The organism is Cupriavidus sp. NPDC089707, from assembly GCF_044748965.1.
In the GTDB taxonomy this organism is placed as follows: domain Bacteria; phylum Pseudomonadota; class Gammaproteobacteria; order Burkholderiales; family Burkholderiaceae; genus Cupriavidus.
The window spans coordinates 337,593-393,462 of sequence record NZ_JBIVHB010000002.1 but is presented as its reverse complement, the minus strand read 5'-3'; the positions used below and the strand labels follow the sequence as shown (position 1 = coordinate 393,462).

The 55,870-nt window shown below is 67.8% G+C and carries 51 protein-coding genes, 1 other RNA gene and 1 riboswitch (1 of these 53 running past the window's edge); of the genes, 29 read left to right on the top strand and 23 right to left on the bottom strand.

Annotated features, from left to right (window positions below; all coding sequences use genetic code 11):
• Positions 1–51: 51 nt before the first annotated feature.
• Positions 52–993, bottom strand: a complete 942-nt coding sequence (locus tag ACIP1U_RS05125) for a CysB family HTH-type transcriptional regulator (RefSeq protein ID WP_400312447.1) — start codon at positions 991–993, stop codon at positions 52–54.
• Positions 994–1,158: 165 nt separating this feature from the next.
• Between ACIP1U_RS05125 and ACIP1U_RS05120 the strand changes: the two genes are divergently transcribed.
• The 7 genes from ACIP1U_RS05120 (at position 1,159) to cobA (ending at position 8,318) form a co-directional block, all read left to right on the top strand.
• Positions 1,159–1,932 (top strand): sulfite exporter TauE/SafE family protein, encoded by a 774-nt coding sequence (locus ACIP1U_RS05120; protein ID WP_400312446.1) that lies wholly within the window; start codon positions 1,159–1,161, stop codon positions 1,930–1,932.
• A gap of 28 nt (positions 1,933–1,960) precedes the next feature.
• Positions 1,961–3,643 carry a nitrite/sulfite reductase gene (locus ACIP1U_RS05115; protein WP_400312444.1) on the top strand — a complete coding sequence of 561 codons (1,683 nt, stop codon included), beginning with the start codon at positions 1,961–1,963 and terminating at the stop codon, positions 3,641–3,643.
• A gap of 18 nt (positions 3,644–3,661) precedes the next feature.
• Complete coding sequence (locus ACIP1U_RS05110; protein ID WP_400312442.1) at positions 3,662–4,246, top strand: DUF934 domain-containing protein; 585 nt, start codon at positions 3,662–3,664, stop codon at positions 4,244–4,246.
• Complete coding sequence (locus tag ACIP1U_RS05105) at positions 4,243–5,085, top strand: phosphoadenylyl-sulfate reductase (RefSeq protein ID WP_400312440.1); 843 nt, start codon at positions 4,243–4,245, stop codon at positions 5,083–5,085. Before ACIP1U_RS05110 ends, ACIP1U_RS05105 begins: the two co-directional genes overlap by 4 nt.
• An 87-nt stretch (positions 5,086–5,172) precedes the next feature.
• On the top strand, positions 5,173–6,150 hold the full coding sequence (gene cysD, locus ACIP1U_RS05100; protein WP_400312438.1) for a sulfate adenylyltransferase subunit CysD: 978 nt from the start codon (positions 5,173–5,175) through the stop codon (positions 6,148–6,150).
• 24 nt (positions 6,151–6,174) lie between these two features.
• Positions 6,175–7,479 carry a sulfate adenylyltransferase subunit 1 gene (locus ACIP1U_RS05095; protein WP_400312437.1) on the top strand — a complete coding sequence of 435 codons (1,305 nt, stop codon included), beginning with the start codon at positions 6,175–6,177 and terminating at the stop codon, positions 7,477–7,479.
• A gap of 38 nt (positions 7,480–7,517) precedes the next feature.
• Entirely contained in the window at positions 7,518–8,318 is an 801-nt protein-coding gene (cobA, locus tag ACIP1U_RS05090) for a uroporphyrinogen-III C-methyltransferase (protein ID WP_400312435.1), read from the top strand.
• Positions 8,319–8,565: 247 nt separating this feature from the next.
• Here cobA and ACIP1U_RS05085 read toward each other — a convergent pair whose 3' ends face one another.
• Genes ACIP1U_RS05085 through lptF form a run of 3 tightly spaced genes read right to left on the bottom strand, consistent with a single transcriptional unit; the run spans position 8,566 to position 11,263 of the window.
• Complete coding sequence (locus tag ACIP1U_RS05085; RefSeq protein ID WP_400312433.1) at positions 8,566–8,961, bottom strand: sirohydrochlorin chelatase; 396 nt, start codon at positions 8,959–8,961, stop codon at positions 8,566–8,568.
• Positions 8,962–8,969: 8 nt separating this feature from the next.
• Entirely contained in the window at positions 8,970–10,139 is a 1,170-nt protein-coding gene (gene lptG, locus ACIP1U_RS05080; protein ID WP_400312431.1) for an LPS export ABC transporter permease LptG, read from the bottom strand.
• A complete protein-coding gene (gene lptF, locus ACIP1U_RS05075; RefSeq protein ID WP_400312429.1) occupies positions 10,136–11,263 on the bottom strand; it encodes an LPS export ABC transporter permease LptF in 1,128 nt (375 codons plus the stop codon). The genes lptG and lptF overlap by 4 nt, the downstream gene beginning before the upstream one ends.
• Before the next feature lie 187 nt (positions 11,264–11,450).
• Between lptF and ACIP1U_RS05070 the strand changes: the two genes are divergently transcribed.
• From ACIP1U_RS05070 to ACIP1U_RS05060, 3 genes are read left to right on the top strand one after another with little or no spacing between them, the layout of a single operon-like run.
• Positions 11,451–12,989 carry a leucyl aminopeptidase gene (locus tag ACIP1U_RS05070; protein WP_400312427.1) on the top strand — a complete coding sequence of 513 codons (1,539 nt, stop codon included), beginning with the start codon at positions 11,451–11,453 and terminating at the stop codon, positions 12,987–12,989.
• 43 nt (positions 12,990–13,032) lie between these two features.
• Positions 13,033–13,467 carry a DNA polymerase III subunit chi gene (locus ACIP1U_RS05065; RefSeq protein WP_400312425.1) on the top strand — a complete coding sequence of 145 codons (435 nt, stop codon included), beginning with the start codon at positions 13,033–13,035 and terminating at the stop codon, positions 13,465–13,467.
• A complete protein-coding gene (locus ACIP1U_RS05060) occupies positions 13,464–13,943 on the top strand; it encodes a hypothetical protein (RefSeq protein WP_400312423.1) in 480 nt (159 codons plus the stop codon). Before ACIP1U_RS05065 ends, ACIP1U_RS05060 begins: the two co-directional genes overlap by 4 nt.
• Before the next feature lie 240 nt (positions 13,944–14,183).
• Here the strand turns inward: ACIP1U_RS05060 and ilvD are convergent, their stop codons facing one another.
• Entirely contained in the window at positions 14,184–15,857 is a 1,674-nt protein-coding gene (gene ilvD, locus ACIP1U_RS05055) for a dihydroxy-acid dehydratase (protein WP_400312421.1), read from the bottom strand.
• Positions 15,858–16,007: 150 nt separating this feature from the next.
• On the opposite strand from ilvD, the gene ACIP1U_RS05050 reads away from it, so the two are divergent.
• Together ACIP1U_RS05050 and lgt are read left to right on the top strand one after the other, a co-directional pair.
• A complete protein-coding gene (locus ACIP1U_RS05050; protein ID WP_400312419.1) occupies positions 16,008–16,940 on the top strand; it encodes a LysR family transcriptional regulator in 933 nt (310 codons plus the stop codon).
• Between the two features lie 41 nt (positions 16,941–16,981).
• Positions 16,982–17,800 (top strand): prolipoprotein diacylglyceryl transferase, encoded by an 819-nt coding sequence (gene lgt / locus ACIP1U_RS05045; protein ID WP_400312418.1) that lies wholly within the window; start codon positions 16,982–16,984, stop codon positions 17,798–17,800.
• Between the two features lie 19 nt (positions 17,801–17,819).
• On the opposite strand, the gene ACIP1U_RS05040 is transcribed toward lgt, so the two are convergent.
• Both ACIP1U_RS05040 and ACIP1U_RS05035 read right to left on the bottom strand, forming a co-directional pair.
• A complete protein-coding gene (locus ACIP1U_RS05040; protein WP_400312416.1) occupies positions 17,820–18,854 on the bottom strand; it encodes a M48 family metallopeptidase in 1,035 nt (344 codons plus the stop codon).
• A 26-nt stretch (positions 18,855–18,880) separates the two neighbouring features.
• Positions 18,881–19,969, bottom strand: a complete 1,089-nt coding sequence (locus ACIP1U_RS05035) for a YjgN family protein (protein ID WP_400312414.1) — start codon at positions 19,967–19,969, stop codon at positions 18,881–18,883.
• Between the two features lie 800 nt (positions 19,970–20,769).
• Here ACIP1U_RS05035 and ACIP1U_RS05030 point away from each other — a divergent pair.
• The 5 genes from ACIP1U_RS05030 to ACIP1U_RS05010 all read left to right on the top strand — a co-directional run bounded on the left by ACIP1U_RS05030 (position 20,770) and on the right by ACIP1U_RS05010 (position 26,671).
• A complete protein-coding gene (locus ACIP1U_RS05030; RefSeq protein ID WP_400312412.1) occupies positions 20,770–21,477 on the top strand; it encodes a GntR family transcriptional regulator in 708 nt (235 codons plus the stop codon).
• An 85-nt stretch (positions 21,478–21,562) separates the two neighbouring features.
• On the top strand, positions 21,563–23,050 hold the full coding sequence (locus ACIP1U_RS05025; RefSeq protein ID WP_400312411.1) for a malonyl-CoA decarboxylase domain-containing protein: 1,488 nt from the start codon (positions 21,563–21,565) through the stop codon (positions 23,048–23,050).
• Between the two features lie 116 nt (positions 23,051–23,166).
• A complete protein-coding gene (locus tag ACIP1U_RS05020) occupies positions 23,167–24,180 on the top strand; it encodes a Bug family tripartite tricarboxylate transporter substrate binding protein (RefSeq protein ID WP_400312409.1) in 1,014 nt (337 codons plus the stop codon).
• A 44-nt stretch (positions 24,181–24,224) separates the two neighbouring features.
• Positions 24,225–25,007 (top strand): enoyl-CoA hydratase/isomerase family protein, encoded by a 783-nt coding sequence (locus ACIP1U_RS05015; RefSeq protein WP_400312407.1) that lies wholly within the window; start codon positions 24,225–24,227, stop codon positions 25,005–25,007.
• A gap of 110 nt (positions 25,008–25,117) precedes the next feature.
• Entirely contained in the window at positions 25,118–26,671 is a 1,554-nt protein-coding gene (locus tag ACIP1U_RS05010; RefSeq protein WP_400312405.1) for a malonyl-CoA synthase, read from the top strand.
• A gap of 241 nt (positions 26,672–26,912) precedes the next feature.
• Here ACIP1U_RS05010 and ACIP1U_RS05005 read toward each other — a convergent pair whose 3' ends face one another.
• The 6 genes from ACIP1U_RS05005 to ACIP1U_RS04980 all read right to left on the bottom strand — a co-directional run bounded on the left by ACIP1U_RS05005 (position 26,913) and on the right by ACIP1U_RS04980 (position 30,297).
• Positions 26,913–27,611 (bottom strand): SIMPL domain-containing protein, encoded by a 699-nt coding sequence (locus tag ACIP1U_RS05005; RefSeq protein WP_400312403.1) that lies wholly within the window; start codon positions 27,609–27,611, stop codon positions 26,913–26,915.
• 94 nt (positions 27,612–27,705) lie between these two features.
• A complete protein-coding gene (locus ACIP1U_RS05000; protein ID WP_400312402.1) occupies positions 27,706–28,530 on the bottom strand; it encodes a sulfite exporter TauE/SafE family protein in 825 nt (274 codons plus the stop codon).
• Positions 28,531–28,547: 17 nt separating this feature from the next.
• Complete coding sequence (locus ACIP1U_RS04995) at positions 28,548–29,030, bottom strand: EVE domain-containing protein (protein ID WP_400312401.1); 483 nt, start codon at positions 29,028–29,030, stop codon at positions 28,548–28,550.
• 98 nt (positions 29,031–29,128) lie between these two features.
• Positions 29,129–29,346, bottom strand: a non-coding RNA gene (ssrS, locus tag ACIP1U_RS04990) — 6S RNA.
• Between the two features lie 304 nt (positions 29,347–29,650).
• Complete coding sequence (locus tag ACIP1U_RS04985) at positions 29,651–29,983, bottom strand: cell division protein ZapA (RefSeq protein WP_029046048.1); 333 nt, start codon at positions 29,981–29,983, stop codon at positions 29,651–29,653.
• On the bottom strand, positions 29,980–30,297 hold the full coding sequence (locus tag ACIP1U_RS04980) for a hypothetical protein (RefSeq protein WP_400312399.1): 318 nt from the start codon (positions 30,295–30,297) through the stop codon (positions 29,980–29,982). Before ACIP1U_RS04980 ends, ACIP1U_RS04985 begins: the two co-directional genes overlap by 4 nt.
• 189 nt (positions 30,298–30,486) lie before the next feature.
• Positions 30,487–30,805, top strand: a riboswitch (cobalamin riboswitch).
• A gap of 73 nt (positions 30,806–30,878) precedes the next feature.
• Between ACIP1U_RS04980 and ACIP1U_RS04975 the strand changes: the two genes are divergently transcribed.
• Genes ACIP1U_RS04975 through ACIP1U_RS04945 form a run of 7 tightly spaced genes read left to right on the top strand, consistent with a single transcriptional unit; the run spans position 30,879 to position 37,776 of the window.
• The gene (locus tag ACIP1U_RS04975; RefSeq protein WP_400312398.1) at positions 30,879–32,786 is read left to right on the top strand and encodes a TonB-dependent receptor domain-containing protein; all 1,908 of its coding nucleotides are present in this window, start codon (positions 30,879–30,881) and stop codon (positions 32,784–32,786) included.
• A 15-nt stretch (positions 32,787–32,801) separates the two neighbouring features.
• The gene (locus ACIP1U_RS04970) at positions 32,802–33,809 is read left to right on the top strand and encodes a FecCD family ABC transporter permease (protein ID WP_400312397.1); all 1,008 of its coding nucleotides are present in this window, start codon (positions 32,802–32,804) and stop codon (positions 33,807–33,809) included.
• Entirely contained in the window at positions 33,806–34,654 is an 849-nt protein-coding gene (locus ACIP1U_RS04965) for an ABC transporter ATP-binding protein (protein WP_400312395.1), read from the top strand. The genes ACIP1U_RS04970 and ACIP1U_RS04965 overlap by 4 nt, the downstream gene beginning before the upstream one ends.
• Positions 34,651–35,283 (top strand): cob(I)yrinic acid a,c-diamide adenosyltransferase, encoded by a 633-nt coding sequence (cobO, locus tag ACIP1U_RS04960; protein ID WP_400312393.1) that lies wholly within the window; start codon positions 34,651–34,653, stop codon positions 35,281–35,283. The genes ACIP1U_RS04965 and cobO overlap by 4 nt, the downstream gene beginning before the upstream one ends.
• Positions 35,284–35,342: 59 nt before the next feature.
• Positions 35,343–36,383, top strand: coding sequence for a nicotinate-nucleotide--dimethylbenzimidazole phosphoribosyltransferase (gene cobT / locus ACIP1U_RS04955; protein WP_400312392.1), 1,041 nt, complete (start codon positions 35,343–35,345; stop codon positions 36,381–36,383).
• Positions 36,380–37,213, top strand: coding sequence for an adenosylcobinamide-GDP ribazoletransferase (locus tag ACIP1U_RS04950; RefSeq protein ID WP_400312391.1), 834 nt, complete (start codon positions 36,380–36,382; stop codon positions 37,211–37,213). Before cobT ends, ACIP1U_RS04950 begins: the two co-directional genes overlap by 4 nt.
• On the top strand, positions 37,198–37,776 hold the full coding sequence (locus ACIP1U_RS04945) for a histidine phosphatase family protein (protein WP_400312389.1): 579 nt from the start codon (positions 37,198–37,200) through the stop codon (positions 37,774–37,776). Before ACIP1U_RS04950 ends, ACIP1U_RS04945 begins: the two co-directional genes overlap by 16 nt.
• A 27-nt stretch (positions 37,777–37,803) precedes the next feature.
• On the opposite strand, the gene ACIP1U_RS04940 is transcribed toward ACIP1U_RS04945, so the two are convergent.
• From ACIP1U_RS04940 to cobU, 4 genes are read right to left on the bottom strand one after another with little or no spacing between them, the layout of a single operon-like run.
• Positions 37,804–38,718, bottom strand: a complete 915-nt coding sequence (locus ACIP1U_RS04940) for a cobalamin-binding protein (RefSeq protein WP_400312387.1) — start codon at positions 38,716–38,718, stop codon at positions 37,804–37,806.
• Positions 38,719–38,724: 6 nt separating this feature from the next.
• Positions 38,725–39,789, bottom strand: coding sequence for a threonine-phosphate decarboxylase CobD (gene cobD / locus ACIP1U_RS04935; RefSeq protein ID WP_400312385.1), 1,065 nt, complete (start codon positions 39,787–39,789; stop codon positions 38,725–38,727).
• Entirely contained in the window at positions 39,786–40,760 is a 975-nt protein-coding gene (cbiB, locus tag ACIP1U_RS04930) for an adenosylcobinamide-phosphate synthase CbiB (protein ID WP_400312383.1), read from the bottom strand. Before cbiB ends, cobD begins: the two co-directional genes overlap by 4 nt.
• Positions 40,754–41,419 (bottom strand): bifunctional adenosylcobinamide kinase/adenosylcobinamide-phosphate guanylyltransferase, encoded by a 666-nt coding sequence (gene cobU, locus ACIP1U_RS04925; protein ID WP_400312381.1) that lies wholly within the window; start codon positions 41,417–41,419, stop codon positions 40,754–40,756. The genes cbiB and cobU overlap by 7 nt, the downstream gene beginning before the upstream one ends.
• Positions 41,420–41,479: 60 nt before the next feature.
• Here cobU and ACIP1U_RS04920 point away from each other — a divergent pair, with 60 nt between their 5' ends.
• Both ACIP1U_RS04920 and ACIP1U_RS04915 read left to right on the top strand, forming a co-directional pair.
• Positions 41,480–42,988 carry a cobyric acid synthase gene (locus ACIP1U_RS04920; RefSeq protein ID WP_400312380.1) on the top strand — a complete coding sequence of 503 codons (1,509 nt, stop codon included), beginning with the start codon at positions 41,480–41,482 and terminating at the stop codon, positions 42,986–42,988.
• 167 nt (positions 42,989–43,155) lie between these two features.
• Positions 43,156–44,349 carry a PepSY-associated TM helix domain-containing protein gene (locus ACIP1U_RS04915; RefSeq protein WP_400312379.1) on the top strand — a complete coding sequence of 398 codons (1,194 nt, stop codon included), beginning with the start codon at positions 43,156–43,158 and terminating at the stop codon, positions 44,347–44,349.
• A gap of 276 nt (positions 44,350–44,625) precedes the next feature.
• Here ACIP1U_RS04915 and panC read toward each other — a convergent pair whose 3' ends face one another.
• The 3 genes from panC to ACIP1U_RS04900 form a co-directional block, all read right to left on the bottom strand.
• On the bottom strand, positions 44,626–45,474 hold the full coding sequence (gene panC / locus ACIP1U_RS04910) for a pantoate--beta-alanine ligase (protein ID WP_400312378.1): 849 nt from the start codon (positions 45,472–45,474) through the stop codon (positions 44,626–44,628).
• Between the two features lie 193 nt (positions 45,475–45,667).
• Positions 45,668–46,558 (bottom strand): segregation and condensation protein A, encoded by an 891-nt coding sequence (locus tag ACIP1U_RS04905; RefSeq protein ID WP_400312377.1) that lies wholly within the window; start codon positions 46,556–46,558, stop codon positions 45,668–45,670.
• Between the two features lie 28 nt (positions 46,559–46,586).
• Positions 46,587–46,778 carry a DUF3460 family protein gene (locus tag ACIP1U_RS04900; RefSeq protein ID WP_029046065.1) on the bottom strand — a complete coding sequence of 64 codons (192 nt, stop codon included), beginning with the start codon at positions 46,776–46,778 and terminating at the stop codon, positions 46,587–46,589.
• A gap of 234 nt (positions 46,779–47,012) precedes the next feature.
• On the opposite strand from ACIP1U_RS04900, the gene ACIP1U_RS04895 reads away from it, so the two are divergent.
• From ACIP1U_RS04895 to bamE, 3 genes are read left to right on the top strand one after another with little or no spacing between them, the layout of a single operon-like run.
• Positions 47,013–48,857: an autotransporter assembly complex family protein gene (locus tag ACIP1U_RS04895; RefSeq protein WP_400312375.1), complete on the top strand. Its 1,845-nt coding sequence runs from the start codon at positions 47,013–47,015 to the stop codon at positions 48,855–48,857.
• 28 nt (positions 48,858–48,885) lie between these two features.
• Positions 48,886–53,013 (top strand): translocation/assembly module TamB domain-containing protein, encoded by a 4,128-nt coding sequence (locus tag ACIP1U_RS04890; RefSeq protein ID WP_400312374.1) that lies wholly within the window; start codon positions 48,886–48,888, stop codon positions 53,011–53,013.
• A 43-nt stretch (positions 53,014–53,056) separates the two neighbouring features.
• Entirely contained in the window at positions 53,057–53,605 is a 549-nt protein-coding gene (bamE, locus tag ACIP1U_RS04885) for an outer membrane protein assembly factor BamE (RefSeq protein ID WP_400312373.1), read from the top strand.
• A gap of 60 nt (positions 53,606–53,665) precedes the next feature.
• On the opposite strand, the gene ACIP1U_RS04880 is transcribed toward bamE, so the two are convergent.
• The 3 genes in view from ACIP1U_RS04880 to ACIP1U_RS04870 are tightly spaced (at most 24 nt apart) and all read right to left on the bottom strand, a layout consistent with a single transcriptional unit that may run on beyond the window.
• On the bottom strand, positions 53,666–54,628 hold the full coding sequence (locus ACIP1U_RS04880) for an ABC transporter ATP-binding protein (RefSeq protein WP_400312372.1): 963 nt from the start codon (positions 54,626–54,628) through the stop codon (positions 53,666–53,668).
• 24 nt (positions 54,629–54,652) lie between these two features.
• A complete protein-coding gene (locus tag ACIP1U_RS04875; RefSeq protein WP_400312827.1) occupies positions 54,653–55,672 on the bottom strand; it encodes an ABC transporter ATP-binding protein in 1,020 nt (339 codons plus the stop codon).
• Positions 55,673–55,689: 17 nt separating this feature from the next.
• Positions 55,690–55,870 carry the 3' portion of an ABC transporter permease gene (locus ACIP1U_RS04870; RefSeq protein ID WP_400312370.1) on the bottom strand. Its footprint extends 713 nt past the window's final position, so 181 of the gene's 894 nt are visible here — the last part of the coding sequence; its start codon lies beyond the right edge, outside the window; the stop codon is at positions 55,690–55,692.

Sequence of the window (55,870 nt, the reverse complement as noted above, 5' to 3'; positions counted from 1 at the left end):
CATGTTGGGTTTTGCTTCTTATATAGATAGAGAGGCGGCGGGCTGCCGCGCTCAGAGTTCGTAGGCTTCGTGTTCGCCCGACATGGCCTGTTCGACCAGCTTGCGGTTCAGCGTCGGCGAGAACAGCTCAATGAAGGTGTAGACAAAGCTGCGCAGGTAGGCGCCCTGCTTGACCGCCAGGTGCGTCACGTTGCTGCCGAAGAGGTGCCCGGCCGGGATGCCGCGCAGGTTGCGGTCGCGCTCGGCATCATAGGCCACGCCGGCGACGATGCCCACGCCCAGGCCGATCTCCACGTAGGTCTTGATCACGTCGGCGTCAATCGCCTCGAGCACGATGTCCGGCTTCAGGTGGCGCAGCTCGAAGGCCTTGTCGATCTTGGGCCGGCCGGCAAAGTTGGGGTCGTAGGTGATCAGCGGATAGGCCATCAGGTCTTCCAGCGCCAGATGCTTCTTGTCCAGCAGCGGATGGTCGGGTGGCGTAATCACCATATGCGTCCACTGGTAACCCGGCAACGACACCAGGTTCTTGTCGTCGGTGATGCCTTCCGTGGCGATCCCGATATCGGCCTGGTCATGCAGCAGCATGTCGGCGATCTGCGACGGGTTGCCTTGCTGGATCGACAGCCGCACCTTGGGGTAACGCTTGGTGAACTCGCCGATCACCCGCGGCAAGGCATAGCGCGCCTGGGTATGGGTGGTGGCGATGGTGAAGTTGCCCTGGTCTTGTGCAGCATAGTCCATGCCGACCCGCTTCAGGCTCTCGACTTCCTGCAGGATTTTCTCAACAGAGGTGAGAATGCGCCGCCCCGGCTCGGTCAGGCTGCGGATGCGCTTGCCGTGGCGCGTGAAGATATCGACACCCAGCTCTTCCTCCAGCTCGATGATGGCCTTGGACACGCCTGGTTGTGACGTGTAGAGCGCTTTTGCAGCTTCGGTCAGGTTGTAGTTCTGCCGGACGGCCTCGCGCACGAAACGAAACTGGTGGAGGTTCATATAACTCGGGTCGTATAAACAAACAACTTCTTATTAGTTTGAGGTATGAGGCCAGTTTATTACGATTCTCGAACTTTGTTAATGAACGTCCTGCCCTCAGTGCGTCCGCTCACAGCCCCGGGATTGTGATGCGCGCCTCACGGGCCAGGGCCCACCGAGTCCCCCATGTCTGTTGCCTATACCGTGTCCGGTCTGTTTGTAGGCGTCCTCGTCGGTCTGACCGGCGTGGGAGGGGGCTCGCTGATGACGCCGCTGCTGACGCTGCTGTTCGGCTTCTCGCCGGCCACCGCGGTCGGCACCGACCTGGCGTTCGCGGCCATCACCAAGGGCTTTGGCACCATCGCGCACCGCGCCCACGGCCATGTGCAGTGGCAGGTGGTGCGGCGCCTGTGCATCGGCAGCCTGCCGACGGCGGTCGTGGCCATCCTGGTGCTCAAGAGCGCCGGCGAGCTCAACGCCCAGTGGCTGCATGCGATCCGCGTGACCATCGGCGTGTCTGTTCTGCTGACCGTATTGTCGCTGCTGTTCCGCAAGCAGATGCTGGCCTGGCTCGAGCGTAACCCGCGCTTCCAGTTGCATGGCCGCGCGCAGGTCATCGCCACCATCGCGGTCGGCGCCGTGATCGGCGTGCTGGTGACGGTGTCGTCGATCGGTGCCGGCGCGGTTGGCGCCACGCTGATCCTGCTGCTGTATCCCCATATGAAGCCGGCCGAAGTGGCCGGCACCGACATTGCCTACGCCGTCCCGCTGACGGCGATTGCCGGGCTGGGCCATGTGTGGCTCGGCACGGTCGACTGGAATTTGCTGCTGGCGCTGCTGGTGGGTTCGATCCCCGGCATCTGGCTGGGCGCGCAACTGTCGCGGGCGCTGCCCGAGCGGCTGGTGCGCGCTGCACTGGCGACCACGCTGACGCTGGTCGCCATCAAGCTCGTCTCCTGAATTCAACGAATACTGAACGGACCCCGCCATGTATCAGTACGACCAATATGACCAGCGCATCGTCGCCGAGCGCGTCGCCCAGTTCCGTGACCAGGTGCGCCGCCGCCAGTCCGGCGAGCTGACCGAGGAAGAATTCCTGCCGCTGCGCCTGCAGAACGGCCTGTATATGCAGCGCCATGCCTACATGCTGCGCGTGGCGATCCCGTACGGCCTGCTGTCCTCCAAGCAGATGCGCAAGCTGGGCCATATCGCGCGCGAGTATGACCGCGGCTATGGCCACTTCTCGACCCGCCAGAACATCCAGTACAACTGGATGGACCTCGAGCGCGTGCCCGACGTGCTGGCCGAGCTGGCCAGCGTCGAGATGCACGCCATCCAGACCTCGGGCAACTGCGTGCGCAACATCACCACCGACCACTTCGCCGGCGTCGCGCCGGACGAGTCGGTGGACCCGCGCGTGCTGGCCGAGCTGCTGCGCCAGTGGAGCACGTTCCAGCCGGAATTCGCCTTCCTGCCGCGCAAGTTCAAGATCGCCATCTCGGCCTCGGCCGACGACCGCGCCGTGGTGCAGATGCACGACATCGGCATCTACGCCTACAAGAGCGCGGAAGGCGAAACGCGCCTGCGCATCCTGGCCGGCGGCGGCCTGGGCCGCACGCCGATCCTGGGCACGATCATCAAGGACGACCTGCCGTGGCAGCACATGCTGTCCTACGTCGAGTCGGCCATCCGCGTGTACAACCGCTATGGCCGCCGCGACAACAAGTACAAGGCGCGCATCAAGATCCTGGTGAAGGCCATCGGCGCGGAGAAGTTCGCGCAGGAAGTCGAGGAAGAATGGCAGCACAGCAAGGACGGCCCGGCCACGCTGACGCAGGCCGAGTTCGACCGCGTGGCGCAGTACTTCACGCCGCCCGCCTATGAAAAGCTGGCCGACACCGACGCCTCGTACGAGAACCACCTGCTGGAAGACAAGGCCTTTGCGCGCTGGGTCAGCCGCAACGTCCACGGCCACAAGGTGCCGGGCTACGCCGCGGTGACGCTGTCGACCAAGCCGGGCCTGGTGTCGCCCCCGGGGGACGCCACCGACGCGCAGATCGAAGCCGTGGCCGACCTGGCCGACCAGTTCGGCTTCGGCGAGCTGCGCGTGGCGCACGAGCAGAACCTGATCCTGCCGGACGTGAAGAAGCAGGATCTGTTCAAGCTGTGGGGCCTGGCCAAGAAGGCCGGCCTGGCCACGCCCAACATCGGCCTGCTGACCGACATCATCGCTTGCCCGGGCGGCGACTTCTGCTCGCTGGCCAATGCCAAGTCGATCCCCATCGCGCAGGCGATCCAGGAGCGCTTCGACGACCTCGACTATGTCCATGACCTGGGCGAGATCTCGCTGAACATCTCGGGCTGCATCAACGCCTGCGGCCACCACCACGTCGGCAACATCGGCGTGCTGGGCGTCGACAAGGACGGTTCGGAGTGGTACCAGGTCACGCTGGGCGGCGCGCAGGGCAACCAGACCGCGCTGGGCAAGGTGATCGGCCCGTCGTTCAGCGCCGAGGAAATGCCCGAGGTGGTGACCCGCATCATCGACACCTTCGTGGCCAACCGCATCGAAGACGAACGCTTTATCGAAACCCTGTCCCGCATCGGCATCGCCCCGTTCAAGGAGCGCGTCTATGCCGACAAACAGCCGCGCGAGCGCGCCGAAGCCTGAGGACCGGAGAGACTGAACATGGCAAAGATCATTCAACTGCAACGCGACGGTGCCAACGTCAACCCGGCGATCGTCGAAGACAACTGGACTGTGCTGCGCGCCACGGAAGCGCAACCGCTGAGCGAAGAGCGTATCGCCGCCGCCGTGCAAGGCCAGGACGCCGTGCTGTTCCCGCTGTCGGTGTGGAAGGCCAATGAAGCGCTGCTGGCCGGCCGCGATGCCGCCCGCACCGGCGTGTGGCTGGCGCCGGAAGACGAGCCGGGCGATGCCGTCGCGTACTTCGACCGCGTGTCGCTGGTGGCGGTGGACTTCCCGGTGTTCCGCGACGGCCGCGGCTTCTCCACGGCCTACCTGCTGCGCACCCGCTACAAGTGGGAAGGCCAGCTGCGCGCCATCGGCGACGTGCTGCGCGACCAGCTCAACTTCATGAAGCGCTGCGGCTTCGATGCCTTCGCGGTGCGCGCCGACAAGAACATCGAGGACGCCATCAAGGGCTTCACGGAGTTCACCGTGACCTACCAGGCCTCGGTCGACGAACCGCTGCCGCTGTTCCGCCGTGCCCGCACCGAAGGCGGCGCCGTGCAACCGAAGGCCACGGCATGAGCACGGTGCTGAGCGATATCCCCGTGGTGGATGCCGGCGCGGTATCGGCGCTGCGTCCGCCCGCGCTGTGGGTCGCGCCCGAGTACACCGGCAGCATCGAAGCGCTGGAGCAGAAGGAGCGCGAGCTGGGCGAGCGCCTGGCCGGCATCGCCGCGCGTTTCTTCCGCGCGCGCTTTGCCTCCAGCCTGGCGGCCGAAGACATGGTGCTGACCGATGCCATCCTGCGGGGCACCCCCGCCGTGCGCGCCGGCATCCGTGTCTTCACGCTGCAGACCGGGCGCCTCCACGCCGAGACGCTGGCGGTGCTCGACAAGGTGCAGTCGCACTACGGCTACAGCATCGAGCAATACACGCCGGACGCCGAGGCAGTCGAGAACTACCTGAAGAAGCACGGCCTGAACGGCTTCTACGACAGCATCGACCTGCGCAAGGAATGCTGCGGCATCCGCAAGGTCGAGCCGCTCAACCGCGCGCTGTCGCACGCCGACGCCTGGCTGACCGGCCAGCGCCGCGAGCAGGCCGTGACGCGCGCCGAGCTGCCGTTCGAGGAAATTGACGAAGCCCGCGGCATCCCCAAGTTCAACCCGCTGGCGGACTGGTCCGAGCCGGAGGTGTGGGCCTACCTGAAGCGCCACAACGTGCCGGTCAACGACCTGCACGCCAAGGGCTATCCCAGCATCGGCTGCGAGCCGTGTACGCGTGCGGTGCGCGCGGGCGAGGACGTGCGCGCGGGACGCTGGTGGTGGGAAAGCCGGGACACAAAGGAATGCGGATTGCACGAAGGCAATCTGCGTTCCGTCCCGGCTTCGGCGGAAGCTAACTTTGCGAAGCAAAGTTAAGGGCGTAGCCCGGCTGTAGCCACAGCATGGACTCGAAAGAGTGCGGGCTCCGCGAACAGAACATCAAGCATTGAGGCCGGTAAAAAAATGGGCATCATGAACGACATCGCAGAAGCAGGGTTGACGCAAACGAGCAGCGTGGCGCACCTGTTGCAGGTACAGAACGACCATCTTGACCGCCTGGAAGCGGAATCGATCTACATCATCCGCGAGGTGGTGGCCGAGTGCCGCAACCCGGCGCTGCTGTTCTCCGGCGGCAAGGACTCGATCGTGATGCTGCACCTGGCGCTGAAGGCCTTCCGCCTGGGCGACCGCAAGATCGAGCTGCCGTTCCCGCTGGTGCATATCGACACCGGCCACAACTACCCGGAAGTGATCGCCTTCCGCGACCAGCGCGTGGCGGAACTGGGCGCGCGCCTGGTGGTGGGTCACGTCGAGGATTCGATCAAGCGCGGCACCGTGCGCCTGCGCAAGGAAACCGATTCGCGCAACGCCGCGCAGGCCGTGACGCTGCTGGAAACCATCGAGGCGCACAAGTTCGACGCGCTGATGGGCGGCGCCCGCCGCGACGAAGAGAAGGCCCGCGCCAAGGAACGCATCTTCTCGTTCCGCGACGAATTCGGCCAGTGGGACCCCAAGGCCCAGCGCCCCGAGCTGTGGAGCCTGTATAACGCCCGCATGGCGCAAGGCGAGCAGATGCGCGTGTTCCCGATCTCGAACTGGACCGAGCTGGACGTGTGGCAGTACATCGCCCGCGAAAACCTGGCCCTGCCGCCGATCTACTACGCGCACCAGCGCGAAGTGGTGCGCAAGAACGGCCTGCTGGTCCCGGTCACGCCGATTACGCCCATGCAGGACGGCGACGTCAGCGAAGTGCTGTCGGTCCGTTTCCGCACCGTTGGCGACATCAGCTGCACCTGCCCGGTGGCCAGTGTTGCCGATTCGCCGGAAGCGATCATTGCCGAGACCGCGGTGACCGAGATTACCGAGCGCGGCGCCACCCGCATGGACGACCAGACGAGCGAAGCCTCGATGGAGCGCCGCAAGAAGGAAGGCTATTTCTAAGCCGACGCAGCAAAGGACTCAGACATGACTCACCAAGCAACTCATCAAGGCCTGCTGCGCTTCATCACCGCCGGCTCCGTCGACGACGGCAAGAGCACGCTGATCGGCCGCCTGCTGTACGACAGCAAGGCTGTGCTGTCCGACCAGCTGACCGCGCTGGCCAACGCCAAGAACAAGCGCACCGCCGGCGAGCAGATCGACTTCTCGCTGCTGACCGATGGCCTCGAAGCCGAGCGCGAGCAGGGCATCACCATCGACGTGGCCTACCGCTACTTCTCGACCGCACGCCGCAAGTTCATCATCGCGGATACGCCGGGCCACGAGCAGTACACCCGCAACATGGTCACCGGCGCGTCGACCGCGCACGCGGCCATCGTGCTGGTCGATGCCACCCGGGTGACTGTCAAGGACGGCCGCGCCGAACTGCTGGCGCAGACCAAGCGCCACTCGGCGATCCTGAAGCTGCTGGAAATCCAGCATGTGATCGTGGCGGTCAACAAGATGGACCTGGTCGAATTCAGCGAGCAGACCTTCAACGAGATCCGCACTGCCTACGCCGAACTGGCCGAGCAGCTGGGCCTCAAGGACGTGCGCTACGTGCCGGTGTCCGCGCTGCGCGGCGACAACATCGTGCACGAGAGCGACGCCACGCCGTGGTACCAGGGCGAGCCGCTGCTGCCGCTGCTGGAAGAACTGCCGGTGGAAGAAGCCGCGCCCGAGGACGACGCCGCGCTGCGCTTCCCGGTGCAGCTGGTGATCCGCCAGGACGGCTCGCAGTCGGACGATTTCCGCGGCTATGCCGGTCGCGTGGAAGCCGGCACCGTGCGCGTTGGCCAGAAGCTGCGCGTGCTGCCCGCCAACCGCGAAGCGGTGGTTGCCGAAGTGCTGACCCCGAACGGCGCCGCTGAATCTGCCAACGTCGGCGACACGGTCACCGTGCGCCTGGCCGAGGATGTCGATGTATCACGCGGTGACATGTTCGTTGCCGCCGACGCGACCGCGGCCTCCGCCAAGAAGCTGCAGGCCGACCTGTGCTGGTTCGACGACGAGTCGCTGAACCCGTCGCGCAAGTACGTGCTCAAGCACACCACGGCCAGCGTGTTCGCGCGCGTGTCGGCAGTGGACCGCGTGCTGGACGTGCATACGCTGTCGCATGAGACCGGCCGTCACGACATCCGCCTGAACGATATCGGTTCGGTGCAGATCTCGCTGCAAAAGCCGATCGTGTGCGATGCCTATGGCGACAACCCGGCGACCGGCGCCTTCGTGCTGATCGACGAAGCGACCAACCACACGGTGGCGGCAGGCATGATCCGTGCGTTCTCCTGATCGGTAACGAACAGGAACGAGCGGACAAGGGGCAACAGATGGACAAGCAGGCACGCAAGACTTACGGCAAGGTGTTCCTCATCGGGGCAGGCCCCGGTGCGGCAGACCTCATTACGGTGCGTGGTGCACGGCTTTTGGGCGAAGCCCAGGTGGTGCTGCACGATGCACTGGTGTCGCCGGAGATGCTGGCCTGGTGTCCCCAGGCGGAGCTGGTCGAAGTCGGCAAGCGCTGCGGCCAGCGTTCTACCGCACAGCTGTTCATCAACCGCCAGATCGTCGACCTCGCCAGCAAGTACGAACGCGTGGTGCGCCTGAAGGGCGGCGACCCGATGCTGTTCGGCCGCGCCGACGAGGAACTGCAGGCGCTGGAAGCGGCCGGCATCGAGTATGAGGTGGTGCCCGGCATTACCGCCGCGCTGGCGGCCGCGTCGGCCATCGGCAAGCCGCTGACCAAGCGCGGCGTGTCGCGCAGCGTGGCGTTTGCCACGCAGGCGAAGGCGGCGGACGGAGAGGGCTCGCCCGATATCGAAGCCGCGGTCAAGGCCGACACGCTGGTCTATTACATGGGCCGCGACCAGGCCGCTTCGATTGCCGCGCAACTGATCGCGCACGGCAAGCCCGCGTCGACGCCGGCATGGGTGGTGGAAGCCGCCACCACGCCGCGCCAGCGCAGCCGCGAGTTCACGCTCGGCCAGATGGCGTCGGGCGAGGCCGCGGCCTGGATCGACCCGGTGCAGCCCTCGCTGTTGATGATCGGCGCGGCGCTGGCTGCGCGTGCTACCGAAGCGCCGCGGGAGAATGCGAGCGTGACTGAAGTGCGTGCGCAGCACGCTGCCTGATTTTTCAGGGGCGCCGCGCTGGAAATGCGAGTGTTTTCTCCCCTCTCCCATTTATGGGAGAGGGGCGGGGGAGAGGGCGGGAGTCTCCACGGAGTGAGTGCCGTCGTTCTTGCCACGCGCCCGCCCTCTCCCCCTGCCCCTCTCCCGCAAGCGGGAGAGGGGAGGAAACCGATGCATCGACGCGTCAAAGAAAATACCCCGTGCGGAAATTCGGCACGGGGTATTTTTCATTGAGGTCGTCAGGACTTCAGGATGCGGGCGGAGCCCCAGGCAGCGACGCCATGCAGTAAGCCGCGATCGCATCCAGCACCGCATCGGACTCGCCGACCGCGGCCACGCAATGGATGCGCAGGCCGGGATAAGCCTGCCGGCACTGGTCGAGCAGGGCAGGCAGGTCGCGCCGGATGTGGCCGCCCTGGCCAAAGAACACCGGCACCACCGTGACCTCGCGCACGCCGCCCGCGGCAAGTTCCGCCAGCGTATCCGGCAGCAGTGGCGACATCAGTTCCAGGAACGCCAGCCGCACCTCGCAGCCGGGCAGGGCGGCAACCAGCTTTTGCTGCAGCCGCTCGAACGGCTCGCGCCAGCGCGCATCGCGCGCGCCGTGCGCGAACAGGACCAGGGCGCGATCGGAGGCTGCCATGGCCGTGCTCAGTGCCGGTCGACCCAGCGCAGCGCCAGTAGCGCCACCATCAGGTAGAGCGTGCCTGGCACCAGCGCGGAGACGATGGGTGGCCAGGTGTGCAGCAGGCCGACGTGCGAGAAGAGCGTATTCGACAGGTGGAACGACAGCCCCAGCATGATGCCGCCGAACACCTTCACGCCGACGGCCCCGGCACGGGCGTGCAGGTAGGCGAAGGGCAGGGCCAGCGCCACCATCACGAACAGCGTCAGCGGGTAGATCACCTTCTTCCAGAACGCGATCTCATAGCGCTGCGTGTCCTGCTTGTTGTCGCGCAGGTGGCGGATATAGCGGAACAGGTCCAGCGTCGACATCCGCTCCGGCGTCACCAGCAGCACCGACAGGATCTGCGGCGTCAGCTCCGAGTGCATCGCCACGCGAGGGAAATTCAACTGCTCGGCGCGGAAATCCGGTGCCAGGGCATCACGCGGCGCCGGGCTCTTGGCCGCATCGGCCTGCGGCATCAGCTCGGTAAAGCGCGTCTCGCTGACCCCTTGCAGTTCCCACGCCTGGCCGCCCTGGTAGCGGCCTTCCTTGGCCACGCGGATCACGCGCAGCCGGTATTGCGGGTCAAACTCGTAGATCGTGACGCCAGTGATGGTCTGGTCCGGCCGCAGCCCCGCCACGTTGACGAAGCGGGTGATCTCGCCACCGCCGGCCGGGTCCTGGTCGCGGTCCTTGACCCAGACGCCGGAACGGAAGCCCGCGGACACCGTCGCGCCGATCGCCTCGAGCTTGATCTTCTGCGCGTACTGCTCCGCGCGCGGGCCGATGAACTCGCCGAAGAGGAAGGTCACGAGCGCCAGCGGCACCGCCAGCTTGAACAGCGAGAAGAGCGCCTGCCGCGTATTCAGGCCGGCGACACGGAAGATGGTGAACTCAGACTGGCTGGCCAGCTGCGAAAACACGTAGATCGCACTGATCAGCACCGCGATCGGCAGCACCTCGTAGACCCGGGTAGGGGCCTGCAGCAGCACGTGGAACAGCGCCACCAGCGAGGTGTACTGGGCGTTGACGTTCTCCAGCTCATTGAGCATGTCAAAGAACACGAACAGCGACAGCACCGCGAACAGGATGAAGGCGAACACGCCATAGACCAGCCGCCCGAAGTAGCGTTCATAGACGCGCAGGATCCTCATGCCTGGCTCCCGCTGGTGGCGGCATTGCGCCGTTTCAGGCCGAACACGGCGCGCCAGCCGCCCAGGCTGCGGTTCTGCCGGTAGCGGAACAGCACCAGCGCCCCGAGGAACACCGTCAGATGGATCGGCCACCAGGCGAGCCAGAACGGCACCGAGCCATTGCGCACCCAGGACTGCGTCAGGTTGACGAGGTTGCTGTACGTCAGGTAGATCAGCACCGCGAACACCAACGGTGTATAGCGGCCCAGGCGCGGGTTCACATAGGCCAGCGGGATCGCGATCATCACGAAGTTAAAGGCCAGGATCGGCAGCGAGATGCGCCAGATCAGCTCGCCCAGGTTCTCGCGCGTGGGGTTGCGGATCAGCTCGATGGTGTCGCGGCTCTTGGGCGGCAGCTTGGCTTCGGACTCGGGCGGCTTGCTGTCCACCTTGACCGCGTAGCGTTCGAACTCGACGATGCGGTAGTCAATCTGGCCGGGCGTGCCGGAATAGCGGCGGCCGTTCTCCATCACCACCATGCGGTCGCCATTGGGCATGGTCTCGAACTTGCCCTGGTGCGCCAGCGCCACGCCGATCTTGTCGGCTTCGGCATTGGCGACGAAGACATTGCGCGCATGCTTCATGTCGGGGTCCATGCCCTCGATGAACAGCACGTAGTTGGCCTTGGCGGGCTCGATGAAGCGGCCGGCGGCGATCATCGACATCACCCCGCGCTGCTCGAAGCGGTCGCGGAACAGCGCGCTCTGCTGGTTGGCCCACGGCCACGCAAACATGCCCAGCAGCAGCGCCAGCAGGATGAACGGCGCGGCGAACTGCAGCACCGGCTTGACCAGGTCGCGCAGCGAAATGCCGGCCGAGAACCACACCACCATCTCCGAATCCTTGTACCAGCGCGTGAGCACGATCAGGGTGGAGATAAACAGCGTGGCCGACAGCAGGATGGACAGATAGCCGATGGTGGCCAGGCCAATCAGCATCAGCACGTCGTTGGGACTGGCCTTGCCGCTGGCGGCCATGCCCAGGATGCGGATCACGAGCGACGTGAGCATGAAGGTCAGCATCACCAGGAACACCGCCCCGGCGGTGTAGGCGAGCTCGCGTCGCAGGGCTTGTTGAAGGATCATGCAGGTTCGGTTCCGGGCTGCCGGCCGGAGCGGGCGATGTGCCGTGCGAGGTGCCTGGCAGAACAGCGGGCTGGCAGCACAACTGGCTGTCAGCGTGACCGGGGCGTATCAGCGGCGGCAGGTCGCGGGGTAAAAATCGCGGATAATGGAGGCTTTCGTGTCTAACGAGCCCCTGGAAGGAAGCGCGATGGAATTTAGCACAAAAGCCCTGGATTTGAGCAAAGCCGGCCAAAATGGTTTCCTGGCGACCAAGACTGACTGCCTCGTGGTCGGCCTGTTCGAAGGCCAGAACCTTGCCGGCGTGGCCAAGGCGCTGGACACGGCCACCAAGGGCTTGGTGGCGCGGCTGGTCAAGCAGGGCGATTTCGAAGGCAAGCGTGGCACCCACCTGATGCTGCACGAAGTGGCCGGCGTCGGCGCCGCGCGCGTGCTGCTGGTGGGCCTGGGCAAGGAAGCCGAATTCTCGGACAAGGCCTTTGCCGACGCCGTGCGCACCGCGGTGCGTGCCTTGTCGTCCACGCGCGCCACCACCGCGCTGTGGTGCCTGGCGCAGCAGGCGCCGCAGCAGCGCGACGTTTCGTGGGCCGTCATCAGCACCATCACGCTGGTGCGCGACGCTGGCTACCGGCTGCTGGAGCGCCACCCTGGCCTGAAGCGTGCCAATGCCAACGGCAAGGCCAACGGCGCGGACAAGTCGTCGCTGCGCAAGGTCGTGATCGCGGTGGACAGCAGCGACGCCCGCGCGGCCACCCAGGCCGCGGTGCGTGGCACCGCCATCGCCAACGGCATGGAAGTGACGCGTGACCTGGGCAACCTGCCTTCCAATATCTGCACCCCGACCTACCTGGCCAATGCGGCGCGCAGCATCGCCAAGCGCCACAAGCTCAAGGCCGAAGTGCTGGGCCGCAAGCAGATCGAGGCGCTCAACATGGGCGCCTTCCTCGCCGTGACCAAGGGCAGCGAGGAGCCGCCGCAGTTTATCGTGCTGCGCTACGACGGCGCCGGTGCCAAGCAGGCGCCGGTGGTGCTGGTCGGCAAGGGCATCACCTTCGATACCGGCGGCATCTCGCTCAAGCCGGGCGAGGGCATGGATGAGATGAAGTACGACATGTGCGGCGCCGCCTCGGTGCTGGGCACCATCCAGGCCGTAGCCGAGATGGGCCTGAAGCTCAATGTCGTGGCCGTGGTGCCGACCTGCGAGAACATGCCCAGCGGCATCGCCACCAAGCCGGGCGATGTCGTCACCAGCATGTCGGGCCAGACCATCGAGATCCTGAACACGGACGCCGAGGGCCGCCTGATCCTGTGCGACGCGCTGACCTATGTCGAGCGCTTCAAGCCGGCCGCGGTGATCGACGTGGCCACGCTGACGGGCGCCTGCATCATCGCGCTGGGCCACCAGAACAGTGGCCTGTACTCGCGCTCCGACATGCTCGCCGACCAGCTGCTGCAGGCCGGCCGCCACGCCATGGACACCGCCTGGCGCATGCCGCTCGATGACGAATACCAGGACCAGCTCAAGTCCAACTTCGCCGACATGGCCAATATCGGCGGGCGCCCGGCGGGCAGCGTGACCGCGGCTTGTTTCCTGTCGCGCTTCACCGAGAAATACGACTGGGCTCACCTGGACATCGCCGGCACGGCCTGGAAGAGCGGCGCGGCCAAGGGCGCCACCGGTCGCCCGGTGCCCCTGCTGACGCAGTTCCTGATGGACCGCGCGGCCTGACGGCCGCAGTCAGCCACCCCGGCAACGCAAGTAGCAAACGTCCATGACGCGCATCGATTTTCACAGCAACGTGCCGGACCTGCTCGGCTATGTCTGCCGGCTGGTCCGCAAGGCCTACGGCGCCGGCCAGAAGGTCGTGATCCACGGCGCGCCGGCGCAGCTGGCGGACCTGGATGCGCGCCTGTGGACCTTCTCGGCGCTGGATTTCCTGCCGCATTGCGGGCTTGAACACCCCAATGCGGCGGTCACGCCGATCCTGCTGGCGGCCACTACTGAAGGCGTGCCGCACCACCAGCTGCTGATCAACCTGTCCGACCAGCCGCCGGCGCAATTCGCCAGTTTCGAACGCCTGATCGAGGTGGTGGGATCCAGCGACGCCGCCCGCGAAGCCGGCCGCGAGCGTTACCGCTTCTACCGCGAACGCGGCTATCCGCTGACGCATCACGATATCGGCCAGCCCAAGGGAGACCCAGCATGAGCGAACGCACCACATCGCGGGTGATCCCGCGGCCCGGGCCCAACGACAGCATTCCGCTGCTGACGGAGGTGGTCGAACTGCCGGATACGGAATTGGTGGCGCAGCCGCGGGCCGCCGCGCAGGAAGGCGTCATCGACACGTTTGGCATGGCCGGTTCCGGCATGGTCATGCATGTGGGCGATACCGGGGAGCCACAGGCCGAAGCACTGCCGCCACAAGCCCCGGCAGCGGCGACCGATCCTGGCGAGGACGACCTCCGCGCCATGCGCAGCGAGCTGCTGTCGCGCGTGATGCTGCGCTTCCGCACCGAATGGCCGCAGGTGGTGGAGGCCCATACCGAAGCCACGCTGCAGGCGCGGCTGGCGCCGCTGACGGCGCAGCTGGCCAGCGAGCTGACACAGTCGCTGGAGGCCAGGCTGGTGGAGTGGCTGGATGCGACGCTGGAGGAGATCGAGCGGACGCCGGGCGGGGATTGAGGCGAGCCATCGTCCCCCTGGCGCGGCGAAGGTTTTCTCCCCTCTCCCTTTGGGAGAGGGGCGGGGGAGAGGGCAGGAGTGTCCACGGAGTTGTGCGTCTCGGTACTGCCGGCGCCTGCCCTCTCCCCCGGCCCCTCTCCCACAAGCGGGAGAGGGGAGCAACCCGCCGGGATGCAAGACGCCTCGGCCAACAAAAAAGCCCGCGATCTTGCGGGCTTTTTTACATACGGCAAAGGCGCCTCAGTCCGTCACCGCGCCCTTGCTGGCCGTCGACGCCAACCGCGCAAATTTCGCCAGCACCCCACGCGTGTAGCGCGGCGCCGGCGCCTTCCAGCTGGCACGCCGTTTCGCCAGCTCGTCTTCCGCGACATTCAGCTGCAGCAGCAGCTTGTGCGCGTCGATGGTGATCGAGTCCCCTTCCTGCACCAGGGCGATCGTACCGCCCACTGCCGCCTCAGGAGCGACGTGGCCGACCACCATGCCCCAGGTACCGCCCGAAAAGCGTCCATCGGTAATGAATCCGACCGACTCGCCCAGCCCCTTGCCGATGATGGCCGAGGTCGGCGCCAGCATTTCCGGCATGCCCGGGCCGCCCTTGGGGCCGAGGTAGCGCAGCACCAGCACGTCGCCCGCGTTGATCTTGTCGGCCAGGATGGCTTCCATCGCGCTCTGCTCGTCCTCGAACACGCGCGCGGGGCCGGTGATGACCGGGTGCTTCAGCCCGGTGATCTTGGCGACCGCGCCTTCCTCGGCGAGGTTTCCCTTCAGGATGGCGAGGTGGCCTTCCTTGTAGAGCGCCTTTTCGATTGGCAGGATCACATCCTGGTCGGCACGCGGGGTGTCCGGCACGTGTTCGAGTTCCTCGGCCAGCGTGCGGCCAGTAATTGTCAGGCAGTCGCCATGCAGCAGGCCGGCCTTGAGCAGGATCTTCATGACCTGCGGGATGCCGCCCGCCTTGTGCAGGTCAGTGGCCACGTACTGCCCGGAAGGCTTCAGGTTGCAGATCACCGGCACCTTGCGGCGGATGCGCTCAAAGTCCTCGATGGTCCATTCGACTTCCGCCGAGTGCGCGATGGCGAGGTAGTGCAGCACGGCGTTGGTCGAGCCGCCGGTGGCCATGATCAGCGCCACGGCGTTCTCGATCGACTTGCGCGTGATGATGTCGCGCGGCTTGATGTCCTGCTTGATCGCCTCGACCAGCACGCGCGCCGATTCGGCCGCGCTGTCGACCTTCTCCTGGTCCGGGTTGGCCATGGTCGACGAGTACAGCAGCGACATGCCCAGCGCCTCGAACGACGAGCTCATGGTGTTGGCGGTGTACATGCCGCCGCACGATCCGGTCGACGGGCAGGCGTTCCTTTCCACGCCCTCGAAGTCTTCCTGGCTCATGCGCCCGGCGGTGAATTCGCCCACGGCCTCGAAGGACGACACGATGGTCAGGTCCTTGCCCTTCCAGTTGCCCGGCTTGATGGTGCCGCCATAGACATAGATGCCCGGCACGTTGGTGCGCGCCAGCGCGATCATGCCGCCGGGCATGTTCTTGTCGCAGCCGCCGATCACGACCACACCGTCCATCCACTGGCCCTGCGCCGCGGTCTCGATGCAGTCGGCGATGACCTCGCGCGAGATCAGCGAGTACTTCATGCCCTCGGTGCCCATCGACATGCCGTCCGAGATAGTCGGCGTGCCGAACACCTGCGGGTTGGCGTCCGATGCCTTGATCGCGCCGATCGCCGCGTCGGCCAGCCGCTGCAGGCCGGCATTGCAGGGGGTGATGGTGGAGTGACCGTTGGCGATGCCCACCATCGGCTTGTCGAAGTCTTCCTTCTTGTAGCCGAGGGCGTAGTACATCGAACGGTTGGGGGAACGCGCCACGCCTTGCGTGATGTTCTGCGAGCGTTTGTTGAATGCCATGGTGGGTCTCCGGGGGAATGTCCGGCGCCGCGGAGTTCGCGCGCTGTCACGCGGGGCCGATGTTGTGCCGGAAAGCATGCCCCTTGCATTTTGGAGTGTCAAATATATTATTTGCCATCTATTGAGTCGAAAAACATATCAGGAGCCGGCTTGGACCTGCGTCAGCTGCGTTACTTCGTCACCGTGGCGGAAGAGTTGCATTTCGGCCGCGCCGCGCAACGGCTGTCGATGACGCAGCCGCCGCTGTCACAGCAGATCCAGGCGCTGGAAGAGGAGATCGGGGTGCCGCTGTTCGTGCGCACGCGGCGCTCCGTGGCGCTGACGCCGGCCGGCGCGCAGTGGCTGCCCGAAGTGCGCCGGGTGCTGGCCGATGCCGCGGCACTGCCCGGGCTGGCGCAGCGGCTGGCGCGGGGCGAGCTGGGTTCGCTGTCGCTGGCCTTCGTCAGCACGGCCGACTACGGCATTCTGCCCGACCTGCTGCGGCGGTTCCGGACGCGTCATCCGGAGGTGCAGCTGCAACTGCGCGAGGCCACCAGCGACGTCCAGCTCGAAGCACTGCTGGAAGGCGCGATCGACGCGGGCCTGGTGATCCGGCCCCAGCTGCCGGCGATGCCGCACGGACTGGCCTACCTGCCGCTGGTGAGCGAACCGCTGGTGCTGGCCGTTCCCGACGGCTGGCGGCCGGCGGGTGGACTCGCGCAGGACGGCAAGGTATCGCTACGCGAGGCAGCATCCGAGCCGCTGATCATCTTCCCGCGCCGAAGCGCGCCGGCGTTTTATGACATCATTACGGGCTACTATGCGCGCGAGGGCCTGGTGCCCGCGATCGCGCAGGAAGCCATCCAGATGCAGACCATCGTCAGCCTGGTGTCGGCCGGCATGGGCGTGGCGCTGGTGCCGGCATCGCTGTGCAACCTCCGGCGCACCGGCGTGTCGTACCTGGCGCTGCGCGAGTCTGGCCCGCAGATCGAAACCGGGCTGGTCTGGCGCGACGGCGGCAGCGCCGGCGTCGCGCCGGTGCTGCGGTCGTTCATCGAGATTGCCGGCGCACTGGCCAACGAGGCCGCCGCGGCGCCGCGCTGAGCGCGCGCCCGGCCCATACAGATAACTTCATTCACGCCAACATGCTGATCCATCCCCAGTTCGACCCGGTTGCCATCCACCTGGGCCCGCTTGCCATCCGCTGGTATGGGCTGATGTACCTGGCCGGGTTCATCATGTTCCTGTGGTTCGGGCGCCTGCGCATCCGCCAGCCGCATATGGCGGCCAAAGGCTGGACCCCGCGCGATCTCGACGACATGCTGTTCTTCGGCGTGCTGGGCGTGATCCTGGGCGGGCGGCTGGGCTACGTGCTGTTCTACAAGCCGACGTACTACCTGGCGCACCCGATGGAGATCTTCAAGGTGTGGGAGGGCGGCATGGCCTTCCACGGCGGCTTTCTCGGCGTGATCGTGGCGATGTGGCTGTTCGGCAAGCTGCGCCGCCGCCACTGGATGGAAGTGACCGACTTCATCGCGCCGATGATTCCGTGCGGCCTCGCCGCGGGCCGCATCGGCAACTTCATCAACGGCGAGCTGTGGGGCCGCGCGACCGACCTGCCGTGGGGCATGATCTTCCCGCAGGCGGGCGACAACATTCCGCGCCATCCGTCGCAGCTGTACCAGTTTGCCGGCGAAGGCGTGGCGCTGTTCATCATCCTGTGGCTGTTTGCGCGCAAGCCGCGGCCGATGGGCGCGGTCTCGGGCGTGTTCCTGATCGGTTATGGCGCATTACGCTTTGCCGCCGAATTCGCGCGCGAGCCGGACAGCTTCCTCGGCCTGCTGGCGCTGAAGATGTCGATGGGGCAGTGGCTGAGCGTGCCGATGATCCTGGCCGGCATCGCCATGGTGATCTGGGCCTACCGGCGCCATCCGGGCGCGGGCGCGCCGCAGCCGGCGGCCTGAGCGCAGGCGCCGCGGCGGACTACCTGCCGGCGCGGCGCAGCGCGTCGATGCGCGCCTGCGTATGGGGGTGCGTCGACAGGAAATCCTGGCCGCGATCCGGTATGGCCTCCGATGCTGACGAGGCCGCGCCGGCGCCCGCACGCTGTTCCAGCTTGACCAGCACATCGGCCAGGGCCGCGGGCGGCAGGCCATTGCGCTGCATGACTTCGATGGCGAAATCGTCGGCCTCGCGCTCGTGGTCGCGTGAGTAGCGCAGCGTCAGCATGGCGGCCGGCACGCCGGCCAGCACCGTCGAGATGTCGCCGAACAGGTAGGCCGACAGCGCGCCCAGCGCCGAGGCCTGGATCACCTGCTGCAGGCCATGGCGCCGCGCCACGTGGCCGGCTTCGTGCGCCAGCACCCCCATCATGCCCGCGCCGGTGCCTGCCAGGCTGACCAGCTCGTCGGTGACCACGATGGTGCCGCCGGGCAGCGCCAGGGCATTGGCGCCGATTTCACCGCCGTGGCGGAACAGGATCTGGTAGTCGTGTCCCGCGTCGGGCGGCCGCTTGAGCGTGGCAAAGCCCTGGCGGATGCGTTCCTGCTCGGCCTGCGGCAGCTGCGTCGGCTTGACCACGCCGTTGTCCAGGCTCGCCAGCGTCAGCTTGCCCAGATGGGCTTCCACTTCCGCCGGCACCGTGCGCGCCATCACGCCCGCGCCCCACGGCAACAGCACGTAGTAGCCCAGCACCAGCACCGCCACCAGCGCCGCCACCGCCATCCCCGCCAGGCGCCAGCTGTTCTGCGCGCGCGACACCAGCCCTTCGCGGTGGCCGGTGGCGGCCAGCATGTGGTCGAAGGCGGCGTGGTCGTTGATTTCGCAGAAGGCGCCGTCAGCGAACGTGACCAGCCGCGGCGCGCGCCGCACGCGTTCGGATACGCGCACATCGGACAGCGCGGCGCGGCGCAGTTCGGCGCCGCTGTGGTCGCGCAGCACCGCCTGCTGCGCTTCCACGGCCAGGGTCGCGGCATGCGCGCGCGAGGTGCGGCCATCGAAGTAGGTGACTGGGATCATGGTGCCAAGGCTGCCGGGCGCGGCAATCACAGCGCGATGTCGATGTCGTACCAGTCTACTGCGGCATCGCCCAGCGCACCGACCTGCTGTATCTCGCCGGCGACAAAGTTGTCGAGCGGGCTGGCGGCCAGCAGGGTCACGCTTTCGACCCGGTAACGCGTGGCGCGCACCCGGGCGAACGGCAGGTACAGGCCCAGCGTGAGCGCGATGGCGATCAGGTTGGTGACAAAGATAAAGATCATGCGGCCCGTGCCGACCTGGCTGCGGAACGCGTGCGGGGCGAGCGTGGTGTGGTTCCACACGACGTTCTGCAGGCGCGCCATCAGGTAGGGGCTGACCGCCAGTAAGCCCAGGTAGAAGCCGGCAATCGCGAAGCCGAGCAGCACCGCAGCGGCGAGACCGTTGGCGCCCGGTGCCACCACCGCGCCCAGGACAAAGCTGAGCACGATGCCGGCGACGGCCGTGGCCAGCACCACGCCGAACGCCCGCAGGTAGAGACCGTAGAACTCGCTGGCGCCGGCGGCGAAGCCGAATGGCGCCGTGCCGAAGCGCATGTTGTTGTGCTGGTACTGCTTGAAACGCTGGTGCGCCAGCGGCCCGAGCAGCCCCAACGTGAACACCGCCGCCAGCGGCCACAGCACGAATACCTTGTAGGCCTCGGCATCGCCGCCGGTGAAGGCAAAGCGCAGGCCGCGGTAGCTGGAATTGGCCATGCGGAAGCGCAGCGAGCGCACCAGCAGCAGCGGGAACACCGCCAGCAGCGCTACCAGCATTGCCAGCGCGAGGAAGGGCGATACATTCGAGGCCAGCTGGAACGCAAGGGCGAGGCCGAACACGATGGCGCGGCCTTTCAGGATCGCGGAGGGCTTGCCGTGGTAATCGAAGCTGGCCCCATCGAGCCGGGTATTGCGATAGAAATACTGCAGCGTGCGCACCTTGGCCCACGCGGAATAGATGCCGAAGGTGACGATGGTCAGCAGTACGTTAACAATCCAGATACGGAAATATTCCGACCCGGAACCGGTGAAGGACAGGCGCAAAGGTTCTGGCGACGCCGGTGCCGTGTCAAAGGCCGCGGACGAAGAGAACGTGAAATCGCTGCTGCCGGCGTGCATGGCGGAAGCCCCCGGGGAAAATGGAAATGCGGTTTGGCGAACGGGACGCGGCAAATAACCCTGCGTGGTCGTATCAGAAATGCAACCAATTGAAATCAGGCCATTGCGGTGCGCGCCTCACATTCTCGCATCGATAAATTAAGATCGCGGCACATTTTGCATATGCAATTGCCGACAAGTTGGGTTTGTCTCGATGGCGCCATGGGAAAACCCTCGTAACAATCGAGAAACATCCTGTTACACTGATCGCAATCTGTAACAAGTTTCGGATGCGTGTCATCAATAAATTCAAGGACTTAGAGCCACTGGCACGGTAATCGCTAACGATACTGTTACAAGATGAGCGGCAAGCCACAGCCGCCACGGAAGCATTCAGGGAGGGTCCGACAGGATCACCGGGGTCAGATGCTTCACGCCACAGAACAGGGCAACGGGAAAATCCGCGCGCAAGCGCGTTTCAAGGGGGGCGCCGGGCCAGCGCCAGGTTTCCATGATGACCCACGCGGTGGATGCGAACGTATCCGCAGGCGATGTAAGCAGTTCAGCAGTCCTTTCAGGCGCGGGCGTTTCTTTGCAGGGAGGCATGGAAACGCCCGCCGCACCTCCTCCGCGCCATCCTGGCATCTTTGTCTTTCACCGGCGTTCTCGCGCGCTTTTCTCTTGCGCCTATGCCGTTTTGATCTGTGTTTCGCAGTGCAGCATCGAAATTCCTTGTATCGTCTCCGTCCTAATCCATAATTATGAATTATGGCGGCCGGGACACATGGTTCCAGCCACGGATTCGTCAACCGGGGGTGGCAATGCGCATTGTCCAGCAGGCCCTGTACCTCGAAGTCGCAGACCGGCTGCGCGCAATGATCGATGCCCATACGTTGATGCCCGGCGCCTGGATCGACGAAAGCGCGATGGCCGAGTCGCTCGGCATCTCGCGCACGCCGCTGCGCGAGGCGCTAAAGGTGTTGGCTGCCGAAGGGCTGGTCCGACTCGAGCCGCGCCGCGGCTGCTTTGTCAACAAACTGTCCGAGCAGGACCTGGACGAGATCTTCCCGCTGATGGCGCTGCTCGAGGGCCGCTGCGCCTACGAGGCCGCGCGCAATGCCACGCGTGCCGAACTGGACGCCCTGGAAGGCCTGCACGCCGACCTGGCCCGCTATGCGCAGGCCGGCGATATTGACGCCTATTACGAGACCAACGCGCAGATCCATGAGGCGATCCAGCGCCTGGCCGGCAACCGCTGGCTGTCGGGGCTGATCAGCGATCTGCGCAAGGTGCTGCGGTTGTCGCGCCACAAAAGCCTTAAGCTGCCAGGCCGCATCCACGAGTCCTGCGCCGAGCACCTGTCGGTGTTCGCCGCGCTCAAGGCGCGCGACCCTGAAGGTGCCGAGGCGATGATGAGGACCCATCTGCTGCGCCAGCGCGCGGCACTGCAGGCGCTCGACAACGCCGCCGGCGCGGCGCAGCCGACCCGGGCGCTGCCGGCGCTGCGCGTGGCTAGCGGCGACGACTAGAGCTGCCCACGCCCCAAGCTTCACGCTTCACGCCGCAGCACGGCAAGTCCTCTACGTTTCGATCGATGCATAAGGCAGGTACCGCATGAACTCCTTCGACACGGGTGACCGGAAAATCAGCGCGCCACTGGGCGAGAGCGAGCCGACCGGCAGTAATTTCCTGTCGCGGCTGGGCCGCTGGTGGGGCCGCAAAGGCGAGGCCGAGGCCGCGACCAAGGCAGCCAACGGCGTGGCGCACGCCGACGGCGAGGTGCCGCTGGCAACGCGCGTGGCGCGGCGCCAGCGCGAGCAGTTGCGGCTGTGCTTCGATGCCCGCCTGACCGACGGTGCCGCCAATGCCGCTGCGCAGGCATGGCAGGCCGAGTACGAGGCCGCGGGCGAGGCCACCCGGCGTGCCATGCTGGAGTTGCTGGCGGAGGTCGCCAGCAGCAGCGGCGAAAAGGCCGCCGACGCCAAAGGCGACACAAAGGGTGAAGCCAAGGGTGACGCGAAGCCCGACGGCAAGGGCGGCCATTCCGGGTTGACCCACGCCCTGTCCAGCGCCCGCATCCGCTTCTTCAAGCGTTTGGCCGCGCTCCACGGCCAGCGCGGCAGCAGCGCCTGCGGGCTGCACTTCCTGATCCAGCTGCGCGCCGACATGCTGCGTTGGCAGCGCCGGGTGCCGGGGCTGCGCGTGCTCGACGACGACCTCGAGGCGCTGTTCTCCAACTGGTTCGACGTGGGCCTGCTGGAACTGCAGCCGATCACCTGGGACTCGCCCGCCTCGCTGCTGGAAAAACTGATCCGCTACGAGGCCGTGCACGAGATCGCCTCGTGGACCGACCTGCGCAACCGGCTCGATTCCGACCGCCGCTGCTACGCCTTCGTCCATCCGCGCATCCCGCGCGAACCGCTGATCTTCGTCGAGGTTGCGTTCGTTCCCGAGATGGCCGCCAATGTCCAGGCATTGCTCGACGAGGCCGCGCCGCTGGAAGACCTGCGCCGCGTGAAGTGGGCCATCTTCTATTCGATCAGCAACACGCAGGCCGGCCTGCGCGGCGTCAGCTTCGGCAATTTCCTGCTCAAGCGCGTGATCGAAGAACTGCAGCGCGAATTCCCCAAGGTCAAGCAGTTCGCCACACTGTCGCCGATTCCCGGGTTTGCCGACTGGCTGCGCAAGCAGGATGCCGATGCGGTGTCGCGCGCGCTCGGCGACAAGCGCCTGGCGCGCTGGCGCGAGCGCCACGGGGAGGCGCCGGTAGACGGGGCGGGGTGGCTGGCAGCGTTGTCGCCTGAAGCGCCCGCCGATGCGGACCCGCTGACACGCGATACGGCGATGGCCCTGGCTGCGCATTACCTCGTGCGCGAGCGCCACCAGGCGCTGCCGGCGGACCCGGTGGCACGCTTCCACTTAGGCAACGGCGCTTGTGTCGAGCGGCTCAACTGGGCCGCCGACCTGTCGCGAAAAGGCCGCAGCCAGAGCTGCGGCATGATGGTGAATTACCTTTACGTGCCCGAGGCGCTGGATGACAATCTGGCTCGCCTGGGTGCAGGCAACCCGCGCATCGGCCGTAGCGTCGGGAAGCTGCTGTGACCCTGGTCCGGTCACGGGGTTACTTATCGGGACTTTGCAGTAGACCCACGCCACAGCGCTTGCTCGTGGCAGTTTCGATCGACTTTCCGAAGAAAAGAGAGAGAGGAGACAGCAAGATGAATCGTCGTCAGTTCAGCCTGGCCGCCAGCGCGCGCGCAGCGGGCATGGCACTGGGCGTGGCCGGCATCGGCGCCGCCACGCTGTTCGCGGCGCCCGCCGCCCATGCCGATGCCTGGCCGTCCAAGCCCGTCACCGTGATCGTGCCGTTCCCGGCCGGCGGCGGCACCGATGCCTTCGCGCGCCCGCTGACCGCGCAGCTGTCCAAGCAGTTGGGCAAGCAGTTCGTGATCGACAACCGCGGCGGCGCCGGCGGCACCGTTGGCGCCAGCCTGGCGTCCAAGGCCGTGCCGGACGGCTACACCGTGTTTATCGGCGGCGCGCACCATGCCATCGCCCCGTCGTTCTACAAGAAGCTCGACTACGATATTGAAAAGGATTTTATCCCGGTCACGGTGATCGCCCAGCCGCCGCAGGTGATTGTGGTCAATCCAAACCGCGTCAAGGCCAATACGCTGCAGGAGCTGATCGCCTACGCCAAGGCCAATCCCGGCAAGCTCAATTACGGCTCGGCCGGCAATGGCTCGGCCCACCACCTGGCGGGCGAGCTGTTCAAGATCCAGACCAAGACCTTCATCACCCACATCCCGTACAAGGGCGCCGGCCCCGCGCTGTCCGACCTGATCGCGGGGCAGGTTGACCTGATGTTCGACGGCCTGGGCTCGTCGGCGCAGCATATCCGTGCCGGCCGCATCAAGGCGCTGGCGGTGGCATCGAGCAAGCGCTCGGCAGCCTTCCCCAATGTGCCGACCGCGGCCGAGGCTGGGGTGCCGAACTACGAAGTCTCGACCTGGTATGCGATGTGGATGCCCAAGGGTACGCCCAAGGAGATCGTCGACCGCCTGTACGCCGAGACCGAGAAGGCGCTGAATACCCCGGAATTGAAACAAGTCTGGCTCAACAACGGCTCCGAGACGCCGGCCTTCACGCAGGAGCAGTTCGCGCAGTTCCAGCGTGCGGAGATCCGCCGCTGGGCGCAGGTCGTGCAGCAGTCCGGCGCCAAGATGGACTGACGGAGCGACCAGGCCATGCTGATCCGATGCACCGGGGCGCCGCGATGAGCGGCACCGTCATCTTTGCCACGCAGGGAACCACGGCGACCGTGACGCTGTCGCACGCCGGCAAGCTCAATGCCATTTCCGCGCAGATGTGGCGTGAACTGGCTGCGGGTTTCACCCGGCTGGCGGCCGATCCCGTGCTGCGCTGCGTGGTGGTGCGCGGCGCCGGCGGCAACTTTGCCGCCGGCGCCGACATTGCCGAGTTTCCCGCCGAACGCGGCGACGAAGCTGCGGTGCGGCACTACCACATGGCCACCATCGCGCCGGCGCTGGCCGCGGTGGCGCAATGCCCACACCCGACCGTAGCGATGATCGAGGGCGTATGCGTAGGCGGCGGCCTGGAGATCGCGTGCCATTGCGACCTGCGCATCGCCGCCTCGGACAGCCGCTTCGGGGTGCCGATCAACCGGCTCGGCTTCCCGATGGCGCCGGGCGAGCTGCAGGGCCTGCTGGAGCTCGCCGGCCGCGCGGTCACGCTCGAGATCCTGCTGGAAGGCCGCGTCTTCGACGCTGCCGAGGCGCGTGCCAAGGGGCTGCTGACTCGCGTGGTGGAGCCAGGCGCGCTGGCCGCCGAAGTCGATGCCACGGTGCGCCGCATTACCGCCGGCGCACCCGCCGCGGCGCGCATCAACAAGGCCACCATCCGACGGTTGGCGCCGATACCGGCTCCGCTGTCAGCGGCCGAGCTCGACGCGCACTTCGCCTATGCGGAGGGCGCCGACCATACCGAGGGCGTGGCCGCTTTCCTGGCGCGCCGGCCGCCGCAATTCCGGGGAGATTAGTCCGGCAAATCTGCCAGAATGCGGGATTGCCATGCCCGCACCGATCTGGCATCGGGGGCCTTGCCCCTGCGTGTCCCATACCGTTCCAAGCCTTTCGTTCGATCCACACCATGAACGCCAACCTGTTCGCCCTGTTCGAATCCCGCTTTCCCGCCGACCGCACCGCCTGCTGCATCGAGACCCACGACGGCCTGTACTACAGCTGGGACGACCTCGACCGCGCCACCGCCAAGCTGGCCAACCTGCTGGCCTCGCTGAAGCTGCCCGAAGGCGCGCGCGTGGCCGTGCAGGTAGAGAAGTCGCCCGAGGCGTTGTTCCTGTACCTGGCCACGCTGCGCGCGGGCTATGTCTACCTGCCGCTGAATACCGCCTACCAGGAGGCGGAGATCGACTATTTCGTCGGCAACGCCGAGCCGTCGGTGGTGGTGTGCAGCAGCAAGAATTTCGGCTGGGTCTCCAAGGTGGCGTTCCGTCACGGCGTCAACCACGTCTTTACGCTGGACGACGACCGCAGCGGCTCGCTGCTGGCGCGCGCCGCCAGCAAGGACGACACATTTGCCACCGTCGCGCGCGAGGACGATGATCTCGCCGCCATCCTTTACACCTCCGGCACCACCGGCCGCAGCAAGGGCGCGATGCTGACGCACCGCAACCTTGCGTCCAATGCGCAGACGCTGCACGAATACTGGGGCTGGCGCAGCGACGACGTGCTGCTGCACATGCTGCCGATCTTCCACGTGCACGGCCTGTTCGTGGCCTCTCACGGCGCGCTGCTGGCCGGCGCCAAGATGATCTGGGCGCCCAGGCTCGACATGGCGCAGGTGCTGAAATTCCTGCCGCGCTCGACCGTGATGATGGGCGTGCCGACCTACTACGTGCGCATGCTGCAGGAGCCGCGCTTCGACGACGACACCTGCCGCCGCATGCGGCTGTTCGTGTCGGGCTCGGCGCCGCTGCTGCTGGAAACCTTCGACGCCTTCCGCGAGCGCACCGGCTACACGATCCTGGAGCGCTACGGCATGAGCGAGACGGTGATGCTGGTGTCCAACCCATATGACGCCGCGCTGGGCGAGCGCATTGGCGGCACCGTCGGCATGCCGCTGCCGGGCGTGTCGGTGCGCGTGGTCGATGGCGAGGGCAAGTCCTGCGTGCCGGGCGAGATCGGCAATGTCGAAGTCAAGGGCCCGAACGTGTTCCATGGCTACTGGCGCATGCCGGAGAAGACCAGGGAAGAGTTCACCGAGGACGGCTGGTTCAAGACCGGCGACGTCGGCCGCTTTGGCGGTGCCATCGTCAGCCAGGCGGGCGAGCGCCAGGTGCCGGACAGCTACCTGACCATCGTCGGCCGCAGCAAGGACCTGATCATCTCGGGCGGCTACAACGTCTACCCGAAGGAAATCGAGAGCTTTATCGATGAGATGCCGGGCGTGGCGGAGAGCGCGGTGATCGGCGTGCCGCACGAGGACTTCGGTGAGGCAGTGGTGGCGGTGGTGGTGAAGAAGCCGGGCGCGGAGATCGATGAGTCGGAGATGATCGGTACGCTCAAGGCGCGCATCGCCAACTTCAAGGTGCCCAAGCGCGTGCACGTGGTTGACGAGCTGCCGCGCAATACGATGGGGAAGGTACAGAAGAACGTGTTGCGGCAGCAGTTTGCGACGCTGTGACACGCTTGTGTTGCTGAAGGTGTGCTCCCCTCTCCCGCTTGCGGGAGAGGGGCTGGGGGAGAGGGCAGGAGGGTCAAAGGCTGACGCCGGTGGGCTAAAACCGTTGGTCTCGCTTGATGTGGTACCTGGCTAGACCACCCCTCTCCCCAACCCTCTCCCGCTGAGGGGAGAGGGAGAACACCTTGCTTAGGCAAGTTCGAGCGGCTTTGGAGCACCCACACCGCCAGCCTCTCAACGACACTCACTTCAGCATCTGCACCGACCCGTTCACCGATACCGTTACCTGCGTCTTGCCGCCTTCCACCGGCACCGGCACCGCGGCATCGGCCATCATCGCCTTGGCTGCGCCATACATGCGCGGCATCGGCGGCACCACGCCGCTTTCGCTCACGTTGACTTCCCGGACGGTGTAGCTGTTGTAGCCAAACAGCTTGGTGGTCGACTGTGCCTTGTTGCGGAACGACGCCACCGCCTGTTCGGCCAGCTTGGCCTCGGCCGCCTCGCGCGCTTCACGCGACAGCGAGAAGGCGATGTTCTGCACCTGCATCTGGCTGGCCAGCTCGCCCGCCAGCTTCGACACCGCCGAGAAATCGCGCGACTTCAGGATGACCTCGGAACGCCCGCGCCACGTGCTGATGCGGCCGTTGCGGTCGGTGCTAGGGTGGATGGTGAAGCCGCCCGATTCCGCGGTCACGCCCTGCGTGCGCTTGGCCTGTGCCAGCACGGCCTGGGTGCGCGTGGACAGCGCCGTCGAGATCGCCGCGGGCTCTGCGCCTTCCTGTTCGGCGGCGAGCGTCAGGTGCACGATGTCGGTCGGCACTTCGCTTACGGCCTGTGCCGACAACGACAGCACGCCGGACGGCGTTTCGGTCGGCCCGCCATGCGCCGAAGCGACGATGGCGGTGGTGCCCAGCAGGGTGGCGGCAAGCCATTGTTTCATCTTGTTCTCCCGAAAAAACGTAGTGGCTGTCAGACGGACCTGGCGCATGAAACGTTCCGCGAGATTGCAAACGAATGTTGCAGACCCCGTGCCGTCAGAACGCCTGCCAGGCCTTCCACAGCATGTAGGACGCCAGGCTTAGCAGCAGCACTGCAAAGGCCTTGCGCAGCTGCCCGACATCCATCCGGTGCGCGGTGCGCGCCCCCAGCGGCGCGGTCAGCATGCTGGCCGCGACAATGACGAGCAACGCCGGCAGGTAGATGTAGCCGATCGATCCCGACGGCAGTCCCGGCATCTGCCAGCCGCTCCAGACATAGCCCGCCACGCTGGCGGCGGCGATCGGGAAGCCCAGTGCCGCCGACGTCGCCACCGCGTGGTGGATCGGCACGTTGCACCAGGTCATGAACGGTACCGAGACAAAGGCGCCGCCCGCGCCGACCAGGCTCGAGAGGAACCCGATCACGCCGCCTGTGCCCAGCATGCCCGCCGCGCCCGGCAGTTGCCGGCTCGGGGCGGGGCGGCGGCTGCGCAGCATCTGCAGCGCGGAAAACCCGACAAACACGGCAAAGGCAAGCGACAGCCAGCTGGTCTTGAGCGCGGCAAAGACCTTGCCGCCGCCGATGATGCCGCCGAGCACGATGCCCGGCGCCAGCGCCAGCACCACCGGCCAGCGCACCGCGCCGCGTTTGTTGTGCGCGCGCACCGACGACAGCGACGTGAACAGGATGGTGCCCATCGACGTGGCGATCGCCATATGGACGATGGCTTCCGTGGGAAAGCCCAGCGCGGTGAACAGCAGCGTCAGGAACGGCACCATCATCATGCCGCCGCCGACACCGAGCAGCCCGGCGCAGAAACCGGTAAAGGCGCCGAGGGCCAGCAGCGCGGGGATCAGCACCGGCAGGGTAGCAAGCTGCATAGGTCAGCGCCCCGGTCTTAGCGCATCAGCTTGCCGGTAATGAAGCGCCATTCCGCCGGCGTGACCGGCGTGATCGAGAGCCGGTTGCCACGACGCAGCACCACCATGTCGGCCAGCTCCTCATGCTCGCGCAGCGCCGCCAGCGGAATCAGCGTGCTCTTGCGTTCGTAGCGCACGTCGACCAGCAGCCAGCGCGGCGCATCGGGTTTCGACGCGGCGTCGTAGTACGGGCTCTTGGCATCGAACTGGGTCGGGTCGGGGTAGGGCGTGGAGCAGACCTCGGCCAGGCCGGCAATGCCGGGCTCGGGGCACGACGAGTGGTAGAACAGCACGCCGTCGCCGACCTGCATGGCGTCGCGCATGAAATTGCGCGCCTGGTAGTTGCGCACGCCGGTCCACGGCAGCGTCCCCTCGCGGGCGAGGTCGTCGATGCTGGCCTCGTCCGGTTCCGATTTCATCAGCCAGTACTGGCGGGCGCGTTTGTTCTGGTTCGGGCTCACGGCGCGGTTCGTGGATGAAGGGGTCGGGGTGCGCGGGTATGGCCACGCGCGTGCGCAAAGAAAAAAGGCGATGGTTCAGAAAACCACCGCCTTTTTAGGGGGTCCCCGCCTCGGCCGCTGGGTCGGCATCCTGAACCCAAGTGAGGTTCAGAGTGGCTGCGGAAGTCGCATTTCGGGTACATCATCCACTCAGGGAGTCCAAGCCAGGCCCGGACTATGAATGCGACGACACGCTCGCCCACGCGACATGATCCCGCACCATGCAATGCATATCGGTTCAAGGAGTTTATGACCCTCACGAACCAGGCAGGGAAACTGTCAAACGTCTGACTCTACAACCGCTTCGACCGGTCGGGTAGGTGACCTGCCTGCGGGATGTCAGACGTTTGCCGTTTCTAACTAGGATGGGATGAAAACGGCGGCCGGGCGCGATAACCTGGCCAGTTAGCTGCACTTCTGTGGTGCCTCGTGCAGTCTGGCTACACTATACACCGCGTCGCAGGCCTTACCAAGTCCACACGCGCGTATCGTTACATTTTGCGCGACAGCGCGGCATCCGCTGCACATCCCTCCATTTTCACGGTATCTGGGGCTGCCCGGGCGGGTTTCAAGCGACCCGTTCAGCCCCGCGTGCCGGTACCCACGTGCGCGTATTGCCGCAACGCTTCGTCGGCGCGTTCGTTCAGTTCGCGGATGCGCGCGTGGATGGCCTCGACCGGGATCGTGCCCTCGGCCTGCTGCTTGCGCTGCAGGGCAAGAAGATCGGACGCGATCGAAATGGCGGCCATCACCGCCACGCGCTCGACGCCCTTGGCGGCGATGCCGTTGCGCAGCTTGTTCATCTGCGTGTCGACCAGTGCCACGGCCTCGAGCAGCGCGGCCTCGTTCTCGGGGGCGATGGCAAAGCGGTACGGCTGGCCGGCGATGTTGACTTCGACTTGCTTGTTGCTCATGCGTGTTCTCCGGAGGCCTTGTGCGGCTCTGCGCTTGCCGCGGCGCCCTCGCCCAGCAGGTCGAGCTGGCGCGTGTCGCTGGCCGTCGGCAGCTTGTCAAGGATGGACTGGATGCGCAGCTGCGCTTCCTCGATCTTGATGTTGAGCAACTCGCGGTCGGCTGCCATGGCCTCGCGCTCGCTGCGCAACTGCGCGGCTTCACCCTCCAGCCGGGCGATCTCGTCGCGCAGCCGCTGGTTCTCCGCCGCCAGGGTGTCCGCATGATGCAGCACGCGCCCGATCTTCGCGGCCAGTTGTTCGAGTTCGTTGAGCATAGGGCCTGTCATGATGGGATAAAGGTCAGGTAACGCGATTCTAGCCGATGCGCCGCCGCGCACAATGCGAAGGGAAGCGTTTCTGACCAGGCACCTGCATGGAAGTTGCAGCCTTCTGCACCCAAAACCCCGGCAGAGTTGTGACAAGACACTACGGGCGCCGCGTTGACGCGGGTTGCGAAACTCCCTACACTCGCGCACGTTCCAGGTGCTCGCCCTTTTCGTCCCTGGCGAAAGGGCAGTTCAACGGGAAACAGGGAGCCTTGCCGGCCGCGCGCCGGACGGGCCAACCTGTGCTGCCCCCGCAACGGTAAGCGACCGCGTGCGCATCCGCCAGCGCCAGCCACTTCCGCAGCCAGCCTGCCGGAAGGGCCGCCGGCAATGACCGGGATCCGATCCCGGCCACATGTCCACGCAGGACCGGCCACATGCCACTGAGCCTCAGGTTCGGGAAGGCGCCGGTTCCGAGTCGCCAGCCCGGATACCGGCCTGAACGCGGGCTGCCGCCCGTGCGCGGCACGCCTCATCGCCATATGGTCCGCGGGGGAACGGGCCCGGCCGTTCCTACCTAGTCCTGCATCATGCGTTCATCGCTCCACAGGTCGACCCGCCCGGCAGCCCCGGCGGTGCGTCCGCTCGTGCCCGCAACCTCGTCTGCGATTGCGGCAGCCATTGCCTCGTTCACCCTGGTCCCGGCCACCTCGTTCGCGCAAGCCGCCGATAGCGGCCCTGCCCAACAGCTGGCTCCGGTGGTGGTGACTTCCACCCGCACCGCGCAACCCATTACCGAGGCGCTGCCGCACACGACGGTGGTGACGCAGGAAGATATCGTCAATTCGCAGGCGCCAGACCTGCGCACGCTGCTGCGCAACCAGGCCGGCGTGGAGTTCTCCGCCAACGGCGGCATGGGCAGCAACACCACGCTGTTCATGCGCGGCGCCAATTCCAACCAGACGCTGATCCTGATCGATGGCGTGCGCGTGTCGTCGGCCAGCAGCGGCACCGCGCAGCTGGCCAATATCCTGCCCGACCAGATCGACCGGATCGAAGTGGTGCGCGGCAACGTGTCGGCGCTGTATGGCTCGGACGCGATTGGCGGCGTGGTGCAGATCTTCACCAAGAGCGGCGCGGGCCAGGCCCCGTCGGCCAATGCGTCGGTGGAGTACGGCAGCAACAACACGCGCCAGGGCACGGTCGGCTACGGCGGGCAGGTGGGCGATACCTCGTTCAACCTGACCGGCTCGGCGTTCAAGACCGATGGCTTCTCGTCGATCAATACAAGGCAGGCGCCGCGCGCCAACCCCAACGACAATCCGTACGAGAACCAGAGCCTGTCGGGCCAGGTGAAGCACCGCTTCACGCCCAACTGGGATGCCGGCTTCAGCGGCTACTACTCGAAGAGCAAGCTGTCGTTCGACAGCGCCTTCGGCCGCCCGACCGACGACAACCGCACCAACAGCGAGTTGTACGCCCTGTCGGCCTTCGTCAACGGCAAGGTCGGCGCCGACTGGACCACGCACTTCAAGCTGTCGCAGAGCGCGGACAACAGCGATACCTTCCTCAACGGGCGCCCCAACGGCACCTTCAATACCCGCAACCGCCAGTTCAACTGGCAGAACGAGTATGCGGTCGCCGCCAACCACACGCTGCTGTTCGGCACCGACTACCTGCAGCAGGAGCTGGTTTCGAGCGCCTACGGCGCGCCCACGCGCAACGTGTTCTCCGTGTTCGGTGGCTACGATGGGCGCATCGGCAAGCACCAGCTGCAGCTCAACGCGCGCAACGACCACTATTCCGACTTCGGCAATCAGGGCAGCTTCTTCGCCGGCTACGGCTATAACGTGACCGATGCGTTCAAGCTGATCGCCAACGTCAGCAACGCCTTCCGCGCGCCGACCTTCAACGAGCTGTACTTCCCCAATTTCGGCCAGCCCAACCTGCAGCCCGAGCGCGCCAAGTCGGTCGAGGCGGGCGTGCAGTACACCACCGCCACGGCGGGGCTGCTGCGCGTGACCGCGTTCGAGACCCGCTACGACGACCTGATCGTGTCGGCGCTGCAGCCCAACGGCATGTTCCTGGCCGAGAACGTCAACAAGGCCAAGGTGCAGGGCATCGAGGCGTCGTGGCGCGCCACCGTGTACGGCACCGACCTCGGCGCCAGCGTGACTTTCCAGAATCCGGTCAACGAGCAGAACAACACCCAGCTGCTGCGCCGCGCGCGCCGCCACGCCGCGCTGGACGTGGGCCGCAACTTCGGCAACTGGCGCTTCGGCGGCGAATGGCTGGTATCGTCGTCGCGCATGGATGCCGGCTCGCGCCGCCTGGGCGGATACGGTATCGTCAACCTCAACGCCCGCTACAACATCGACAAGCAATGGTTCGTTGCCGCCCGCGTCGAAAACCTGTTCGACAAGGACTACCAGCTCGCCTACCCCTACAACACGCAGGGGCGCGCGGGCTTCATCACGCTGGGCTGGCGCCAGCGATGAGCGCACGGGCGCGCCATGTCTGAGTTCCGGCGCGCCCTGGCGTTGTGGCTGGCGCTCGCCCTGGCGTCGGTCGTAGTCTTCGCGGCCTCGCTCGCGCTGGGCAGTGTCTCGCTCGACGCGCGCGAGCTGTGGCAGGCGCTCAGCGGAGCCGACACGGGCACCGCCGGCGCCATCGTGCGCGAGCTGCGCCTGCCGCGTGCGGCCGCGGCCTTTGCCTGCGGCGGGCTGCTGGCGCTGTCCGGCGCGCTGATGCAGGTGCTGCTGCGCAACCCGCTGGCCGAGCCTTACGTGCTGGGCGTCTCCGGCGGCGCGTCGGTCGGCGCCTTGCTGGCGATGCTGGTGCTCGCGCCGTGGTGGGGCGTGCAGACGGCCGCCGCCGTGGGCGCACTGTGCTCGATGCTGCTGGTGGCAACGCTGGCGCGGCGCGACCTGCTGCACCCGCAGGTGCAGGGCGGCCACCGCGAGGCCGGCGCACGCCTGCTGCTGACTGGCGTGATCCTCGCCGCCGGCTGGGGCGCGGTGATCACGCTGATCCTTGCCGTGGCGCCGGAATCGCGGCTGCGCGGCATGCTGTTCTGGCTGACCGGCGACCTGGGCGGCACCGCCACCTACGGCGGCGCGCTCGCCACGATGGTCGTCGCACTGCTGCTGGCCATGCCGATGGCGCGCGCGCTCAACGTGATGCTGCTGGGCGAGACCGTGGCGCAGTCGCTGGGCGTGCGCGTGGGCCGGGTGCGGCTGCTGACCTTCCTGCTGGCCTCGGCCTGCATCGCCGTGGCCATCACTACCGCCGGTTCGATCGGCTTTGTCGGCCTGGTCGTGCCGCATCTGGTGCGGCTGGCGTGGGGCAACGACCAGCGCCTGCTGCTGCCGGCCGCGGTGCTGCTGGGCGGTGCGCTGCTGATGGCGGCCGACCTGATCGCGCGCACCGTGATCGCCCCGGCGCAGCTGCCGGTGGGCGTGATCACCGCACTGCTGGGCGTGCCGACCTTCCTGTATCTGCTGCTGCGGAGGCCGCGATGAACGCGCCCGCGGACTGGTCGCAGCCGCTCGCGGCCTGCCCCGTGCTGGCGCTGCGCGATGTGCGGCTGCGCACCGGCCAGCGCGTGCTGGTCGATGACCTGACGCTGGACATCGGCCCCGGCCAGCTGTGGTGCATCGCCGGGCCCAACGGCGCCGGCAAGTCCACGCTGATGACCGCGCTGGCGGGCCTGCGCCACGTCGACGGCGGCAGCGTCGTGATCGACGGCAAGCCGGTGGGGCAGGTAGCGCCGGCGGCGCTGGCGCGCCAGCGTGCCTACCTGCCGCAGGCGGTGCACGATACGTTCTCCATGTCCGTCCTCGATGCGGTGCGCATAGGCCGCCACCCGCACCTGTCTGGCTGGGGCTGGACCGGGCGCGAGGATGACCGCATGGTGCGCGACGTGATCCGCGCCATGGATATCGACGCACTGGCGGCCCGCGACGTGCTGACGCTGTCCGGAGGCGAGCGGCAGCGCGCTTCGCTGGCCGCCGCGCTGGCACAGCAGGCGCCGCTGCTGCTGCTCGACGAGCCGGTCTCGCACCTCGACCTGCGCCACCAGATCCTGGTGCTGGAGCAGCTTGCCGCGCTCGCCCGCGCCGGCCGCCATGCCATCGTGGTGATCCTGCACGACCTGACGCTGGCGCTGCGCTATGCCACCCATGCCTTGCTGATGGCCGAAGACGGCACCGCGCTGCATGGTCAGGCGGCACAGGTACTGACTCCCGAACATTGCTCCCGCGCGCTTGGCACCCGCATCGTCAGCGTCAGCGACGGCGTGCATACCGCACTGATTCCCGATGGCGCCACGGCGCCGCGACTCTTTACGCAAGGCCCGACTCCATGACTGATTCCCACAACCCCGCCACCGATGACACCGAGCGCGACGCGCGCCACAAGGCGCGCATGGTGCGCAAGAAGGAAGTGATCGATGCCAAGATTGCCGCGGCGCAGGACGAGCGCGGCGTGATTGTCATCACCACCGGCAACGGCAAGGGCAAGTCCAGTTCCGGCTTCGGCATGGTGGTGCGCGCGCTCGGCCACGGCATGCGTGCCGGCGTGGTCCAGTTCATCAAGGGGGCGCAGCCGACCGGCGAAGAAATGTTCCTGCGCCGCTTCCCCGGGGAATGTGCTTTCCACGTGATGGGCGAGGGCTACACCTGGGACACCCAGGACCGCGCGCGCGACGTGGCCAAGGCCGAGGCCGCATGGGAAGTGGCCCGCGGCATGCTGCGCGACCCGGCCATCGGGCTGGTGCTGCTCGACGAACTCAACATTGCGCTCAAGCTGCACTATCTTGATGTGGATCAGGTTGTCGCCGACCTGCGCGCGCGCCCGCCGATGCAGCACGTGGTCATCACCGGCCGCGGCGCGCCGCCGGCGCTGGTGGAGGCGGCCGATACCGTCACCGACATGACGCCGGTCAAGCACGCCTTCCAGCAGGGCATCAAAGCGCAGCGCGGCGTGGAAATGTAGCCCCGGTAGCCCCGGTAGCCCCGGTAGCCCCGGAACCAGACCTCAAGACCCACAGCATCATGCAGTTTCCCGAAATCACACCCCTCGACAACAACCTGCGCCCCACGCTGCAGGCCGCCATCGACGACAAGACCAAGCCGCTCGGCGCGCTCGGCCGGCTCGAGTCGCTGGCGCTGCAGCTGGGGCTGATCCTCGGCACGCAGCGCCCCGTGTTGCAGCGTCCGACGGTGATCGTCTTTGCCGCCGACCACGGCGTGGCCGACGCGGGCGTCAGCGCCTATCCGGCCGAGGTCACCGCACAGATGGTCAAGAATTTCCTGGCCGGTGGCGCGGCGATCAATGTGTTCTCGCGCCAGCACGGCATTGCGCTGGAAATCGTCGATGCCGGCGTGCGCGTGCCGCTGCCGGCGGCACCCGGGCTGGTCAACTGCCGCATTGCCGACGGCACCCGCAACTTCGCGCAGGAGCCGGCGATGACGCCGGAACAGGCTGCGGCGGCGATGACCGCCGGCATGGCGCGCGTGCTGCGACATGCCCGGCAAGGCTGCAATGTGATCGGCTTCGGCGAGATGGGTATTGCCAACACTTCGGCCGCCGCTTGCCTGATGCAGCGGCTGACCGGGCTGCCGCTGGCGGACTGCATCGGCCGCGGCACCGGGCTGGACGATGCCGGCCTTGCACGCAAGCGGGAGGTGCTGGAAGGCGCGCTCGCGCTGCACGCCGATGCGCTGACGCCGCTCGATGTGCTGGCGACGTTCGGCGGCTTCGAGATCGCGATGATGGCCGGGGCTTTCCTCGCCGCCGCGGCCAGCCGCATGGTGATCCTGGTTGATGGCTTTATCGCCTCGGCCGCGCTGCTGGTGGCGCAGCGCATCGACCCCAACGTGCTGCAGTACTGCGTGTTCACGCATTGCTCGCACGAGCGCGGCCACCGCGCACTGCTGGATCATTTCGGCGCCGAGCCGCTGCTGGCGCTGGACCTGCGCCTGGGCGAGGGCACCGGCGCGGCGCTGGCGTGGCCGCTGCTCGCGTCCGCGGTTGCGTTCCTGAATGAGATGGCGACCTTCAGCGGCGCCGGCGTCAGCACGGCCTCGGCATGAGCGTGCCGTCCGACCCCGCGCCCACGCCCGCCGGTCCCGGCGGCACGGGTAGCACTGGCAGCGAATTGCGCTACTTCTTCACCGCGCTGGGCTATTTCACGCGTGTGCCGCTGCCTGGCTGGCTGGCGCGATGGGTCGGATTCGAGCCGCATTACCTGCATGCCGCCGCGCGTTATTTCCCGCTGGTAGGTCTTCTGGTCGGCGGCGCCGGTGCGCTGGTCACGTGGGGCGCGCTGCTGTGGTGGCCGATCGGCGTGGCGGTGCTGTTGGGGATGGCGGCCACGCTGCTGCTGACCGGCGCCTTCCATGAGGACGGCCTGGCCGATTGCGTCGATGCCTTCGGCGGCGCATGGCAGCGCGAAGACGTGCTGCGCATCATGCATGACTCGCGCATCGGCGCGTTCGGTGCGATCGCGCTGGTGGTGGCGCTGCTGCTCAAGTGGCAATTGCTGGTGGCGATCGGCACGCAGGGCGGGCCGGCGATCTTGCTGGCGGTGCTGGTGGGTGCGCACGCCGCCAGCCGCGCGATGGCGGTCAGCTACCTCGCCACGCTGCAGTACGTGCGTCCGGAAGGCAAGGCAAAGCCGGTGGCGCAACGGCTCGCCGGCGCGGGGTTAGGGTTCGCGCTGCTGTGCGGGGTGGTGCCGCTGTGGCTGGTTTCGCCGTCGTTCTTGGCGGCGGCCGCAGTGGCGCTGCTCGTGTTGCGTGTGCTGCTCGGCCGCTACTTCGTGCGCCGCATCGGCGGCTATACCGGCGATTGCCTCGGCATGGCCCAGCAGTGCGCGGAGATCCTGATCTACCTGGTGGCATCGGCATGGACCTGGTCCTGATCCGCCATGCGCAGCCTGAGGTCGCTGCGGGCACCTGCTACGGCTGCCTCGACCTGCCGCTGGTGTCGCCACTGGTGCCGGCTGCCGCACAGATCGCGACGGGCCTGCCGGCGCCGGCGCGCATCGTCAGCAGCCCGCTGGCGCGTGCGCTCGGGACCGCGCAGGCGCTGGTGCAAACCTTGCCGGCCGGGGTGCCGGCCATCGCCACCGACCCACTGTTGCGCGAGCTGGATTTTGGCTGCTGGGAAGGCGTGGCGTGGGACGCGATCGACCGCGCCGCGCTGGACCAGTGGGCCGCTGACCTGCTCCATGCGCGCCCGCATGGCGGCGAGTCGCCCGCGCAGGCGATGGCGCGCGTGGTCGGCTGGGCCGACGCGCTCGATGTGCGGGACGATGGCTGCGTGTGGGTGGTCGGCCATGCCGGGCCGATGCGCATGCTGGCCGCGCACTGGCTCGGCGTGCCGCTGGCCGTGACGGTCAACTGGGCGCTGGGCTTCGGCGCGAGCTGCCGCTTCCGGCTGGGTCCGGATGGAGCGCGGCTCGAATGGTGGAATCGAGAGTAGAACCGCGGGTGAAACTGCGCCGGCCGATCAGCGCGCCGGGCGCCGGCTGCGCGCCACGTCGAGGTCCTTGCAGATCTGCTCGATGCCTTGCACCACGCGCGGACCGGCGCGATTGACCAGGTCGCCGTCGATCACGAACAGGTTGTTGCGCGCCACCGCGGTGATTTGCTTCCAGCGCTGCCACATCGCATAGTCGGGCAGCGGCTGGTCGGAGCGCGTGGCCCCCATGCCGGCGGTCAGCATCGCTTCCGGATTGCCCGCCACCACCGCCTCGACCGATACCGTCGGCACCAGCGGCGTCTCGGCCCCGAACAGGTTGCGCCCGCCGCACAGCGCCAGCATGTCGCTGACCAGGTGCTGGCCGTTGAGCGTCATCAGCGGCTGCTGCCAGACCTGGTAGAACACAGTCACCGGGGGCCGCGCGGCGTAGGTCTTGCGCAATGTCTCCACCTGCTGGCGGAAATTATCGGCGGCGCGGCGCGCGGTCGTGTCCGTGCCCAGCAGCGTGCCCAGCTTTTCCATATTTTCGGGGATCGACGCCAGCTTGCGCGGTTCGCTGTAGAACATCGGCAAGCCGAGCGCGCGCAGGCGGTCGGTCTGCTTCTGCGCATTGCCATGGCGCCAGACCACGATCAGGTCCGGCTTGAGCGCGGCGATGCGCTCAAGGTCCAGCGCCTTGTTGTCGCCCACGCGCGGGATATCGCGCGCCTGCGGCGGATAGTCGCTGTAGTGGACCGTGCCGACGATGCGGTCGCCGCCGCCGGCGGCAAAGATCATCTCGGTCACGTGCGGCGCCAGCGAGACCACGCGGCGCGCCGGCTGTGCCAGCGTGATGGTCTGGCCGGCATCGTCGACCACCGATACGGCGGCTTGCGCCGCGGGTGCGGCAAGCAGGGCGGTGGCGACCAGCGTTGGGGCAATGGCGAATGTCAAAGCGTGCATGAAGGGTCAGGCGCTAACGGCGGACGGGGCGGACGGGGCGGACGGGGCAGACAGGGCGGCCAGCGCGGCCAGCGCGGCATCGAGCCGTTGCCAGCATTCCGGCCGGTCAGGCGGCAGGCCCAGGCGCAGGCTTGGCAGGCAACCGCCGGCGGCTTCGAAGTATCGGGTCCAGACGCCATGGTGCGCCAGCGCTTCGTGCAGCGTCAGCGCGTCGGCATGCGGTACCCAGCAAAACAACGGGTGCACGACGGCGGTCAGCCCGTGGCGCGCCAGCAGCGTGCCGAGCCGCGCGCCGGACACGCCCAGTTGCGCACGATTGGCTTCCTGCCACTGGCGGTCCGCCAGCGCATGCCGGGCGGCGGCGCGCGCCGGCCCCGAGACGGTCCAGTGGCCCAGCCGCTCATGCAGCGCATCGAGCAACGGCTGGTGCGCCAGCACGAAGCCGCAGCGGATACCGGCGAGACCATAGAACTTGCCGATCGAGCGCAGCACCGCCAATCCTTCAGCGCCGCTGTGCGCGGCGACCGATGCCGCGGGCAGGCAATCGATGAATGCTTCATCGACCAGCAGCGTACCGCCGCGTCCAGCCAGCGCGGCATGCCAGTGAAGCAGCGTTGCCGGCGGCAGCAGCCGGGCGGTCGGGTTGTTGGGGTTGACGACGACCAGATGGTCGAGCGCATCGGCAAGGTCCGCGCGGGCGAAGTCCGCTTCGTCCAGCAGCACCACCGTGTGCCCGGACGCGGCGAACGCCGGTGCGTACTCGCTGTAGCCGAGCGCGGCAATTCCGACGCGCCCCGGCCGCAGCAGGCCCGGCAACGTACGGATCGCCGCCTGCGAGCCGGCCACCGGCAAGGCCTGCGGCGCGCCGAATGCCTCCGCAGCCAGCTCGGCGAGTCCATCGCCGTCCTGCGGTAGCCGCCGCCATGCGGAAGCGGGAAGCGCCGGCACGGGATAGCCGTCGGGATGGATGCCGGTGGACAAGTCGAGCCAGTCGGCTTCGGCGCGGCCGTAGCGGCGCACCGCGGCCAGCAGGTTGCCACCATGGCGGATTGGGGGAAGGGCAGGGCTCACTTGGGTGCAGACACGGCAAGAATGGCCAGCGCGCTGGCGCCCGCAAGCGCCAGCCACAGCCACAAGGTGCGATGGACCAGCCGCAGGCACGCCATCACGTGCTCAGCCTGTGGCGCGCTGCCAGCACCCAGCGGCGGGCGTTGTTCCAGCTCGCCGTGATAGCGCGCCGGACCGCCAAGCAGCACGCCGACCGCGCCGGCGCCCGCCGCCATCACCGGGCCCGCATTGGGGCTGGACCATGCCGGTGCCTGCGTGCGCCAGCAGCGCAGCGACTGCGTAGTGGCGCCCAGCAGCGCGTACGACAGCGCAGTCAGCCGTGCGGGAACCAGGTTGAGCGCATCGTCGATGCGGGCCGCCGCCCAGCCGAAATATTGCAGCCGCGGCGTGCGGTAGCCCCACATCGCATCGAGGGTATTGGCCAGCCGGAACACGATCACCGCCGGCGCGCCGCCGAGCAGGAACCAGAACAGCGCGCCGAAGACGGCATCGTTGCCATTCTCCAGCGCCGATTCGCACGCGGCGCGCGCCAGCGCTTCGGCCTCGGCCTCGGCGGTATCGCGCGAGACGATGCGCGCGGTCAGCGCGCGCGCGGTGGGCAGGTCCGCGGCGGCAAGGGCGTCGGCAATCGGGGCGATATGCTGTTGCAGGCTGCGCGCGCCGAGCGCGGCGTACAGCGCGATGGCATGCAGCACCAGTGCCGCGAGCGGGTGCCAGCCTGCCGCCGCATCGACCAGCCACCATGCGAGCGCCGCCGGCACCAGCACCAGTACGCACCAGCAGGCCAGGCCCGCCACGCGCTGCCGCCACGGCGCGCCGCGGCGTTCGGGATCGTTGCAGTGTCGTTCGAAGGCCGAAGCGAGGCGGCCAAAGCCCACCAGCGGGTGGAAGCGGCGCGGCTCGCCCAGCCATTGGTCGAGCAGCACGCCGGCCAGCGCCGCGGCCACGCAAGCCGGCCAGGCCTGCATCAGCATGCGGGATCGGCGCCCTTGACCGGGACCGGGATGCCCGCCACCAGCAGCCGCACGCGGTCCGCGGCGGCGGCCAGCTTCTGGTTCAGGCGTCCCAGTTCATCGACGTAGAAGCGGGTGATCGCGCCCATCGGCACCACGCCGAAGCCGATCTCGTTGGAGACCAGGATCACGTGGCCGGGCAGCGTGGGCAGCGCGGCCAGCAGCGATTCGATCTCTTCGGTAAAGGCATCGGGCGGCGTGATCACGCCATGATCGGGATAGCTGCGGCCGTCGGGGAAAAGCAGGTTGTTCATCCACAGCGTCATGCAGTCCACCAGGATGCAGCCGTCGTGGCGCGCGTTGGCGTAGAGCGCATCGGCCAGCCGCACCGGCTCTTCCACCAGGCGCCAGTCGGCGGGGCGGCGGGCGCGGTGCAGCGCGATGCGGACTTCGAGTTCCTGGTCGGCCAGTGCGGGATCCTGGCGCGCGGTGGCGATATACGTGACCGGCCCGCCGGTGATGCAGGCGTGGTCACTCGCCAGCTGTTCGGCATAGTGGCTCTTGCCGGAGCGCGCGCCGCCCAGCACCAGCGTCAGCTGCCGCGCGCCGGATGCGCCGGCCGCAAGCGGCTTCGCCGCGCTGGCGGTTGCGGGTTCAGGAGCGATGGCCGGGGTTTCCATCCGCGTATTGTAGCCGCCGCATCCGGCCCTGGCATGGAGGGCCGATGCGATAATCCACCGATGCACACCGATTCTCCGCTTTCCTTTCCGCCGGGTGCCCTGCGCGGCACGCTGATGGTCCAGGGCACCACCTCCGATGCCGGCAAGAGCACCGTGGTCGCCGGGCTGTGCCGCGTGCTGGCGCGCGCCGGCACGCGCGTGGCGCCGTTCAAGCCGCAGAACATGGCGCTGAACAGCGCGGTGACCGCCGACGGCGGCGAGATCGGGCGCGCGCAAGCGCTGCAGGCGCAGGCCGCGCGGCTGGCGCCGCATACCGACATGAACCCGGTGCTGCTCAAGCCCAGCAGCGACACCGGTGCGCAAGTGATCATCCACGGCCGCGCGCGGCTCGACCTCGATGCCCGCGCCTACCATGCCTACAAGCCTGAGGCGATGAAGGCGGTGCTGGCCTCGCATGCGCGGCTGGAACAGGCCTATGACGTGGTGCTGGTGGAAGGCGCCGGCAGCCCCGCCGAGATCAACCTGCGCGCGCGCGACATCGCCAACATGGGCTTCGCCGAGCGGGTCGACTGCCCGGTGGTGCTGGTCGCCGATATCGACCGCGGCGGCGTGTTCGCGCACCTGGTCGGCACGCTCGATTGCCTGTCGGACAGCGAACGCGCACGCGTGACCGGCTTCATCATCAACCGTTTCCGCGGCGATATCAGCCTGCTCGAGCCGGGCCTGGACTGGCTCGCCGCGCGCACCGGCAAGCCGGTGTTCGGCGTGCTGCCGTACCTGCACGGCCTGCACCTGGATGCCGAGGATGCCATCATCGGCACGCAGGGCACCAAGTCTGACGCGCAGCGGCTGCGCGTGATCGTGCCGGTGCTGCCGCGCATCGCCAACCATACCGACTTCGACGCGCTGCGCGCCCATCCGCAGGTGGACCTGCAGTTCATCGGGACCGGCATGCCGGTCCCGCCCGCCGACCTGGTGGTGCTGCCCGGCAGCAAGAGCGTGCGCGCCGACCTGGCCTTCCTGCGCGCCAACGGCTGGGAGGCGGCGCTGCAGCGGCACCTGCGCTACGGCGGCAAGCTGGTCGGCATCTGCGGCGGCATGCAGATGCTGGGCCGGCAGGTGCATGACCCCGACGGCCGTGAAGGCACTGCCGGCAGCAGCGCGGGCCTGGGATGGCTCGACTACGAGACCACGCTCGCCGCCGAGAAACAGCTGCGCCAGGTCAGCGGGCGGCTGGCGGATGCGGACGCGCCAGTGCGGGGCTACGAGATCCATCTCGGCGTGACCACCGGCGCCGGGCTGGACCGGCCTGCGGTGTGGCTCGACCGCGGCGACGGCACCATGCACCCCGACGGCGCCTGCTCGGCCGATGGCCAGGTGCTGGCGACCTACGTCCATGGCCTGTTCGACGACCCGGCCGGCTGCCAGGCGCTGCTGCGCTGGGCGGGACTGGATGGCGCGCAGGCAGTGGACCTCGATGCGCTGCGCGAAGCGTCGATCGAGCGGCTTGCCGACACCCTGGCGGCGCACCTCGACCTTGGGGCAATGTTCGCGCCGCTGCAACGCTGAACGCACGTTGCCGATCCGTTATTGCGCCGCCATTGCGCGGATCGTGCCGTCTCCACGCAACATCTCCCTGTTAGAATCGCGAATCTTTCCCATTTGCATTCTGTTGCGATATGACTTCCAGGTCATATCGCCGCACGCTGCAGCGCCCCACATTCACAACACAAGCCATGGTCACCGGCCGCCTGCGCGTTGTCCTCGTCAAGCTGCATCTCTATATCGGGCTGACCCTCGGCCTGCTTTTTGTCTTGCTGGGCCTGACCGGCATGGCCATTGCGTGGCGCGATGAGCTCGATGCCTGGCTCAACCCGGACCTGCTGGTCGCCTCGGCGCCCGCTACCGGCGGCGTTACGCCGGCCACCGTCCAGGCGGTGACAGAGCGCCTGGGCGCGCCGCCGTACGGCAGGCCCAACCTGCTGATGTTGCCGACCCACGACGACGGCGTCATCATCGCCTGGTATCCGGTCAAGGGGCCGGAGGGCGTGGTGCAGGGTCGTTCGCGGCAGGTGATGGTCGATCCGGTGACGCTGGCAGTGAAGGGCGAGCGCGTATGGGGCGAGCCCGGTGTCTCGCGCCGGCTGCTGCTGCCAACGCTGTTCCACCTGCACCGCTACCTGCTCAGCGGCGAGACCGGCAAGACCATCACCGGGGTGGCGGGCATGCTGCTGTTGCTGACGACGCTGGTGGGCGTGGTGGTGTGGTGGCCCAAGACGAAACTGCGCGCGTGGGGGCAGGCGTTCCGGATCAGCCATGGCGGCTCGTGGTCTCGCTTCAACTATTCGCTGCACCGGGCCGGCGGCATCCTGGCGGCGCCGGTGCTGGCCATCCTTGCCTTTTCGGGCTGGTATCTGAACCTGCCGAAATGGGTGACGCCGATCGTGGCGGGGGTGATGACGGTCACGCCGCCGGCAAAGCATGTCTCGGCCCCTCACGCGCCCGACGCCCGCCCGCTCGACGCAGGCCAGATCATGGCGGCGGCGCAGTCACAGTATCCCGACGCGCGCGTCACCCGCATCAGCTTCCCGCGCAAGCCGGGCGACGCCTTCGAAGTGCGGCTGCGCCAGCCGGACGAGGTGCGCAAGGACAGCGGCGCGACCCGGCTCTGGCTCGACGCCTGGACCGGCACGCGGCTGGGCGCGAAGGACCCTCACGATGCGCCCGCCGGCGACACGCTGCTGAACTGGCTGTTCCCGCTGCATACCGGCGAGGCGTTCGGCCTGCCGGGACGGATCTTCATCACGCTGTTCGGGCTGGCGCCACTGGCCTTTGCCCTGACCGGCGTGCTGATCTGGTGGAAGCGGCGGCGCGGGCATCGCCGCCATGTCGTGAAGACGGCGCAGCGCGCGGCCATGCGCCGGGCATGAAAAAAGCAGGCCGGCGGCCTGCTCAGATTGCTGACAAAGGGAAAATGCCAGGCTGTTTGCTCCCCTCTCCCGTTTGCGGGAGAGGGGCTGGGGGAGAGGGCAGGCGCATGGCAAGCGCTGTGGCGCCTCACTTCGTGGCAACTCCTGCCCTCTCCCCCGCCCCTCTCCCATAAATGGGAGAGGGGAGACAACATTCGCAGCCTTTGACTTTGTCAGCAGCCTCAGCAGGCCGGTGGCCTGCTTTTTTCATGCGAACCCGCGAACCCGTGCCCGGGCTCAGATTTCCAGGTTGTCGATGAGGCGGGTCGCGCCCAGCTTGGCCGCGGTCAGCACCACCAGCGGCTCGCCGGCGACGAACTCCTCGTGCGTCGGCGCCTGCAGGTTAGCTTGCTTGCGGATCGACACGTAGTCCGGCTTCCAGCCGCGCTTGGCCAGCGCTGCCACGGCGTTGGCCTCCACTGCCAGCAGGTCGGCCCCGGCGCGGTCGCTCCCCAGCACGGTGTCGCGCACCTCATGCAGCGTGCGGTACAGCACCGGCGCCTCGGCGCGCTCTTCAGGGCTCAGGTATCGGTTGCGCGACGACAGCGCCAGGCCGTCTTCGTCGCGAATGGTCTCGGCCGGGATGATGTCGATCGGCAGCGCGAACTGCTGCACCATGCGGCGCACGATCATCAGCTGCTGATAATCCTTCTTGCCGAACACTGCCACGCGCGGTTGCGCGCACGAGAACAGCTTCATCACCACCGTACACACGCCCTTGAAGAAGCCGGGGCGGAATTCGCCTTCCAGGATGTCGCCCAGGTCGTGCGGCGGCTCGACGCGGTATTCCTGCGGCACCGGGTACATATCGCGCTCGGAGGGCGCAAACAGCACATAGACGCCTTCCCTCTGCAGCTTCTCGATATCGTCCTGCAGCGTGCGCGGGTACTTGTCGAAATCCTCGTTGGGGCCGAACTGCAGGCGGTTCACGAAGATCGACGCCACGACCGGGTCGCCGTGCTGGCGCGCCAGGCGCATCAGCGACAGGTGGCCTTCGTGCAGGTTGCCCATGGTGGGGACGAAGGCAGCGCGGTTCTGGCCGCGCAGCTGGTCCCGCAGCTCTTGGATGGAGGAAATGACTTTCATCTGGCTAGGTGTGCTGTCGTGAGGGTGTGACCCGTGGCGCCGGTCTCCGGGGGGGCGGCGCCGTGACATGCCGGTCTGGGGCCTTCTGTCGGGCGCTGGCCTTCGGGGCGCTTTGCCTTCAGGGCGTATCGTGCCGGCTGTCGGCGGATTGTAGATCAAGTGGGGCGGGGGCGGACCCTGCCGTTCGGGTGGGTCAGGACGGGCTGTACGCCAATCGCACATAAATTGGCGCGAACGGCTCGGCCTGGGTGATCTCGACCAGCGACTCGCGCGACAGCTCCAGCATGGCGATAAAGTTGACCACCACCACCGGCACGCCCTTGCCCGAGCGGATCGCGTCCTCGAACAACTCCGAGAACTCCATGAAGCGCGCATGCTGCAGCCGGCGCAGGATCTGGCTCATGTGCTCGCGCACCGACAGCTCCTCGCGCGAGATCTTGTGGTGCTGGTTCAGCTTGGCGCGCTTGAGCACATCGGCCCAGGCGCCCTGCAGGTCGATGGTCTCGACTTCCGGGAAGCGCGGCGCCAGGCTTTGCTCGATATAGACCTGCGAGCGCAAAAAGTCGCGGCCGAGCTGCGGCACCGTGTCCAGTCGCTGCGCGGCCAGCTTCATCTGCTCGTACTCCAGCAGGCGGCGCACCAGTTCGGCGCGCGGGTCTTCGGCGTCTTCGTCGCTATCGGCCTTCTTGACCGGCAGCAGCATGCGCGACTTGATCTCGATCAGCATGGCCGCCATCAGCAGGTATTCCGCCGCCAGCTCCAGGTTGGTCTTGCGGATCTGCTCGATGTACGACAGGTACTGGCGCGTGACCTGCGACATCGGGATGTCGAGGACGTTGAAGTTCTGCTTGCGGATCAGGTACAGCAGCAGGTCCAGCGGGCCTTCGAACGCTTCCAGGAAGATTTCGAGCGCATCGGGCGGGATGTACAGGTCCTGCGGCAGCTTGAACAGCGGCTCGCCGTACAGGCGCGCGAACGCCATCCCGTCGACCATGTCGGCGGGAGCCGCGGCCCCGGCAAGGTTGTCGGCAGCGCCGGCGACCGCGACGGGCAGCGGCAGCTTGTCCTGGTCGGCTGTGCTCATCGCCGGTGACAGGCCGTGCTGGCGGGGATCAGTTGTCCTGCGAGTAGACGTACGGCTTCTGGGCCACGCGCGAAGCCTGGGCGCGGGCGCGCTCTTCCAGGTCGATCGGCGCCTTGTCCCACAGCAGGGCGCGGCCGTCGCGCTGCTCGGCTTCGAGCGTCGGGCGCTCTTGCTTGAGCTGCTTCAGGAACTGGGTGATCTCGGATTCGTACATGGCCATGGTGAAACCGTATGCGCCGCTCGGGGCGTGTAATGGATGCAGTGGGGCTGGATTTTACAGTATCGGCCCGGTACGGGGACGTATTTGGGCCTGTCGGCGGCGTCCGTTGGGCAGGAAGGTTCCGGCGGCAGGTCTGGGTGTGGTCAAATACCGACTTCGAATGTGTGGACAAACGGCGATGCCGAAAGACACCGCTATCAATGCTGACTCGGCGCCCGGCGACGATAACAACGGATGAGGATCGACCTGGCCAGGACGACAGCCCGCCCGGGCCGCCCAGACATGCCGGATGCGGCGCATCCAGCCCCCATCGCCCCGCTCCCCGCGCGGGCGCGCGCGGCCGCGTATGCGCTCGCCGCCATGCTGCTGCTGCCGGCCGCGGCCCAGGGCGCCTACAAGGTCGAGGTCGAAGCCCCCACGCCGATCAAGGAGATGCTCGAAGAGCACCTGGACCTGTCGCGCTACAAGGACCGCACCGACCTGTCGCAGGACCAGTTCGACTACATGGTCGAGACCGTGGGCGAGCAGGTGCGCCAGTTCACCTCGACCGAAGGCTATTTCGACCCGACCACCACCACCCGCGTGGAGGGCGAGGGCGACAAGCGCGTGGTCCACGTGACGGTGGACGCGGGCGCGCGCACGCTGATCCGCAATGTCGATGTCCAGGTGACCGGCCCGGCGGCAACGCGCTCTCCCGAGCAGGTGGCCGAGATGCAGGCCAAGTGGGGCTTGCCGGTGGGCGACCCGTTCCGCCAGGCGGACTGGGACAAGGCCAAGGAAGACGCGCTGGTGACCTTGCAGAGCCACAACTACTATGGTGCGCGGCTGGCCGCGTCGCAGGCGCGGGTTGAGCCCGACGACCTGCGCGCCGACCTGTCCGCGCACTACGCCAGCGGTCCAGCCTACCTGCTGGGGCCGCTCACGGTGAAGGGCACGCGCCGCTACCCGGAACAGATCATCTACAACGTCAATCCGCTCAGCGAGGGCGAGCCGTACCGCGTGGAGCGGCTGCTCGAGCTGCAGCGCGCGATCCAGAACCAGCCGTATTTCTCCAACGTGCAGGTCGACCTGGAGCCGCCGCCGGACGCCGACAAGGCGCCCGATGGCGTCGTCACCGCGCCGGTGTCGGTGCGCGTGCGCGAATACCCGGTGCACCGGCTCAACAGCGGCGTCGGCTTTACCACCGATACCGGCGCGCAGGTGGAAGGGCGCTATTCCTACTACAACCTGTTCAACCGCGCCTGGACCTTCGACTCTCAGGCGCGGATCGAACAGAAGCGTTCCTACCTGTTCGCCGAGGCCGCGATGCCGCCGTCCCGCGGCGCCTACCGCAACAGCGTGTACAGTAGTTACGAGCGCACCATCGACCTCGAGAACACCGATACCACCAGCCTGCGTGCCGGCCTGAAGCGCTCGCGCTCGCGCGAGAAGTACGACGTCACCACGTCGCTCGATTTCTACTATGACAAGCTGCTGCCTGAGGGCCAGCCCAGCCAGATCAGCAAGGCGCTGGTGCCGGCCTTCGCCTGGACGCGGCGCGATGTCGACAACCCGGTATTTCCGCGCCGCGGCAACGTGATCAATACCCAGATCGGCGTGGCCGCCCGCGGCTTCCTCAGCGATGCCACCTTCGTGCGCCTGTACGGGCGCATCCGCCAGTACATCCCGGTTGGCAAGCGCGACCTGGTGGTGGCGCGGCTGGAACTGGGCGCCGACCTGACCGGCGACAGCTCGAGCAAGATCCCGGCAACGCTGCGTTTCCGCGCCGGCGGCACCGATTCGATCCGCGGCTACACCTACCAGTCGATCGGCACGCCCAGCGGCTCCAGCATCCTGCCGGCCAAGTACCTCGGCACCGGCAGCCTGGAGTACCAGTACTGGTTCAAGCCGGACTGGGGCGTGGCGGTGTTCTGGGACCTGGGCACGGCCGCCGACAACCTGCGCGGCGTGACGATCTACAACGGCGTGGGCGTCGGCGTGCGCTGGCGCACGCCGGTGGGGCCGCTGCAGCTGGACGTCGGCTACGGTGTGCAGGACCAGCAGTTCCGGCCGCATATCTCGCTGGGAGTGGCGTTCTGATGGCTGCCCTCGCGCATGGGATGCCGGCATGAGCGCCCACGACCTGCCAGATGTGCCCGGCGAGGGCACGCCCACGGAGCCGAACCCGCCCGCGCTGCGCAAGCGCCGGCGCGTATGGCGCGCGCTCGCCTGGCTGCTTGGCGTGCTGCTGGTGCTGGTGATCGCGCTGATCGGCGCGGGCGTGGCGGCACTGAGCACCGAGGCCGGCACGCGCCACCTGTGGACGCTGGCCACGCGGCTGTCGGCGGGCATGCTCAGTGGTCGGATCGAAGGCGGCACGGTGGCGCATGGCTTGCGGCTGCGCGACGTGGTCTTTGCCAGCGGCCAGACCCGCGTCGCCGTGGACCGCGTCGATGGCAGCTGGGCCATGACCTGGCAGCCGCGCCGGCTGCATTTCGAATACCTGCGCATCGGCAAGGCCGAGGTCCGGCTGGGCCCGTCGGAGCCGAGCACCGAGCCGGCGCAGATGCCGAAGTCGCTGGAACTGCCGCTGGCGATCGACGTCGACGCGCTGGCGTTGGAGCGGCTGGCGCTGCTGCAGGGCACCTCGCCCACCGCCGAGCCGATGGTGTTCGCCAACCTGTCCGGCGCGCTGCACAGCGACGGCCAGCACCATCGCGTCAGCGTCGACAAGCTGGAGACGCCATACGGCAAGCTTGCAGCCAACGCCCAGATCGGCGCTCGCGCGCCATTCCCGCTCAGCGCCGAGGCGCTGCTGGAGGCGAGCTGGCAGAAGGAGTCCTTTGCCGTCAACGCCACCGCCAGGGGCACGCTCGAAGCCTTGCGCGCCGAGCTGCAGGCCAGCGGCGAGCGCATTCATGCGCGCGCCGGCGCCGACCTGACGCCGTTCGGCAAGGTGCCGTTCACACACCTGCTGGTCGATGGCGAGCGCATCAACCCGCGGCTGTTCAGCCCCACCGCGCCGCAGGCCAACCTGACGGTGCATGCCGAACTGCGGCCGGTGGATGGCGCGGCGGGTACACCGGCGGCGCCCGCATCCGCACCCGCTGCATCTGTCCCCCCCGCATCCGCACCTGCCGCGGTGCCGCCGCCTGCGCCGCTTGCCGTCGCTGGCGACATCGAGATCCGCAACCTCGAAGCCGGCCCGCTCGACAAGGAGCGCCTGCCGGTGCATTCGGTGCGCGCCCACGTCGAACTGAGCGAAATGGCGCAGGCCATCAGCGACCTGCGCGTGGCGCTGACCGGCAAGGCCGAGATCACCGGCGGCGGCACGCTGCGCGATGGCCGCGGCGGTTTCGACCTGGACGTGCACCGGCTCGACCCGGCCGCGCTGCACGGCTCGCTCACCACCGCCAGCCTCTCCGGCCCGGTGGTGCTGCGCATGGAGCCCGGCCGGCAGAGCGTGGCGCTGGACCTGTCCGGCGCCGCGCTCAAGCTGTTCGCCGATGCCAGCATGGACGCCGACACCGTCACGCTGGGCACGCTGCGCGCGACCGTCGGCCCCGGCGTGCTGAGCGCGGAAGGCAAGCTCGGCCTGAAGGACAAGCAGCCTTTCAGCTTCAAGGGCAAGCTGGCGTCGTTCGACCCGTCGCGGCTGGCCAAGGTGGCCGCGGGTCGCATCAACGCTGACTTCAGCGCCAGCGGCGAGATTGCCCCGGTGCTTGGCGTGGCGCTGGATTTCGCCGTGCACGAGAGCGAATACGCCGGCCTGCCGATGACCGGCGGCGGCAAGGTGCGGCTGGCCGGCGAGCGGCTGCTGCCGAGCGAAGCCGCGCTCAACATGGCCGGCAACCAGGCCAACCTGCGCGGCAGCTTCGGCGCGCGCGGCGACCAGCTCAAGCTGGCGGTCGACGCGCCGCAGCTGGAGCGGCTCAAGTTCGGCGTGGCCGGCAAGCTCAAGCTCGATGCCGCCATTACCGGCACGCTGAAGAAGCCCGAGGTGGTGGCAGACTACAACGCGCAGGCGCTGGAGGTCGGGCCGCACAAGGTGGCCAGCGCCAGCGGCCGCGCCGAAGTGCGTGGCGGGCTGGACGGTCCGCTGTCGGTGCAACTGGCCGCGCGCGACTACCGTGGACCGCAAGCCAGCCTCAGCACACTCGACGCCACCCTCAACGGCACCCAGGCCAGCCACGTCTTCGACGTCAAGGCGGCCGGCACTCTGAACCGCCGGCCGCTGCAGCTGGCGCTGGCGGGGCAGGGCGCATGGAAGGGCAAGGATGGCTGGAACGGCACCATCCGCACACTGGAAGAACGCAGCACCGTCAACCTGCGGCTGGCCGCGCCGGCGCAGCTCCTGGTTGCCGACCAGCGCGTGCGCCTGGGTGCCACGCGGCTGCTGCTGGACAATGCCACGCTCGCCATCGACAGCTTCGACTGGGACCATGGCCGCATCCGCAGCCAGGGCACGCTGAATGGCCTGCAAGTCGGCCACGTGCTCGAACTGATGGAAACCATCACCGGCGAGAAACCGCCGGTGCGCTCCGACCTGGTCATCGACGGCCGCTGGAACCTGGCGCTGGCCGAGACCGCGAGCGGGTTTGCCGAAGTGCGCCGGCGCAGTGGCGACCTGTCGGTCAATGCCGGCCGCGGCTTCACCACGATGGGCCTGGGCGAGACCAGCCTGCGCGCGGAAGCAGGCGGCAACCGCATCGCGCTGCGCGGCGGCATGGTGTCGGGGCGCATCGGCAAGGTGGCGGTGGATGCCTCGGCGGGGCTGGTGCAGGAGCAGGGCCTGCAGACAGTGGGGCCGGCGTCGACGCTGGCCGGTACGGTCACGGTCGACGTGCCGCGCCTGAAGTCGCTGGAGGCGCTGACCGGGCCGCAATACGCCTTCGAAGGGCGCCTGGCCGCCGCGCTGCGGCTGGGCGGCACGGTTGGCGCGCCGCTGCTGGCCGGCACCATCGATGGCGACAACCTCGCCGTCACGCTGTACGACATGGGCCTGCGCCTGACCGACGGCACCGTGCGCGTGGCGCTGGACCAGAACACGGTGGAACTGAAGCACGTCGAGTTCCACGGCGGCGACGGCAAGATTACCGCCACCGGCAACGTCAAGCTGGGCGAGGCCGATCCCAACCTGACCGGCAAGATCGTCGCCGACAAGCTGCAGCTGTTCGCCAGCCCGGAACGCACGCTGGTGGTGTCGGGCGACGCCAGCATCGCCAACGAGAACAAGCAGATCGTGATCCGCGGCAAGTTCCGCGTTGACCGCGGCCTGTTCGACCTGCCCAAGGCCGGCGCGCCGGTGCTGGGCGACGACGTGGTGGTGATCCGCCGCAAGGACCAGCGCGCGGTCAAGACCGCCGCGACGCCGGTGGTGCCCGAGACCAAGCCGGCGAGCAAGTTCAGCCCGGTGATTGACCTGACCGTCGACCTGGGCAACAACTTCCGCTTCCGGGGCGCGGGCGCCGACCTGATGCTGGCGGGCCAGATGGGCGTCAAGAGTGAGCCGCTGGTGCCGCTGAAGGCAATCGGCACGGTGCGCGTGACGGATGGCACCTACGAGGCGTTCGGCCGCAAGCTGGACATCGAGCGCGGCATCATCAATTTCAACGGGCCGATCGACAACCCGAACATGAACATTCGCGCCATGCGCCGCAACCAGGAGGTGGAGGCGGGCGTCGAGGTGACCGGCACGGTGCGGCTGCCGCGCGTGCGGCTGGTGTCGGAGCCCAACGTTCCCGACGAAGACAAGCTGTCGTGGCTGATGTTCGGCTACGGCGCCGAAAGCGCCGCCGCGGGCCAGCAGCGCCAGCTGGGCGGTGCCGCGCTGGGCGGCGCCGCGCTCGGCCTGATCGGCGGCAAGGCGGGCAAGGGCATCGTCTCGCATTTCGGCATCGACGAATTCTCGATCGGGCCCAGCACCGCGGGCCTGAACGACCAGCAGGTGGTCAGCATGGGCAAGGCCATCACCGACCAGATCTCGGTGGGCTACGAACAGAGTTTGACCTCCGCCTCCAACGTGGTGAAACTGACGTGGCAGTTCTCGCGGCGCTGGTCGCTGATTGCCAAGGGCGGCTCCATCAACGGATTGTCGGTCTTGTTCAACCGCCGCTTCGATAGCTGGGCGATCCTGTTCTCGGGCGCCTCGAACCGCAGCGGCACCAGAAGGAGCCAGGATGACGGTCAGACACTCGACCCCGAAAGCGCCGCGCAGGCCGCCTCGTCAGTCATTGCCGAGCCCGTGCGCCGCTGAAGTATGCCCCGCCAACTATGCGTCGCCGCGACGCCTTGCCGCCATGGGACTGATTGCCTCTGTGCTTGCGCTGTTCGGCTGCGACCAGCAGAAGGTCGATGAAGCGATGAAGAAGGCGGGCGAGACCGCGCGCAATACGTGGAACGCGATCAAGCCCGACAGCGAGCTGTTCAAGGGCATCGTGCCCGGGCAGTCCACCGAGGAAGAACTGCGGCGCCAGGCCGGCAAGCCCGAGATCGTCTGGGAAGAGGCCGACGGCGGCCGCCGGCTGGAATACCCGCGCGGGCCCGAGGGCACCACCACGTGGATGGTCGCCATCGGCGCCGACGGCAAGGTCGCGCGCATCGAGCAGGTGCTGACCCCGGAGAACTTCGCGCGCGTGCGCGCCGGCATGAGCAAGGACGATATCCGGCGCCTGCTGGGCAAGCCGACCAAGGTCGAGGCCTTCGCGCTGAAGAAGGAAGAAGTGTGGGGCTACCGCTGGATGGAGACTTCGACCGACAAGGCCTTCTTCAACGTGCATTTCAACAGCGACGGCACGGTGACGACGACTTCGCGCAGCGACGATCCGTCGAGGATGCAGGGCGGCTGAGGCCGGCGCGGCGGCCCTGAGCCGTCGCCCGTTACGGTTGCGGCTACCGAACCGTGGCGATCACACCAGCAGGTGGCAGGCCGCCACATGCACCGGCTTGCCATCGCCATGCGGCGCCAGCTGGCGCAGGCGCGGCAGGTCTTTGCCGCATGCCGGGACCGCGCGCGGGCAGCGCGGATGGAACTTGCAGCCAGGCGGCGGGTTCAGTGCCGAACCGATCTCGCCCAGGATCAGCCCCTCGGCCGGCTGGTGGTCCGGGTCCGGCCGCGGCGCTGACCCGAGCAGCGCCTGCGTGTATGGATGGCGCGGCGCGCCAAATACCGCCGGGCTCGGCCCGCTCTCGGCCATGCTGCCGAGGTACATCACGCCGACTGCCGAGCTGAAATGCTCCACCAGCGCCAGGTCGTGCGCGATCATCACATAGGCAATGCCGAAGCTGCGCTGGATGTCCGCCAGCAGGTTGACGATCTGCGCGCGGATCGACACATCCAGCGCCGAAGTCGGCTCGTCCAGCACGATCAGCCGCGGCTGCAGCGCCAGCGCGCGCGCCACCGCAATGCGCTGGCGCTGCCCGCCGCTGAATTCGTGCGGATACAGGTCGAGCGCGCCGGGAGGCAGGCCGACGATCTCCAGCAACTCCGGCAGGCGCCGGCGCAACGCGGCGCGGTCGCCACCCATCCCGTGCGCGAGCAGCGGTTCTGCCAGCAGCATGCCGACTTTCAGCCGCGGATTGAGCGACGAGGACGGGTCCTGGAACACCGCCTGCACCTGGCGCCGGTAGGCCAGCACGCCCTTGCGGCCAAGCGAGAGCACGTCTTGCCCGTCGAAACGGATGGTGCCGGCGCTGGGCCGCTCGAGCAGCAGCAACTGCCTGGCGATGGTGGTCTTGCCGCAGCCGGACTCGCCCACCAGCGCGTAGGTCTGGCCCGCATCGACGGCGAAGCTGACGCCGTCGACGGCGCGCACCGTGCCGCCGCCGCGCACGGGGAAATGCTTCTTCAGGTCGTGGACTTCGAGCAGCATGGTGCCTCCTGGAGGGCGTATGGCTTAACCGGCCGAAGCCAGCCAGCAACTGACCTGGTGGCCGGATTCCAGCTCGATCTCGGGCGGATAGGCGTCGTCGCACAGCGGCTTGCGGTGCGGGCAGCGCGCCGCAAAGCGGCAGCCATGCGGCGGGTCGATCAGGCTGGGCGGGCTGCCGGGGATCGCATATAGCCGCTCGCGCCTTTCGCCGAAATGCGGAATGGACTTGAGCAGCGCCTGCGTATAGGGATGCGCGGGCCGCCTGTACAGCGTACGCACGTCGCCGGTCTCGACGATGCGCCCCGCGTACATCACCGCCACGCGATGGCAGATGCTGGCGGCCACGCCCAGGTCATGCGTGATCAGGATGATGCCGACGCCGGTCTGTGCCTGGATCTTGCGGAACAGCGCCATGATCTGCACCTGGATGGTCACGTCCAGCGCGGAGGTCGGCTCGTCGGCCACCAGCAGCCGCGGTGCGCTGGCGATCGCCATGCCGGTCACCACGCGCTGGCGCATGCCGCCGCTGAACTGGTGCGGGTAGTCGTCGAGGCGCGCCTGCGGCGAGGGGATGCGCACGCTTTCCAGCACCTGCACCACCTGGCGCCGGCGCGCCTCGCGGCTGTCCGCGCGGCCGTGGTAGTGCAGCGGCGCGCCGACCTGGTCACCCACGGTGAAGACCGGGTTCAGCGAGGTCAGTGGGTCCTGCGAGATCATCGCGATCTTGCGGCCGCGATACTCGCGGCTCATGGCCTTCTCGGGCAATTGCAGCAGGTCGGTGCCGTCCAGCAAGACCTTGCCGCCCAGCTGCGCGCCGCGCGGCAGCAGGCGCAGGATCGACAAAATCGTCATCGATTTGCCCGAGCCGGACTCGCCTACCACGCCCAGCGTCTCGCCCTCGTGCACGTGCAGGTCCACGCCGTCCACCGCGCGCACCAGGCCGCGGCGCAGGTCGAGATGCGTGGTCAGGCCCTGTACCGACAGCATCGGCGCACCGGTGCTGCGCACGCGCGGCGCGGAGGTGGCAGTGCTTTGCTGCCCCATGTCCTGGCTGGTGCCGTTCAAAGCTGCCTCCTTTTCGGGTCGAAGTGGTCGCGCAGCCAGTCGCCCAGCAGGTTGGACGCCAGGCAGGTCGCCATGATGGCCAGCCCCGGCATGGTGATGGCCCACCATGCATTGGTGATGTAGTTGCGCGCGTCGGCCAGCATCAGGCCCCATGACACGTCAGGTTGCTGGATACCC

Bases quoted from the DNA above. Each gene is read 5' to 3' on its own strand.
- ACIP1U_RS04875 (WP_400312827.1), bottom strand. From the start codon at position 55,672: ATGGGGCAGCAAAGCACTGCCACCTCCGCGCCGCGCGTGCGCAGCACC.
- ACIP1U_RS04920 (WP_400312380.1), top strand. From the start codon at position 41,480: ATGCACACCGATTCTCCGCTTTCCTTTCCGCCGGGTGCCCTGCGCGGC.
- ACIP1U_RS05025 (WP_400312411.1), top strand. From the start codon at position 21,563: ATGAACTCCTTCGACACGGGTGACCGGAAAATCAGCGCGCCACTGGGC.
- ACIP1U_RS05030 (WP_400312412.1), top strand. From the start codon at position 20,770: ATGCGCATTGTCCAGCAGGCCCTGTACCTCGAAGTCGCAGACCGGCTG.
- lptG (WP_400312431.1), bottom strand. From the start codon at position 10,139: ATGAGGATCCTGCGCGTCTATGAACGCTACTTCGGGCGGCTGGTCTAT.
- ACIP1U_RS04900 (WP_029046065.1), bottom strand. From the start codon at position 46,778: ATGGCCATGTACGAATCCGAGATCACCCAGTTCCTGAAGCAGCTCAAG.
- ACIP1U_RS05115 (WP_400312444.1), top strand. From the start codon at position 1,961: ATGTATCAGTACGACCAATATGACCAGCGCATCGTCGCCGAGCGCGTC.
- cysD (WP_400312438.1), top strand. From the start codon at position 5,173: ATGGGCATCATGAACGACATCGCAGAAGCAGGGTTGACGCAAACGAGC.
- cobT (WP_400312392.1), top strand. From the start codon at position 35,343: ATGCAGTTTCCCGAAATCACACCCCTCGACAACAACCTGCGCCCCACG.
- ACIP1U_RS05040 (WP_400312416.1), bottom strand. From the start codon at position 18,854: ATGATCCCAGTCACCTACTTCGATGGCCGCACCTCGCGCGCGCATGCC.
- ACIP1U_RS04970 (WP_400312397.1), top strand. From the start codon at position 32,802: ATGTCTGAGTTCCGGCGCGCCCTGGCGTTGTGGCTGGCGCTCGCCCTG.
- ACIP1U_RS05120 (WP_400312446.1), top strand. From the start codon at position 1,159: ATGTCTGTTGCCTATACCGTGTCCGGTCTGTTTGTAGGCGTCCTCGTC.
- ACIP1U_RS04905 (WP_400312377.1), bottom strand. From the start codon at position 46,558: ATGAGCACAGCCGACCAGGACAAGCTGCCGCTGCCCGTCGCGGTCGCC.
- panC (WP_400312378.1), bottom strand. From the start codon at position 45,474: ATGAAAGTCATTTCCTCCATCCAAGAGCTGCGGGACCAGCTGCGCGGC.
- ACIP1U_RS05035 (WP_400312414.1), bottom strand. From the start codon at position 19,969: ATGCACGCCGGCAGCAGCGATTTCACGTTCTCTTCGTCCGCGGCCTTT.
- ACIP1U_RS05125 (WP_400312447.1), bottom strand. From the start codon at position 993: ATGAACCTCCACCAGTTTCGTTTCGTGCGCGAGGCCGTCCGGCAGAAC.
- ACIP1U_RS05065 (WP_400312425.1), top strand. From the start codon at position 13,033: ATGACGCGCATCGATTTTCACAGCAACGTGCCGGACCTGCTCGGCTAT.
- ACIP1U_RS04950 (WP_400312391.1), top strand. From the start codon at position 36,380: ATGAGCGTGCCGTCCGACCCCGCGCCCACGCCCGCCGGTCCCGGCGGC.
- ACIP1U_RS05085 (WP_400312433.1), bottom strand. From the start codon at position 8,961: ATGGCAGCCTCCGATCGCGCCCTGGTCCTGTTCGCGCACGGCGCGCGC.
- ACIP1U_RS05060 (WP_400312423.1), top strand. From the start codon at position 13,464: ATGAGCGAACGCACCACATCGCGGGTGATCCCGCGGCCCGGGCCCAAC.
- ACIP1U_RS05015 (WP_400312407.1), top strand. From the start codon at position 24,225: ATGAGCGGCACCGTCATCTTTGCCACGCAGGGAACCACGGCGACCGTG.
- ACIP1U_RS04945 (WP_400312389.1), top strand. From the start codon at position 37,198: ATGGACCTGGTCCTGATCCGCCATGCGCAGCCTGAGGTCGCTGCGGGC.
- ACIP1U_RS04915 (WP_400312379.1), top strand. From the start codon at position 43,156: ATGGTCACCGGCCGCCTGCGCGTTGTCCTCGTCAAGCTGCATCTCTAT.
- ACIP1U_RS04980 (WP_400312399.1), bottom strand. From the start codon at position 30,297: ATGCTCAACGAACTCGAACAACTGGCCGCGAAGATCGGGCGCGTGCTG.
- ACIP1U_RS04985 (WP_029046048.1), bottom strand. From the start codon at position 29,983: ATGAGCAACAAGCAAGTCGAAGTCAACATCGCCGGCCAGCCGTACCGC.
- ACIP1U_RS05010 (WP_400312405.1), top strand. From the start codon at position 25,118: ATGAACGCCAACCTGTTCGCCCTGTTCGAATCCCGCTTTCCCGCCGAC.
- lgt (WP_400312418.1), top strand. From the start codon at position 16,982: ATGCTGATCCATCCCCAGTTCGACCCGGTTGCCATCCACCTGGGCCCG.
- cobO (WP_400312393.1), top strand. From the start codon at position 34,651: ATGACTGATTCCCACAACCCCGCCACCGATGACACCGAGCGCGACGCG.
- cobU (WP_400312381.1), bottom strand. From the start codon at position 41,419: ATGGAAACCCCGGCCATCGCTCCTGAACCCGCAACCGCCAGCGCGGCG.
- ACIP1U_RS05020 (WP_400312409.1), top strand. From the start codon at position 23,167: ATGAATCGTCGTCAGTTCAGCCTGGCCGCCAGCGCGCGCGCAGCGGGC.
- bamE (WP_400312373.1), top strand. From the start codon at position 53,057: ATGGGACTGATTGCCTCTGTGCTTGCGCTGTTCGGCTGCGACCAGCAG.
- ACIP1U_RS05105 (WP_400312440.1), top strand. From the start codon at position 4,243: ATGAGCACGGTGCTGAGCGATATCCCCGTGGTGGATGCCGGCGCGGTA.
- ACIP1U_RS04975 (WP_400312398.1), top strand. From the start codon at position 30,879: ATGCGTTCATCGCTCCACAGGTCGACCCGCCCGGCAGCCCCGGCGGTG.
- ACIP1U_RS04890 (WP_400312374.1), top strand. From the start codon at position 48,886: ATGAGCGCCCACGACCTGCCAGATGTGCCCGGCGAGGGCACGCCCACG.
- ACIP1U_RS05095 (WP_400312437.1), top strand. From the start codon at position 6,175: ATGACTCACCAAGCAACTCATCAAGGCCTGCTGCGCTTCATCACCGCC.
- lptF (WP_400312429.1), bottom strand. From the start codon at position 11,263: ATGATCCTTCAACAAGCCCTGCGACGCGAGCTCGCCTACACCGCCGGG.
- cbiB (WP_400312383.1), bottom strand. From the start codon at position 40,760: ATGCTGATGCAGGCCTGGCCGGCTTGCGTGGCCGCGGCGCTGGCCGGC.
- ilvD (WP_400312421.1), bottom strand. From the start codon at position 15,857: ATGGCATTCAACAAACGCTCGCAGAACATCACGCAAGGCGTGGCGCGT.
- ACIP1U_RS04880 (WP_400312372.1), bottom strand. From the start codon at position 54,628: ATGCTGCTCGAAGTCCACGACCTGAAGAAGCATTTCCCCGTGCGCGGC.
- ACIP1U_RS05070 (WP_400312427.1), top strand. From the start codon at position 11,451: ATGGAATTTAGCACAAAAGCCCTGGATTTGAGCAAAGCCGGCCAAAAT.
- ACIP1U_RS04940 (WP_400312387.1), bottom strand. From the start codon at position 38,718: ATGCACGCTTTGACATTCGCCATTGCCCCAACGCTGGTCGCCACCGCC.
- ACIP1U_RS04895 (WP_400312375.1), top strand. From the start codon at position 47,013: ATGAGGATCGACCTGGCCAGGACGACAGCCCGCCCGGGCCGCCCAGAC.
- ACIP1U_RS05000 (WP_400312402.1), bottom strand. From the start codon at position 28,530: ATGCAGCTTGCTACCCTGCCGGTGCTGATCCCCGCGCTGCTGGCCCTC.
- cobA (WP_400312435.1), top strand. From the start codon at position 7,518: ATGGACAAGCAGGCACGCAAGACTTACGGCAAGGTGTTCCTCATCGGG.
- ACIP1U_RS05110 (WP_400312442.1), top strand. From the start codon at position 3,662: ATGGCAAAGATCATTCAACTGCAACGCGACGGTGCCAACGTCAACCCG.
- ACIP1U_RS05005 (WP_400312403.1), bottom strand. From the start codon at position 27,611: ATGAAACAATGGCTTGCCGCCACCCTGCTGGGCACCACCGCCATCGTC.
- ACIP1U_RS04965 (WP_400312395.1), top strand. From the start codon at position 33,806: ATGAACGCGCCCGCGGACTGGTCGCAGCCGCTCGCGGCCTGCCCCGTG.